This window comes from Mucilaginibacter sp. SMC90, from assembly GCF_022811725.1.
Lineage (GTDB): Bacteria > Bacteroidota > Bacteroidia > Sphingobacteriales > Sphingobacteriaceae > Mucilaginibacter.
The window spans coordinates 6,858,932-6,916,602 of the sequence record NZ_CP094527.1; the positions used below are offsets into that span (position 1 = coordinate 6,858,932).

The 57,671-nt window shown below is 42.4% G+C and carries 57 protein-coding genes (1 of these 57 cut by a window edge); 20 read left to right on the plus strand and 37 right to left on the minus strand.

Going from position 1 to position 57,671, the window contains the following annotated elements:
- The 25 genes from ftcD to MTO98_RS28660 form a co-directional block, all read right to left on the minus strand.
- On the minus strand, positions 1–219 hold the beginning of the coding sequence (gene ftcD / locus MTO98_RS28540) for a glutamate formimidoyltransferase (protein WP_243482389.1). The gene continues 1,473 nt to the left of window position 1, outside the view; only the first 219 of its 1,692 coding nucleotides appear in the window; the start codon lies at positions 217–219; its stop codon lies off the left edge, out of view.
- A 52-nt stretch (positions 220–271) separates the two neighbouring features.
- Positions 272–1,498, minus strand: coding sequence for an imidazolonepropionase (hutI, locus tag MTO98_RS28545; RefSeq protein WP_243482391.1), 1,227 nt, complete (start codon positions 1,496–1,498; stop codon positions 272–274).
- A 348-nt stretch (positions 1,499–1,846) separates the two neighbouring features.
- On the minus strand, positions 1,847–3,520 hold the full coding sequence (gene hutU, locus MTO98_RS28550; RefSeq protein ID WP_243482392.1) for a urocanate hydratase: 1,674 nt from the start codon (positions 3,518–3,520) through the stop codon (positions 1,847–1,849).
- The gene (gene hutH / locus MTO98_RS28555) at positions 3,498–5,057 is read right to left on the minus strand and encodes a histidine ammonia-lyase (RefSeq protein ID WP_243482393.1); all 1,560 of its coding nucleotides are present in this window, start codon (positions 5,055–5,057) and stop codon (positions 3,498–3,500) included. Before hutH ends, hutU begins: the two co-directional genes overlap by 23 nt.
- On the minus strand, positions 5,050–5,559 hold the full coding sequence (locus tag MTO98_RS28560; protein WP_243482394.1) for a MarR family winged helix-turn-helix transcriptional regulator: 510 nt from the start codon (positions 5,557–5,559) through the stop codon (positions 5,050–5,052). Before MTO98_RS28560 ends, hutH begins: the two co-directional genes overlap by 8 nt.
- 212 nt (positions 5,560–5,771) lie before the next feature.
- Positions 5,772–6,599 carry an OmpA family protein gene (locus MTO98_RS28565; RefSeq protein WP_243482395.1) on the minus strand — a complete coding sequence of 276 codons (828 nt, stop codon included), beginning with the start codon at positions 6,597–6,599 and terminating at the stop codon, positions 5,772–5,774.
- A gap of 26 nt (positions 6,600–6,625) precedes the next feature.
- A complete protein-coding gene (locus tag MTO98_RS28570; RefSeq protein WP_243482396.1) occupies positions 6,626–7,288 on the minus strand; it encodes a DUF2461 domain-containing protein in 663 nt (220 codons plus the stop codon).
- Positions 7,266–7,604: a DUF983 domain-containing protein gene (locus MTO98_RS28575; protein WP_371825387.1), complete on the minus strand. Its 339-nt coding sequence runs from the start codon at positions 7,602–7,604 to the stop codon at positions 7,266–7,268. The genes MTO98_RS28570 and MTO98_RS28575 overlap by 23 nt, the downstream gene beginning before the upstream one ends.
- 123 nt (positions 7,605–7,727) lie before the next feature.
- Complete coding sequence (locus tag MTO98_RS28580) at positions 7,728–8,006, minus strand: hypothetical protein (protein ID WP_112574705.1); 279 nt, start codon at positions 8,004–8,006, stop codon at positions 7,728–7,730.
- Between the two features lie 25 nt (positions 8,007–8,031).
- A complete protein-coding gene (locus tag MTO98_RS28585; RefSeq protein ID WP_243482398.1) occupies positions 8,032–8,607 on the minus strand; it encodes a DUF420 domain-containing protein in 576 nt (191 codons plus the stop codon).
- A gap of 6 nt (positions 8,608–8,613) precedes the next feature.
- Positions 8,614–9,312 (minus strand): SCO family protein, encoded by a 699-nt coding sequence (locus MTO98_RS28590; protein WP_243482399.1) that lies wholly within the window; start codon positions 9,310–9,312, stop codon positions 8,614–8,616.
- Positions 9,312–9,659: a cytochrome C oxidase subunit IV family protein gene (locus tag MTO98_RS28595; protein ID WP_243482401.1), complete on the minus strand. Its 348-nt coding sequence runs from the start codon at positions 9,657–9,659 to the stop codon at positions 9,312–9,314. The genes MTO98_RS28590 and MTO98_RS28595 overlap by 1 nt, the downstream gene beginning before the upstream one ends.
- A gap of 13 nt (positions 9,660–9,672) precedes the next feature.
- A complete protein-coding gene (locus MTO98_RS28600) occupies positions 9,673–10,392 on the minus strand; it encodes a cytochrome c oxidase subunit 3 (RefSeq protein ID WP_090530134.1) in 720 nt (239 codons plus the stop codon).
- Positions 10,393–10,413: 21 nt separating this feature from the next.
- On the minus strand, positions 10,414–10,998 hold the full coding sequence (locus MTO98_RS28605; RefSeq protein WP_371825388.1) for a heme-copper oxidase subunit III: 585 nt from the start codon (positions 10,996–10,998) through the stop codon (positions 10,414–10,416).
- 1 nt (position 10,999) lies between these two features.
- Positions 11,000–11,857 (minus strand): heme o synthase, encoded by an 858-nt coding sequence (gene cyoE, locus MTO98_RS28610; protein ID WP_243482402.1) that lies wholly within the window; start codon positions 11,855–11,857, stop codon positions 11,000–11,002.
- Positions 11,854–12,912 carry a heme A synthase gene (locus MTO98_RS28615; protein ID WP_243482403.1) on the minus strand — a complete coding sequence of 353 codons (1,059 nt, stop codon included), beginning with the start codon at positions 12,910–12,912 and terminating at the stop codon, positions 11,854–11,856. The genes cyoE and MTO98_RS28615 overlap by 4 nt, the downstream gene beginning before the upstream one ends.
- 137 nt (positions 12,913–13,049) lie before the next feature.
- A complete protein-coding gene (locus MTO98_RS28620; protein WP_199232914.1) occupies positions 13,050–14,939 on the minus strand; it encodes a cbb3-type cytochrome c oxidase subunit I in 1,890 nt (629 codons plus the stop codon).
- 20 nt (positions 14,940–14,959) lie between these two features.
- Positions 14,960–16,144, minus strand: coding sequence for a cytochrome c oxidase subunit II (locus MTO98_RS28625; protein ID WP_243482404.1), 1,185 nt, complete (start codon positions 16,142–16,144; stop codon positions 14,960–14,962).
- Between the two features lie 49 nt (positions 16,145–16,193).
- Complete coding sequence (locus tag MTO98_RS28630; RefSeq protein WP_243482405.1) at positions 16,194–17,462, minus strand: quinol:cytochrome C oxidoreductase; 1,269 nt, start codon at positions 17,460–17,462, stop codon at positions 16,194–16,196.
- Between the two features lie 13 nt (positions 17,463–17,475).
- Positions 17,476–18,060: a cytochrome c gene (locus tag MTO98_RS28635; RefSeq protein WP_243482406.1), complete on the minus strand. Its 585-nt coding sequence runs from the start codon at positions 18,058–18,060 to the stop codon at positions 17,476–17,478.
- Positions 18,044–18,580 carry a DUF3341 domain-containing protein gene (locus tag MTO98_RS28640; RefSeq protein WP_121231847.1) on the minus strand — a complete coding sequence of 179 codons (537 nt, stop codon included), beginning with the start codon at positions 18,578–18,580 and terminating at the stop codon, positions 18,044–18,046. The genes MTO98_RS28635 and MTO98_RS28640 overlap by 17 nt, the downstream gene beginning before the upstream one ends.
- Positions 18,581–18,585: 5 nt before the next feature.
- A complete protein-coding gene (nrfD, locus tag MTO98_RS28645; protein WP_243482407.1) occupies positions 18,586–20,058 on the minus strand; it encodes an NrfD/PsrC family molybdoenzyme membrane anchor subunit in 1,473 nt (490 codons plus the stop codon).
- Between the two features lie 26 nt (positions 20,059–20,084).
- Complete coding sequence (locus MTO98_RS28650; RefSeq protein WP_243482408.1) at positions 20,085–23,147, minus strand: TAT-variant-translocated molybdopterin oxidoreductase; 3,063 nt, start codon at positions 23,145–23,147, stop codon at positions 20,085–20,087.
- 36 nt (positions 23,148–23,183) lie between these two features.
- Complete coding sequence (locus MTO98_RS28655; protein ID WP_243482409.1) at positions 23,184–24,464, minus strand: cytochrome c3 family protein; 1,281 nt, start codon at positions 24,462–24,464, stop codon at positions 23,184–23,186.
- A gap of 252 nt (positions 24,465–24,716) precedes the next feature.
- Positions 24,717–25,697, minus strand: coding sequence for a deoxyhypusine synthase family protein (locus MTO98_RS28660; RefSeq protein WP_243482411.1), 981 nt, complete (start codon positions 25,695–25,697; stop codon positions 24,717–24,719).
- Between the two features lie 208 nt (positions 25,698–25,905).
- Here MTO98_RS28660 and MTO98_RS28665 point away from each other — a divergent pair, with 208 nt between their 5' ends.
- Positions 25,906–27,033, plus strand: coding sequence for a polymerase (locus tag MTO98_RS28665; protein WP_243482413.1), 1,128 nt, complete (start codon positions 25,906–25,908; stop codon positions 27,031–27,033).
- A gap of 119 nt (positions 27,034–27,152) precedes the next feature.
- Here MTO98_RS28665 and MTO98_RS28670 read toward each other — a convergent pair whose 3' ends face one another.
- Positions 27,153–27,755: a hypothetical protein gene (locus tag MTO98_RS28670; RefSeq protein ID WP_243482414.1), complete on the minus strand. Its 603-nt coding sequence runs from the start codon at positions 27,753–27,755 to the stop codon at positions 27,153–27,155.
- A 44-nt stretch (positions 27,756–27,799) separates the two neighbouring features.
- Here MTO98_RS28670 and MTO98_RS28675 point away from each other — a divergent pair, with 44 nt between their 5' ends.
- From MTO98_RS28675 to MTO98_RS28685, 3 genes are all read left to right on the plus strand, one after another.
- Positions 27,800–28,675, plus strand: a complete 876-nt coding sequence (locus tag MTO98_RS28675; RefSeq protein ID WP_243482415.1) for a transglutaminase-like domain-containing protein — start codon at positions 27,800–27,802, stop codon at positions 28,673–28,675.
- Between the two features lie 401 nt (positions 28,676–29,076).
- The gene (locus tag MTO98_RS28680) at positions 29,077–30,606 is read left to right on the plus strand and encodes a sensor histidine kinase (protein ID WP_243482416.1); all 1,530 of its coding nucleotides are present in this window, start codon (positions 29,077–29,079) and stop codon (positions 30,604–30,606) included.
- Between the two features lie 3 nt (positions 30,607–30,609).
- Positions 30,610–31,287 carry a LytTR family DNA-binding domain-containing protein gene (locus tag MTO98_RS28685; RefSeq protein ID WP_243482417.1) on the plus strand — a complete coding sequence of 226 codons (678 nt, stop codon included), beginning with the start codon at positions 30,610–30,612 and terminating at the stop codon, positions 31,285–31,287.
- 59 nt (positions 31,288–31,346) lie between these two features.
- On the opposite strand, the gene MTO98_RS28690 is transcribed toward MTO98_RS28685, so the two are convergent.
- From MTO98_RS28690 to MTO98_RS28705, 4 genes are all read right to left on the minus strand, one after another.
- Positions 31,347–31,769, minus strand: a complete 423-nt coding sequence (locus MTO98_RS28690) for a hypothetical protein (RefSeq protein ID WP_243482418.1) — start codon at positions 31,767–31,769, stop codon at positions 31,347–31,349.
- A gap of 105 nt (positions 31,770–31,874) precedes the next feature.
- A complete protein-coding gene (locus tag MTO98_RS28695; protein WP_243482419.1) occupies positions 31,875–32,789 on the minus strand; it encodes an alpha/beta hydrolase in 915 nt (304 codons plus the stop codon).
- A 225-nt stretch (positions 32,790–33,014) separates the two neighbouring features.
- Positions 33,015–34,107, minus strand: a protein-coding gene (gene prfB / locus MTO98_RS28700; protein ID WP_243482420.1) for a peptide chain release factor 2 whose coding sequence is annotated in 2 segments (ribosomal slippage) — positions 33,015–34,046 and positions 34,048–34,107 — 1,092 coding nt in all. Because the reading frame shifts where the segments join, the coding sequence is not laid out codon by codon here.
- Positions 34,108–34,206: 99 nt separating this feature from the next.
- Complete coding sequence (locus MTO98_RS28705; RefSeq protein WP_243482422.1) at positions 34,207–34,644, minus strand: hypothetical protein; 438 nt, start codon at positions 34,642–34,644, stop codon at positions 34,207–34,209.
- Between the two features lie 253 nt (positions 34,645–34,897).
- Here MTO98_RS28705 and pgi point away from each other — a divergent pair, with 253 nt between their 5' ends.
- Positions 34,898–36,544 carry a glucose-6-phosphate isomerase gene (pgi, locus tag MTO98_RS28710; RefSeq protein ID WP_243482423.1) on the plus strand — a complete coding sequence of 549 codons (1,647 nt, stop codon included), beginning with the start codon at positions 34,898–34,900 and terminating at the stop codon, positions 36,542–36,544.
- A 113-nt stretch (positions 36,545–36,657) separates the two neighbouring features.
- Here the strand turns inward: pgi and MTO98_RS28715 are convergent, their stop codons facing one another.
- Positions 36,658–37,053 (minus strand): DUF805 domain-containing protein, encoded by a 396-nt coding sequence (locus tag MTO98_RS28715; protein ID WP_243482425.1) that lies wholly within the window; start codon positions 37,051–37,053, stop codon positions 36,658–36,660.
- A 488-nt stretch (positions 37,054–37,541) separates the two neighbouring features.
- Between MTO98_RS28715 and tnpA the strand changes: the two genes are divergently transcribed.
- Complete coding sequence (tnpA, locus tag MTO98_RS28720; RefSeq protein ID WP_243487957.1) at positions 37,542–37,955, plus strand: IS200/IS605 family transposase; 414 nt, start codon at positions 37,542–37,544, stop codon at positions 37,953–37,955.
- Positions 37,956–38,046: 91 nt separating this feature from the next.
- Here tnpA and MTO98_RS28725 read toward each other — a convergent pair whose 3' ends face one another.
- The 5 genes from MTO98_RS28725 to MTO98_RS28745 all read right to left on the minus strand — a co-directional run bounded on the left by MTO98_RS28725 (position 38,047) and on the right by MTO98_RS28745 (position 42,898).
- Positions 38,047–39,123 (minus strand): glutaminyl-peptide cyclotransferase, encoded by a 1,077-nt coding sequence (locus MTO98_RS28725; RefSeq protein ID WP_243482427.1) that lies wholly within the window; start codon positions 39,121–39,123, stop codon positions 38,047–38,049.
- 5 nt (positions 39,124–39,128) lie between these two features.
- Positions 39,129–39,497: a YraN family protein gene (locus MTO98_RS28730; protein ID WP_091212951.1), complete on the minus strand. Its 369-nt coding sequence runs from the start codon at positions 39,495–39,497 to the stop codon at positions 39,129–39,131.
- Positions 39,497–41,440, minus strand: coding sequence for a DNA primase (gene dnaG / locus MTO98_RS28735; RefSeq protein ID WP_243482429.1), 1,944 nt, complete (start codon positions 41,438–41,440; stop codon positions 39,497–39,499). The genes MTO98_RS28730 and dnaG overlap by 1 nt, the downstream gene beginning before the upstream one ends.
- A 92-nt stretch (positions 41,441–41,532) precedes the next feature.
- A complete protein-coding gene (locus MTO98_RS28740) occupies positions 41,533–42,018 on the minus strand; it encodes a hypothetical protein (RefSeq protein WP_243482431.1) in 486 nt (161 codons plus the stop codon).
- Positions 42,019–42,028: 10 nt separating this feature from the next.
- Positions 42,029–42,898 (minus strand): DMT family transporter, encoded by an 870-nt coding sequence (locus tag MTO98_RS28745; protein ID WP_243482433.1) that lies wholly within the window; start codon positions 42,896–42,898, stop codon positions 42,029–42,031.
- Between the two features lie 110 nt (positions 42,899–43,008).
- On the opposite strand from MTO98_RS28745, the gene MTO98_RS28750 reads away from it, so the two are divergent.
- From MTO98_RS28750 to MTO98_RS28765, 4 genes are all read left to right on the plus strand, one after another.
- The gene (locus MTO98_RS28750) at positions 43,009–43,500 is read left to right on the plus strand and encodes a DUF6252 family protein (RefSeq protein WP_243482435.1); all 492 of its coding nucleotides are present in this window, start codon (positions 43,009–43,011) and stop codon (positions 43,498–43,500) included.
- A 47-nt stretch (positions 43,501–43,547) separates the two neighbouring features.
- Positions 43,548–43,748: a hypothetical protein gene (locus MTO98_RS28755; protein WP_243482437.1), complete on the plus strand. Its 201-nt coding sequence runs from the start codon at positions 43,548–43,550 to the stop codon at positions 43,746–43,748.
- Positions 43,749–43,930: 182 nt separating this feature from the next.
- A complete protein-coding gene (asnS, locus tag MTO98_RS28760; RefSeq protein ID WP_243482439.1) occupies positions 43,931–45,367 on the plus strand; it encodes an asparagine--tRNA ligase in 1,437 nt (478 codons plus the stop codon).
- Positions 45,368–45,709: 342 nt separating this feature from the next.
- A complete protein-coding gene (locus MTO98_RS28765; RefSeq protein WP_243482441.1) occupies positions 45,710–46,168 on the plus strand; it encodes an SRPBCC family protein in 459 nt (152 codons plus the stop codon).
- A gap of 27 nt (positions 46,169–46,195) precedes the next feature.
- Here MTO98_RS28765 and MTO98_RS28770 read toward each other — a convergent pair whose 3' ends face one another.
- The gene (locus tag MTO98_RS28770; RefSeq protein WP_243482443.1) at positions 46,196–46,750 is read right to left on the minus strand and encodes a hypothetical protein; all 555 of its coding nucleotides are present in this window, start codon (positions 46,748–46,750) and stop codon (positions 46,196–46,198) included.
- Positions 46,751–46,910: 160 nt separating this feature from the next.
- Here MTO98_RS28770 and MTO98_RS28775 point away from each other — a divergent pair, with 160 nt between their 5' ends.
- From MTO98_RS28775 to fusA, 10 genes are all read left to right on the plus strand, one after another.
- On the plus strand, positions 46,911–47,282 hold the full coding sequence (locus MTO98_RS28775) for a methionine-R-sulfoxide reductase (RefSeq protein WP_243482445.1): 372 nt from the start codon (positions 46,911–46,913) through the stop codon (positions 47,280–47,282).
- A 560-nt stretch (positions 47,283–47,842) separates the two neighbouring features.
- Entirely contained in the window at positions 47,843–48,817 is a 975-nt protein-coding gene (locus tag MTO98_RS28780; RefSeq protein WP_091212919.1) for a ribonucleoside-diphosphate reductase small subunit, read from the plus strand.
- A gap of 188 nt (positions 48,818–49,005) precedes the next feature.
- Complete coding sequence (locus MTO98_RS28785; RefSeq protein WP_243482447.1) at positions 49,006–51,378, plus strand: ribonucleoside-diphosphate reductase subunit alpha; 2,373 nt, start codon at positions 49,006–49,008, stop codon at positions 51,376–51,378.
- Between the two features lie 188 nt (positions 51,379–51,566).
- Positions 51,567–51,785 (plus strand): cysteine-rich CWC family protein, encoded by a 219-nt coding sequence (locus MTO98_RS28790; protein ID WP_243482450.1) that lies wholly within the window; start codon positions 51,567–51,569, stop codon positions 51,783–51,785.
- A 205-nt stretch (positions 51,786–51,990) separates the two neighbouring features.
- A complete protein-coding gene (locus MTO98_RS28795; RefSeq protein ID WP_243482451.1) occupies positions 51,991–52,854 on the plus strand; it encodes an acyltransferase in 864 nt (287 codons plus the stop codon).
- A gap of 87 nt (positions 52,855–52,941) precedes the next feature.
- Positions 52,942–53,112 (plus strand): hypothetical protein, encoded by a 171-nt coding sequence (locus tag MTO98_RS28800; RefSeq protein WP_243482453.1) that lies wholly within the window; start codon positions 52,942–52,944, stop codon positions 53,110–53,112.
- Positions 53,113–53,362: 250 nt separating this feature from the next.
- Entirely contained in the window at positions 53,363–54,052 is a 690-nt protein-coding gene (locus tag MTO98_RS28805) for a hypothetical protein (RefSeq protein WP_243482455.1), read from the plus strand.
- Positions 54,053–54,436: 384 nt separating this feature from the next.
- On the plus strand, positions 54,437–54,850 hold the full coding sequence (rpsL, locus tag MTO98_RS28810) for a 30S ribosomal protein S12 (RefSeq protein ID WP_073405808.1): 414 nt from the start codon (positions 54,437–54,439) through the stop codon (positions 54,848–54,850).
- Between the two features lie 19 nt (positions 54,851–54,869).
- The gene (gene rpsG, locus MTO98_RS28815) at positions 54,870–55,337 is read left to right on the plus strand and encodes a 30S ribosomal protein S7 (protein ID WP_121231910.1); all 468 of its coding nucleotides are present in this window, start codon (positions 54,870–54,872) and stop codon (positions 55,335–55,337) included.
- A 141-nt stretch (positions 55,338–55,478) separates the two neighbouring features.
- Positions 55,479–57,590 carry an elongation factor G gene (gene fusA, locus MTO98_RS28820; RefSeq protein WP_243482456.1) on the plus strand — a complete coding sequence of 704 codons (2,112 nt, stop codon included), beginning with the start codon at positions 55,479–55,481 and terminating at the stop codon, positions 57,588–57,590.
- Positions 57,591–57,671 lie beyond the last annotated feature (81 nt).

The window sequence follows — 57,671 nt, forward strand, 5'->3', positions numbered from 1 at the left end:
AATCAGCTCACCAGCTTTTTTAATGGCGAGGAATGCAGCTTCAATTACCCTTTCCGGTTCGCCAACAAAGGTCACTACGGTACGGTTAGTTGCCTTTCCCGGATCAACATTAAGTAACCTTACTCCGTCAACAGACTCAAATGCATCTGTTATCTGTTTAATGATATCAAGGTTTACACCTTCGCTAAAATTGGGTACGCATTCTATTAATTTGGTCATTGGTTCATTAGTTCAATGGTTCATTGGTAGCTAAGCAAATCATAAAACCTGCTTAATCGTTATTTTCAGACGTCCAAACCCGGACTGGTTTTAGTTTTCCTTGCTGATATAGTATCTCACGATAATCTTTACACGGGTAAGCCTGCATATCGGCAAGCTTTCCCTTGATTAAGATGCCGCGGTCGTTTAGCTTTAACGCTTGCGCTGCTCTAAAAGTTAAACCTGCAAAAACTTCGGCTGTGTTTAGTTTTTCGGAGGCAGCCATTACTGAAGCCTGCATCAGCAGATCGCCCATCGGGGCCGAGCCGGGGTTCCAGTCGCTGGCTATGGCGAGGCATGCTCCGGCATCAAGCAGCTTTCGGGCAGGGGCATAACCCATTCCCAAACCCAGCGAGGCACCGGGTAAAGTTACAGCAACAGTATCTGAATTGGCTAATAATTTTATCTCATAATCGCCGCTGGCTTCCAGGTGATCAGCCGATGCTGCCCTTGCCTTAACTGCAACCTCGGTGCCGCCGGTAGTAAACTGATCGGCATGAACAGTAGCTTCAAAACCTATTTGCCTGGCTTTACTCAAGTAAAACAGGGCATCGCTGGTATTAAATGCGCTTTGCTCAATAAAAATATCAACCCGGTTGGTCAGGCCCTGTTGTTTTATTTTCGGTAACAGATCGTTTAACAGATGCTTCAGATACTCACTTTCGGCACCATCAAAATCTTTGGGTTTGATATGTGCAGCAAGACAGGTTGGGATAATATGCGCATGTGTTTTATCAGCTGCCTGCTGAATAGCCCTAAGTTGTTTTAACTCCTCTGTTGCAGATAAACCGTAACCGCTTTTAACTTCGATAGTGGTTAACCCTTCTGCTAAATGACGGGCTATCCGTTTCGTCAGCAAATTGCTTAATTCAGCTTCGGTGGCTGCACGGGTTTGTGTTACCGAATCCCAGATGCCGCCGCCAGATGCCGCAATCTCCAGGTAGCTTTTCCCTGCATTACGCATGGCATAATCCTTAGCTCTGCTTCCGGCAAAACAGATGTGCGTATGGCAATCTACAAAGCCGGGCAGTAATACATGATCTCCGGTGATTTCCTCTACTTGTGCCGATGTATAGTTTTTGCGAAGCGTTTCGAAATTATCTACAGCGAGGATTATCCCATCTTCGGTTAATACCCCGCCATTGATAATGATGTGCAGCTGCTCATCATTCAACATACCCTTAAGCGGCAAACCGGTTAAAGGTATTATTTGAGTGAATGGACCTATTAGTTTTTTCATCGTTCTATCTTAAACCGTCATTGCGAGGTACGAAGCAATCCCCAAACTGTACAAAGGAACTTGCATAGCTGTCCGCTTATCGAGTTGATTCGTTCCTACCATGACAAGTTAAAAACGTTTGTCATGCTGAGTAGGCAAAATCCAAAGACTCTGAAGGGAAAAAGATGAAATTGCCCCTTTGTCATGCTGAGGTACGAAGCATCTCCTTCGCCCTGTACAGCGGCTTTGCCTATAGAAGAAGATCCTTCGCTATCGCTCAGGATGACAAAGAGTTATCGGGTCGATGTCATTTCACCTTCAGAGCCTGCCGGATTTAAAACTCGCAATAACACTTTTATATTTTATGTTTTACCAAACCTTTAGATTAAACTTATCCGCCCATTCGGCAGCCTTATCGTATCCTGCATCAGTATGCCTGAAAATACCCATGGCCGGGTCATTATACAGCACCCTTTTTAAACAGGTAGCTGCGCGATGGCTGCCGTCGGCCAGTACTACCATGCCTGCGTGCTGGGAGTAACCCATGCCCACCCCGCCACCATGATGGAACGAGACCCAGGTTGCACCTCCTGAGGCATTGGCCATCAGGTTGAGCAGCGGCCAGTCGGATACTGCGTCGGAGCCATCAAGCATAGCCTCCGTTTCACGATTGGGTGATGCCACCGAGCCGCAATCCAAATGGTCACGACCAATCACTATCGGGCCTTTTACTTTACCGGATGCTACCAGTTCATTAAATATCAGTCCGGCCTTTTCACGTTCGCCCATTCCAAGCCAGCAAATGCGGGCAGGTAATCCCTGGAAAGCAATTTTCTCCCTTGCTTTTTTAAGCCAGGTAATTAATGGTTTATTTTCGGGGAAAGCCTCTATCAGCGCCTGATCGGTAGTATAAATATCCTCGGGGTCGCCGGATAAGGCTACCCACCTGAACGGGCCTTTCCCTTCACAAAACAGCGGACGGATATAAGCCGGCGTAAAACCCGGGAAATTAAAAGCATCGGCCTCGCCGCCCTGCCTGGCAAACTCACGGAGGTTGTTGCCATAGTCAAAAGTAATAGCCCCTTTGCTTTGCAGCTCCAGCATTAAGCCTACATGCCTCGCCATACTTTTCAGCGACCGCCGTTTATACTCTACCGCATCCTCTTTCCTTAAAATGGCTGCCTCATTTAATGACAGATCATTAGGGATATAACCATTCAAGGGATCATGCGCCGAAGTTTGATCGGTAAGCATATCAGGGATGATATTATCCTTCAACAGTTTTTCAAGCAGATCACCTGCATCGCTTACCAGGCCAACCGAAAGCGTTTCTTTTTTGGCGATGGCTTCCTTTATCCAAGTGATGGCTTCATCGTACGAAGCCGTCATCCGGTCGATGTATTTCGTGTCAACCCGTTTTTGAATCCGGGATGCATCCACATCGGCACCTAAAAATACAGCGCCTGCCATAGTCGCTGCCAATGGCTGAGCACCACCCATCCCGCCTAAGCCGGCGCTTACAATGAGTTTGCCCGCCAAATCGCCATTGAAATGTTGGTTACCGCACTCAACAAAAGTTTCGTACGTGCCCTGCAAAATACCCTGCGTACCAATATAGATCCAGCTGCCGGCCGTCATCTGTCCGTACATCATTAGGCCTTTTTCGCGCAGCTCGTTAAAATGCTCCCAGTTGGCCCAAGCAGGTACAAGGTTGCTGTTGGCTATCAAAACTCGCGGTGCTTCAGGATGACTCCGGATAATTCCCACCGGTTTGCCCGACTGGATCAGTAACGAATGATACTCATCAAGCTCCAGCAACAACTCAATAATTCTACGAAGCGCCTCCGGGTTACGTGCAGCCTGACCGATCCCCCCGTAAACTACCAGTTCATCGGGGTTTTCGGCTACCTGGCCGTCGAGGTTGTTAAGCAGCATCCTGAGCGGGGCCTCGGTTTGCCAACTTTTGGCATGAAGTTGCATACCACGCGGTGCCTTATACACCGGGTGGTTGGCATAGGTTTTAATAAATTCCGAACTCGTCATGACTTAAATCTATTTGGTGAGCAATAGCTGCTTCGCCTGCGGTTTGCAGCAGGGAGCCATCTGTAATCAGTTTGTGGAGACTGTTAATATCATCGGCAAAAACGCGGTCATCCTGTATAAAAGCTACATGCTGCCTTACCAGTTCATGGCAGGCTTCAATAACCGGGGTCGATCTTAGCGGTCTGCGGAAATCCATAGCCTGGGCCGCGTAGAGCAACTCTATAGCCTGGATATATTCAATATTATCTATTACCTGGTGCAGCTTTCGCCCACTGATGGAGCCCATGGATACATGGTCTTCTTGTCCAAGCGAGGTTGGCACGCTATCGGCACTGGCGGGGAAGCACAGGGTTTTATTTTCGGTAACGAGGGCCGCGGTGGTATACTGCGGAATCATCAAACCCGAATTAAGCCCGGCATCATGTGTAAGCAGTTTGGGTAAACCGTAACGGCCTTCGCTCATCAGGTAACAACGCCTGTCGGCAATGTTACCAATTTCGGCCGCTGCGGTTGTTGCATAATCAAGCGGCAAAGCCAGGGGCTGCCCGTGGAAATTGCCGCCGCTGATGGTATCATCGGCATTAAAAATAACCGGATTATCTGTAACAGAATTGAGCTCAATTTCGGTAAGCTCTTTCAGGTGCAGCCATGCGTTGCGGGATGCGCCGTGCACCTGCGGCATGCAACGTAACGAATATGGATCCTGTACCCTATCGCAGTTGATGTGTGACGAATTAATTTCAGACCCATCAAGTAAAGTAAACAGGCGATGAGCTACCATACGCGTACCTTTAAACGGGCGAATGTTATGCAACCGCTCATCAAATGGACGGATAGAACCCATTAGCCCTTCTAACGAAATAGCGCCTATCAAATCAGCACGGTTAAGGGCATCATCCAACCTTTGTACAGCTTTTATAGCGAACGAAAGAATAAACTGTGTGCCATTGATAAGGGCGAGGCCTTCTTTAGGGCCAAGCAATAAGGGCTGTAAACCATGTTTATTTAACAACCTCGAAGCAGGTTGCCGCTCCCCATTTTCAAATACTTCGCCCAAACCAATCAATGGCAAAAACAGGTGTGATAAGGGGGCCAGATCGCCTGAAGCGCCTACTGAACCTTTTTCGGGTACAACCGGGACAATATCATTGTCGATATGCCAGATGATCCGCTCAAGCGTTTTTAAGGCAATGCCCGAATAGCCTTGCGCCAAAGCATGCACTTTGGTGATCATCATAAGCTTCGCTATTTCCTGCGGGATGGGTTTCCCCACACCTACGCTATGGCTTTTAAGGATATTGCTTTGCAGTAAACTTGTATCGTCTTCCGAGATCCGGGTATCACACAGCGGACCGAAACCGGTATTAATTCCATAAACCGGGTGGTGGCTATGCACAATCTTTTCTACCTCACGCCATGAGGCCTGGATCATGTCTGCGGCTTCTTTATTAATGATTCCTTTAATTTTGCCAGATGCTATGTCGAGGCAGATACCTATGGTAAGATGATCGGTGCCGTAATTAAATATATTACTCATTGCCGGCGGGTTTTAAGTTGGTATTTAGTTTTTCAACAATATTATCGGCCAGTTTACTCTGGCGGAAGGTGTTTTCAAGTGCAGTAACTGCAGGCAGTAATTGAAGTGCTGTTTCGTCGCCTTCAACCAATTGGGTCATGGCTTCAGTGATTGCAGCCCAAACAGGCATGATCTGTGCCAGTAATTCGCGCCCGCTGGTTGTAAGGGTAACCAATTGACGGCGGCCGTCATCACTACAGGTATCGGTGCTTACAAGTCCGCGCTTTTTAAGGTTAGTGATCAGTTGACTGGCAGCAGGATGTGATACTTCTATCTGCTCACTTAATTCTTTGATAGATAAGGCATCATTTTTCGACAGTAAATAAAACACAGGAAACCAGCTGGCATCAAAATCAATTCCGGCATTTTGATAAGCACGATTAATTTCGGCCAGAAAAGCTTCACTCAGCCGCCGCAAGCGACTGCCCAAAACCAGGTATCCTAAACTTTGATATAAATTCATGATGCAATTTATATAAGTGCTTATATAATTGCAAATTTTATTTTCGGGGTTGTTTAAATGTAGAGACGTATAATTGCGTCTTCCGCATGCAACTTAAGGTAGTTAAACCTATTACAAAGCGGCTTGTCCTGCGGCGAGACGCAATTATGCGTCTCTACATGAAAACATCTAAAACAAAAAACTCCCGGCGATTTGCCGGGAGCTTTCATTTATTACTTAGTGATCAGGTTGTATAACTCATCGAGCTTAGGGGTAAGCACGATCTCTATTCGCCTGTTCTTTGCGCGGGCTTCATCAGTACCGGTGGCATCTATCGGCTGAAACTCGCTCTTACCTGTTGCGGTAAGCCTATGCGGGTCAACACCTTCTGTTTCGGTCAGGTAGCGGGTAACCGAGGTAGCGCGCAATACGCTCAAATCCCAGTTATCCTTGATCTGGCCAAGGTTCTTCACCTTCTTATCATCAGTATGGCCTTCTACTGCCATATTGATATCCGCTTCCTTGTTAACCACCACAGCAAGCTGTTTCAAGGCAGCCTTTCCTCTTTCATCAATAATAATACTGCCCGAAGGGAACAATAGTTTATCAGCTAATGACACATAAACCTTGCCATTTCTGATATCTACCGTTAAACCACTTTGTTGAAAGCCGTAAAGCGCCTTCTGTAATTTATCTCTTAAAGCATTGGTAGCCTCATCGCGTTTTTTCAAAATGTCCTCTACTTCTTTCAAACGTGCTTCGCGTTTTTTCAAATCTGCAGCCAGTCTTGTTGTTTGAGCAGCTAATTCATTAGCTTTTGACGATGTCGCATCCAGGTTACTGTTTAACACGCTTTTATTTTTGCGTAAATCATTAAGCTGTCTGTGCAAACGCGCTGTATCCGATTGCAATTGTGCAAGCTCCCCCTCGAGGGTTGTTGTGCGGGTAGCTAATGAGTCACGTTCTGCTACAAGGGTTTTGTATGCTTTTGGGGACATTACCTTGCATGAGTACATCGTTAAACATACAGCAGCGGCTAAAAACGTATATCTAATTTTCATATTATATTGAGGGTTATAAAATCGTATTATGCCAGGGCGTTCTTCAAAAATACATTAAGCGGATGGATCCTGCTGCACATATCTACCACCGTCTTTTCCGATCCGGGTTGGGTTAATTCTTTATCTGTAAGTTTATGCCAGCCCACAAAACTTTTTAGTTTTATCAGGTCGAGGTTATCATTATCCGGTTCATAACCTTTCGGCAATGATTTAAGCTGTTCCTGTTTCCTGAAATCGCCAAATAGTTTAATAAACTCCTGATCGTCTATGATCTTTTTCAGGTCGGCGGCATTATAGTCAATTTCCTGGCGAATAGCTTTCAGATGCGGTGCTTCGGGCATCCAGTATCCGCCACCGATAAATGAATTGCCGGGCTGAATGTGCAGGTAGTATTCAACGCCGCCGCCTTTTAAACCGGAGGTTGGGAAACTTACTCCAAAGTTATTTTTATAAGGCGCTTTATTTTTACTGAAACGAATATCGCGGTAAATGCGCATCACGCATTTTTTGGCGTCAAGGTTCTCGTCCATCCCTGCCTCTATTTTACGTACGCCCTCAAGCACCTTCGCTGTAAAATCAATTATATTTTCACGGGCCTTATCGTAATGCTCTTTATTTGCAGCAAACCATTCGCGGTTATTATTTTCGGCGAGGTCTTTTAAAAACTCAATACTTTCCTGGTATATCATCGGTATCTAAATAGTTTTGGTAGTGTATTTTGGGTGATAACCAATACAACAAAAACACACGCGAATATCTGAAATTTACAGGAGCAAGGAAAAAACACCCTAAAATTATAGTACCAAGATATAACCACGGCGAATCCTGATTATGGCTAACCAGGTAGGTAAGCCATGCTATCCCCAGGGCCTCACCAACATTCAGGGCATAACTCACATACATTGCTGCATAAAAGTAACCGGGCTCTATCTCAAAAAACAGGTTACAATGCGGGCAGTTAAGGTTGATTTTATTGGAGAAACTGTAAGGGCTACCCTTAAACATATCGCCCCGCCTGCAGCGTGGACATTTACATTTAAGCATAGCCCATGACTTTGGTGTTTGGGACACGATAAAGTATCTTATAAGATTATCAAAGCGCCGGCTAACGGGGCGTTTCGCTGCCTGTTAATTCAGATTAAGTTTTTCGGGGCGCATCTCCAGCTTAACATCTTTACGACGGTATTTTTTATACCAGATGTAACCACCCAATGCTACAGCAAAATAAGGAGCACCCAATAAAAACAGGATGCCGTTGTTTAAACCTCTTGTTTTTGAGCTGCCGCTTTGCGCATTGGTTTCAACTGTGGCAGCACATTGTGCACACTGGGCTTTTACCGGCTCACGGGCAATCAGCATCAAGCCAAGGGCCATTACAAAAAGGATAACTTTAAAACCTTGTTTCATAAGTACAAATTTAACCAATTATAAATTAAAAATGATAAAACGGACGGATCATTAAATAAACAACCACGCCGCTTGCTGTAACATACAACCAGATAGGGAATGCCCAGCGTACCAGTTTACGGTGCTTTTCAACCTGCATTTGCAACCCGCGGTGAAAACTCAATAATATTAACGGTAAAACGGCCGCTGCAAGTATAATATGAGGCGTTAAAATGGATAAGTATATTGTCCGTAAAGATCCAGCCGAAGCCCGTTCTGCATCCGACAAATGTCCATCTCCATTAAGGTCTCCATAAACAATTTCGTTACGCATCAGGTAGTGAAACAGAACATACGAGGCCAGGAAAAGCGCCGAAAGGCAAAACGTGATAATGTTAAGCCGTTTGTGCAAGCTTATGTTACCTTGTTTAATTTGGTATAGCGACAAAAGTAACAATACAGTACAGGTGCCGTTAAGCACCGCGTTAAGCATTGGCAAATACGGTGTAAAAGCAGGGGCAACTGCCGGCCCCGGGATAAGGTGCCTGTTTAAAAGAATAACAAGTGCAATTACAACTATGGTAACAACCGCTACAAAGCGGATTATAAATTTATCGCTCATGGCTAATTAATATAGGGCCTTATCAACTTTACGAAGCTCTTCGGCTATCAATACTTTTATCTCGTCGTTAAGGCGGTTCACCTCTGGCGTTACTGCAGCCTTGTAATATCCTCTGATGCGGTGTTCCTGATCAATAAGTACAAAGTTATCGCTGTAAACAAAATCGCTGCCGGCTTGCGCTGCGTTAACATAAAGGCCATTGCGGGCAAAACTGTAAACGGATGAGGTATCGCCGCTGCACATCAGCCAGCGGTTTGATTCGGGCTTGAAGGTTTGCAGGTATTTATTAAGTACCTCCGGGGTATCATGTTCCGGATCAACCGTGATGGTTAAAAAGTAAACCATCTTATTTTTATAATAAGTGCCCACCAGCCAACTCATGTTTTTGTTGATGGTTTGACAAACGGTGGGGCAATTTTTATAAAAGAAGTTAATTACAAATATCTTTCCTTTCAGGGTAGCCAATGTAACCGCCTTGCCTTCCTGATCGGTTAGTTTAAAATCGGGAATGGTATGGTAAATGGTATCCGGAATGAACTTGCCATGAAACTTATGGCCTGTTTTGGCAACCACCTTTGGCCCAAAAACAGCAAGGGGTTTATACCTGTTTTTACCCTTAGCGGTAAGTAAATAATATAAAAATCCCGGTACTGCTAAGATGAGTACCAGGATCATGATCTTTTTTAAGATGGAAGCTTTGTTCATTAGAACACCGGGCGCAGGTCAACCCAATGGTGGCTTTCGTTTGTTAGCACCAGGATTAAGCCAATTATAAATATTATTGGGATCACTAATGATAGGATCAAACCCATTTTTTCGAACTTCAAGTGCATAAAGTATGCAACTATATAAAATGCTTTAAACAATGTTAAAACGATATATACAGGGTTAGCATATTTTAAAAGCTCCGGGTGACTTGGAACTATAGCAAGCGCGATGATGAACTCTATACAAGTAATGAAGGTTAATATCCCTGCTACTTGCCATATACGCTTTTTGCTCATTGATTCGTGCTCACCATCGTGGTGAACTTCGTGCGATTCTGCTGACATATGATAAATGTTTTTAAACTAAGTAAAAGAATGTAAATACGAATACCCAAACAAGGTCTACAAAGTGCCAGTACAGACCAACTTTTTCAACCATTAAATAACTACCGCGTTTTTCGTATGTGCCCATTAACACGTTAACAGTGATAATGATATTAATAATGACACCCGTAAATACGTGGAAACCGTGGAAGCCGGTAATGGTAAAGAAAAGGTTAGCAAATTCCTGAGAGGTCATATGCTGTACAGCTTCCGTGCCACCGGTAAACAATTTTTTCAATTCTTCTGCCGGAGGAACGCTTCCCCACCAAAAACCTTCGTGGTGTAAATGTCCCCATTCCAGAGCCTGGCAACCGAGGAACATGAAACCACCTATAACGGTAGCTATCATCCAACCAACTACCTCTTTTTTTGCATTACGGTGACCAGCCTCAACAGCTAATACCATGGTAACAGAACTTGCAATGAGGATGAAGGTCATTAAACCCACAAACACCAATGGTGCGCCATGATCAACTAATCCGGGTACTGATTGAAAAACTTTATCTGCACCTGGCCATACGCTTGCGCTGAAACGCAATGAACCGTAAGCTATCAATAATGATGAAAAGGTGAACGCATCCGAAAGGAGGAAAAACCACATCATTATTTTTCCGTACTCCACGTTGAACGGGGATCTTCCTCCCGACCAGGGCGAAGTTTTTACTTCGTCAATTTGTGAAACTGTTGTACTCATCTGTACTAATCTATGGGTGTATTAATTATGATTCAAAAGTAAAAAAACATACAGATAAATCCATATAATATCGAGAAAATGCCAGAAAATGGAGGTTAATTCCATCTTAAACATGTTCCTTACCTGGGGGATATTACGGTATGTACCTATAAGTGTATTTATTAGCAATAACAAGGCGGCTAAAATGTGTACCAAATGCGCGCCGACAAAAACGTAAACAAACGAGCGCGAAGCATTAGGATCAACAAAATAGATCTGCATTTTGTAGGTTAACACATAGCAGGCATAAATTTGCAGGGCAAAAAACGCCAAACCCAGGCCCAATGTGATCCACAAATACAGCTTCTGTTTATCAAATTGCAAGGCTTTTGCAGCCTTTGAAGCCAAAAACAACGTGCCGCTGCTCAATACTATAACAATAGTGCTATACAAAAAAGATTGCGGCATAATCACGTTTAAACCGTGACCACTACCTCCCGAATAAACGATAAAGCCACTGGTAAAAGCCGCGAAAAGCATAAACGATGTGAATATAAAGATCCACATGTTAAACTTTTTGGCACCCAGGTTAAGCCTGTCGTTATCTTGTTCCATCCTTGCCATCATCTCACTTAACTATAAAATCTACTAAAAACATTATCTGAACTAACGGCAGGTAAAAAAACGAGCCGAACATTAATTTACGCGCCTCAGGTATTTGACGGGTACGCAGCAGCATAAATGACTGGTATAAAAATATCAGGCTGCATATCAATGATACACCACCTACCCAGTAACCACCGTAACCGTAAATAGTTGGTAACAAACTCACAGGTACTAATACGATGGCAAATATAAAGGTAATTACTGCACTTGTTAAATCTCTTTTACCCGACGGCAGTAACCTGAAACCCGCCAGTTTATAATCGTCATCCAACACCCAGGCAATAGCCCAGAAATGAACAAACTGCCAGATAAACTGAATGGAAAACAGGATCACAGCAATTGTATCTATTTTTCCGTGTGCAGCTACGTAACCTATAAGCGGAGGTAATGCCCCCGGAAAAGCTCCCACAAAAACAGCAATTGGCGATTTCTGCTTTAGTGGGGTGTAAGCAAACGCATATAACAAGATAGAAAATACAGATAACAAACCGGTTAATAGGTTCAAACTGCCTAACAGATAAGTACCTGCAATACCCATACCCAAGCCCAATACTAGCGCTTGTCCAGTAGTCATTGTTCCCGACGGGATTGGGCGATCCATGGTACGTTTCATGAGTTTATCCAAATCCTTTTCAATGATTTCATTGAATGAATTAGCTGCTGATGTAACCAGGAAACCTCCGATAATCAATTTAATCCAATCAATCCAAACGATATGTCCGTTAGCGCGGCTACCTATTAAAAATGAAATTGATGCTGAAAACACTACCAAAGAGGTAAGTCTCGTTTTGATCAATTTTGAAAAATCAGCCCATTTCATCTGCTTGCCTCCCTACCCTTAACACCCTGAAATAAATTCAAAAGCAAATAAAATTGCGCTCCAAATATTAAACTCGCCAATACGATATGCGCTGCTTGCGCTACCGGTGGTAAAGCGAGGTATGATAATAAGATCCCTGTAACTATCTGCAGCGTGATCATTAAAAATGTAAAACTCATTAACTGCTGCTGAATAGAATGCCTGTTAAAACCTCTGCGCACCAAAACAAACAAAGCAACATTCAATACCAATACCAAAACGGCTATATCCCTGTGGTGCTGAAATATTTCACCTGCATTGGTAATCCAATCTTTACGGTACCCACCTTGAAAATGATTGGCAACAGCATCTATCTTTTCTCTAACTTCGGTACCAAAAGCAATCTGCAGAATACTTACAAACAGTGAAGCCAGCGTTACGATGTAAACCAACGGCGAAGTTCCTGCAGTACTTTTTCCAGAGATCCTTGCTACGTGGTAGGTATAAATACAGATTGCTAAAATAGCCAGTGCCAAAAGCATGTGTACCGTAACTATCCAGGCTACCAAATTGGTTGAAACCACAATTGAACCCAACCAGGCCTGAAAACCCACGAGCACCAGGTTGAAAATACTCAGGATAGCTATACGCTTATCTGCTTTCCAATAACTGAATGAAAAAACAACAGAAAGCAAAAGAAAAAAACCTGATAAAGCACCAATGAGGCGGTTCACATATTCAGTCCATGTTTTGCCGGCGTTAAACTCTTCAGGTACCAGAATGGAGCGATCTTCGCGTATGCGTTTTGCCATATCGCTATAGCCAAATACATCAAGTGTTTTTGCAAAACGCTGGTTCTTTTCAATGCGCTTAGCTACGTACTTCTGTTTGTAATCTTTAGGAAGGTCGTTTATGTCGGTAGGCGGAATATATCTTCCGAAACATTTTGGCCAGTCGGGGCATCCCATGCCTGAACCTGAGCTACGTACAACACCACCGGCAAGAATCAAAACAAAGAGCAGAACAATGGTTGTAATATTGATCTTTTGAAACCTATTTTTTGCGGCTGTGCTCATCTAAATGTTTCTAAAAATTTAGGGTACCTTGTTAAGTCGGAAGTTCTAAGTTTTAAGTTCAAAGCTGCTTAACTTAGGACTCAAAACTTCCGACTTAAGACTTAACCGGTACCCTAAAAGATCAGATAAGTATTAATTTATTTTACTTGTTCGTTTGCTTTCAGCGTACTTGTAAACTTATTTAGTTCTTCCAAACCTGCAGGATTATCTTCAAAATCATGCGGCTGGTTTGAGCTCATAGTTTGCGAGTAAGGAACAGTTTGCGGGATGTAATCCTCTTCTGCACCAGGTTTGCTGTAATCATATGGCCAACGGTAAACTGTTGGGATCTCACCTGGCCAGTTGCCATGCAGGTGCTCAACAGGGGTAGTCCACTCTAATGTATTTGACTCCCATGGATTTTGAGTTGCTTTTTGTCCTTTGAATATCGATACAAAGAAGTTATAAAGGAAACCAAACTGTGTAAGCGCAGCGATAATAGCGGCCCAGGTAACAAATGTATTTATGGTTAACCATTTCTGCATTGAAGCAAATTCGGTGAAAGCATAATACCTACGCGGTACGCCGTCAAGACCCATAAAGTGCATTGGGAAGAATACCAGGTAAGCACAGATAAATGTTAACCAGAAGTGCAGGTAACCTAATTTCTCATCCATCATGCGGCCGAACATTTTAGGGAACCAGTGGTAAACACCAGCAAGCATACCAAATATTGCAGCCGAACCCATTACCAGGTGGAAGTGGGCAACTACGAAATAAGTATCGTGTAAGTTGATATCCAAAGCAGCGTTACCCAGGAAAATGCCTGTTAAACCACCAGAGATAAAGAACGACACCATACCGATAGCGAACAGCATAGCAGGCGTAAACCTGATATTACCGCGCCAAAGTGTAGCAAGCCAGTTAAATGTTTTTACCGCCGATGGTACCGCAATGATCAGCGTAGTGATCATGAACACACCGCCCAGAAACGGGTTCATCCCCGTAACAAACATGTGGTGGCCCCATACAATGAACGATAATACTGTGATACCGATCAGGGAGTAAACCATCGCATGGTAACCGAAGATCGGTTTACGTGAATTTACCGACATTATCTCAGATGAGATACCCATCGCTGGCATAATTACAATGTATACTTCCGGGTGACCCAGGAACCAGAATAAGTGCTGGAACAGGATCGGGCTACCACCTTCAAATGGTTGCTGTACGCCGTTTAATACGATATCAGATAAATAGAAGCTTGTACCAACACTGCGGTCAAATATCAACAATACAACACCGGCAACTAAAACCGGGAATGCAAGGATACCTAATATAGCAGTAAGGAATAAAGCCCAGATAGTTAAAGGCATTTTCCAAAGGTCCATACCTTTTGTACGCATGTTTAATACAGTACTCACGTAGTTGATACCACCCATTAATGATGATGCTACGAACAATACCATACTGATAAGCCACAAGGTCATACCTTCACCAGAACCTGGCATAGCTTTAGGCAATGCAGATAAGGGAGGATAGATTGTCCAGCCACCGCTGGCAGGCCCTTTTTGAACAAAGAACGATGACAACATGATAACACTGGCTAAAAAGAAGAACCAGTATGAAAGCATGTTCATGAATGGCGAAGCCATATCACGCGCACCTACCTGCAATGGAATCAATAAGTTGGCAAAAGTACCGCTCAAGCCGGCAGTTAGTACGAAGAACACCATGATGGTACCGTGTATGGTAACCAAAGCAAGGTAAAAATCGGGGCTGATACGTCCGTTAGGGGCAAAACGACCTAACAAAGTGGTTAACAGCGGGAATGTTTTATCAGGGTAAGCAAGTTGGATCCTAAACAGGATTGACAAAATCATTGCGATAACCGCCATAGTAATACCTGTGATCAGGAATTGCTTGGCAATCATCTTGTGGTCCATGCTAAATACATATTTAGACAGGAATGATTGGTCATGGTGGTGTTCGTGACCGTGTTCGTCGTGGTGTGTGCCTGCGTGGTCGTGAACTGCTAATGTTGACATATCTCTATTTCTTATCTTTATTAATTATTTAACGCTAACCTATTTGTTGAAGCACCGCTTTGTGCATTGTCTGCTGAAGCAAAATGAAGCTCTTTCCTTAAAGCATCATTTAGGTAAGGCTTTTGCCTTGACAGCCATGACTGATATTCGGCTTCGGTAACAACACGTACAACTTTTTGCATGTTGTAGTGGCTTCCACCGCATATTTTGTTGCAGTAAAGGGTATATTCAAATTTAGGGTCGTCTAATTTGGTACGCATCTCTGCGGTAGTAATAGTCGGGGTAAACTTAAAGAAGGTTGGTAAACCCGGTACAGCGTTCAATTGAACCCTGAAGTGAGGCATGTAAACGCTATGGATCACATCCTGTGCAAGGATATTTAACCTGATTGATTTATTTACAGGCAAATACATGGTATCAACCCTTAAATCATCAAAGCTGCTTTTCTTTTTAAAGTTAACACCTAAAAGGTTAGCACCGGTTACCAAACGGAAATCCTTAGGGCCTAATACGCCATCTTTACCAGGGTAACGCAACTCCCACGCAAACTGGTGACCAGTTACGTCGATGTTGATATCGTCTTTCAGATTTTCGCTGTTCATGATCTTCTGCCAGGTAAAGAAACCGAATACCACCAGGATGGTTAAAACTATAGCCGGAGCAATGGTCCAAACTTTTTCAATGGTATTGTTGTGCGGCAGGAAGTGTGCACGGCGTTTATCAGAATGACGGTATTGGAACAGGAATCCAAAAAGCAATATCTGGGTAACAAAAAATACTATCATAGTTAAAACAGTAGTGACGGTAAACATCTCATCTATTTTAACCCCGTGTGCTGAAGCCGCTTCAGGTAAGGTCATACTGCCTTGTTCGGTAAATGACCAGTAAGCGCCATAAAGACCAACAACAAGGAAAATGATGCAAATTACAGCCATCACGGTATTCCACTTGATGCCTTTTTTGCCCTGCATTTTCAGGGTAAGATCATATACTTTAAGGATCTTGCCAACAATAGCAATACCTAAGCAGATCAGGAAAAATATCAGCACATAATATGCCACCCCGGTCCAGTCAACCTTGGGGGCTTCTTCCTGGGCCGCACCGGCAGCCGCAGTTTGCGCCATCAGCAGGTTTGTGCCCAGAAGCATAAACGCAGCGAAGAACGATAGTAGTTTTTTAGAATTTATTAGTTTTCTGAATCCCATTTTAGTAAGCTGTTTGGTATTCTGTATTTTGGTGCAAATGTAATAATTATTATATGTGATGATGAAGGCTTTCCTGTAAGAACGGGTGTTTTTTAGGAACCAGCGACTTAAACTTGGTTAAAGCTACCATCGCAGTGAAAGTAAACAAACCTCCGAATCCAACAAATGTGCCTATCTCAATCCAGCTGATTTCAGTTAACCATGATGAAGTTGGGCCAACTGTACCAGGCATAATCATCATAAAGTAATCTAACCAGTGACCAACGATCAGGATGATACACATAATTTCAACAGTACGATAGATACGCTTAGAATCACGTGACATAAATACCAGCAATGGTGCAAGGAAGTTGATCACGATATTGATCCAGAACCATGGTTTAAATTCAGGCTCCCATCTTTTAAAGAAGTAAACTGTTTCTTCCGGGATGTTAGCGTAGTAGATCAACAGGAACTGTGCAAACCAAACGTAAGTCCAGAAAATAGAGAAACCGAAAATGAACTTGGTTAAGCTATGCATGTGGTCTTCAGTAACCCAATCGAAGTAACCGATACGTTTAAGCCTGATCAATGTAAGTGTAATAACAGATAAACCGCTCACCCACATTGCTGCAAAGTTATACCAGCCAAACATAGTTGAGAACCATTCAGCCTCTAATGACATGATAGTATCAAAAGCATATATTGGAGTAGTAAAGCCAAAAATCACTAAAAACAGACATGACATATTGAAGCTTTTTTTGTAGTAAAACATACCACCAACTTCATCTTCCGACTCTGAATATTTAGCCAGTAACCAGCCAAATACACAATATGAACCAAGGAAACAAACCAAACGAACTACGAATCCTATTTTGTTCATATACCCGGATTTACCGGCTATAATAGCATTGTAGTTTTCATTGTGAGGATCTGTAACACCAACGGCTGCCCAAATTTTATATAAATAAGGGGCAACAACCTGTTTACCTTCTTCGTTGGTTACTGTATGGGTTAATGAAAACCCTGCAATAACTACAACAATAAGTGTAATTGCAGCAACCGGAAGAACTTTCCCAAAAGCCTGGGGAATCCTGATCATTGAAGCAGACCAACCCGCTTGCGCAGCATACTGTACCGCGCAAAAGAAAATACCGCACATACAAACCGCAGCAAAGTAGTAGCTCATCAGCAGCAGGTTAGCAAAAGTGCGCTCAGCGTAGCCGGTTGCAAAACCAGCAAGGATGACAACCAAACCAATCACGATGCATATCAAGCTCCATGTTTTGGCTTTGCCGACAAATTCGAATTGCCCGTCAAAATTATTATGAGTCTTCATTAATATCTTTTTCTTATAAGGTTTGTAAATGGTGAACATACATGATCACTTTCCAGCGTTCTTCGGGAGCAAGCTGAGAAGCGTATGAACCCATAGCATTTACACCGTAAGTAATGGTATGATAAATTTTACCGTCTGTAAGGTCTTTCATGTTACCACCGCGTGATGACTGGCCTTTTGAATATGATGGCGGCGCCGGATAACCGTGCTGAACTACCAATCCATCACCCTGACCGTTAACACCGTGGCAAGGAGAGCAGAAGTGCTCAAATAAGATCTTGCCGTCGGCATAGTTAGCCTGGGTTTGTGCCAGTACTGATTTAACCTCAACGCTGGCTAATTCATAACCCTCTTTGGTATTTGGATAATCAAATTTGGTAAAACCAACTGGTATAGTTCCCGCTGGCGGCAACTGAGCAGTTTTCCCATCTTTAAAGTTGTTATTTTTCTGATCCGGATCGTATGCCAAATGCTCGTACATATTAGGTGCATACTCCCAGCCGGTGCTCCTTTTATCCTTGCACGATGTAAAAATTATCGAAGCAGCGATAATAGTAACTATTGTTCCTAATATTTTAATTTTATTCATAGCTAACATATTTTCTGTCGTTATGCTTAACTTCTGTAGCGCCCGCTTCTTTTAGTAAATTAGTTATATCGTCGTGTGGAATATTCCCTTTAGCATTGATAGCAATTACAAACTTATCATCAGTTGCACGCAGGTCCATTACCCTTGGCGCACGCCCCGGGAAAAGGTGAGTTGCGAAGAAGAAGGTAAATGTCATACCAAAAGAGGTCCATAATACCGTCCACTCAAATGTAACCGGGATAAAATCCGGGATAGCAAAAAAGTTTTTACCACCGATGTTGATAGGCCAGTCATGAACAAGCATATAATAAACCATGCTGAACATAATGGTACCGCCTAAACAACCGAACATAAATGCTGCATAACCAAGACGCGAATCTTTGATGTTCAATTTAGCCTCGATACCATGGATAGGCATAGGCGTATAAACGTCATAAATAGGTACGCTGTTCTTTTGCAGCTTATCGATCCCGTGCATCATATCATCGGGATCATCAAAAACGCCTAATATATATTTAGTGCTACTCATTAGTATTATGCTTTTAAGTATTCAGACTGTTCAACACTATCAAATTTCTCAAGTGAAGCGATATAAAACTCTGCTTCGGCAGGTACAACATGGCCTTCGTCCATAAGTTTCTTTTTAGCCTGCTCGCTCGAGCTTTTCAGCAGCAATTTCACTTCGGCCATTGCAACTGAAGGTAATACCCTGATAAACAACAGGAACATGGTAAAGAATACACCTATCGACCCGATGAACACGCTTACGTCAACCCAGGTTGGATAGAACATAGCCCAGCTTGAAGGTATAAAGTCGCGGTGCAGTGACGTAACGATAATTACGAAACGTTCAAACCACATACCGATGTTAACCACAATTGATAATACCCATGACAATGGAATGTTGGTACGGATCTTTTTGAACCAAAACAACTGCGGGGTAATTACGTTACAGGTCATCATGCTCCAGTAAGCCCACCAGTACGGACCGGCAACACGATTTGCGAAAACATACTGCTCATACTCATTTTGTGAATAGAACGCGATGAACAACTCTGTTAAGTAAGCCACACCTACTATCGAACCGGTTAACATGATGATCTTGTTCATCGATTCAATGTGGAACATGGTGATATAGTTTTCCAGGCCTAAAACCTTACGTGCAATAAGCAACAGGGTTTGTACCATGGCGAAACCGGAGAAGATCGCACCCGCAACGAAGTATGGAGGGAAGATGGTGGTGTGCCATCCCGGTTCCAGCGAAGTTGCAAAGTCCATTGATACGATGGTGTGTACCGAAAGTACCAGTGGTGTTGAAACACCTGCCAGGATCAACGATACAGTTTCAAAACGCTGCCAGGTTTTTACTGAACCTGTCCAGCCGAATGAAAGTACCGAATAAATACGGCGGCGTAAGCCTTGAGCACGGTCACGGATGGTAGCGATATCAGGCAATAAACCAGTGTACCAGAATACCAATGAAACCGAGAAGTAAGTTGAGATCGCAAATACGTCCCAGATAAGCGGCGAGTTCCAGTTTACCCATAATGAACCGTATTGGTTTGGTAATGGTAACGAATAAACTGCCATCCAGGGGCGGCCCATGTGAGCGGCGATGTAAGTTGCCGCACAGATAACCGCGAAGATCGTCATCGCTTCGGCAGAGCGGTTAATGGAGTTACGCCAGTTTTGACGGAACAGTAATAATACCGCCGAGATCAGCGTACCCGCGTGACCGATACCTACCCACCATACGAAACCGGTGATATCCCATGCCCATCCTACTGTTTTGTTCAAGCCCCACTCTCCTAAACCGAACCAGAAAGTCCAGCTGATTGCGAAAACCCAAAGCGAGGCGCCAAGCGAGGCTACACTAAAACCGATCCACCAGGCTTTACCCGGCATATTTTCTACAGGGCGTAATACATCATTCGTAATTTTTCCATACGTGATGTCTTTACCCGTAATTAACGGTTCCCTTATTATTGATTCACTATGAGATGCCATATATCTTAATCTCTGTATATAAAAATTTATGCCTGAGCTTCAGTTTCTATTATATTTCTAACTTTTGTCTGGTAACCAATACCTGGTTGTACGTTAAGTTCTTCAAGCACGTAGTAAGTTCTTTCACTTGCAAGTGCTTTTGAAACTTCAGAGTTAGGATCATTCCTGTTACCGAACACGATAGCGTTGGCAGAACATGTTTGCTGACAAGCCATTTTGATTTCGCCGTCTTTAAGCGGACGTTTTTCAATTTTAGCTTTCAGTTTACCAGCCTGGATACGTTGGATACACATTGAGCATTTCTCCATAACACCACGGAAACGTGTAACCACATCCGGGTTAAGTACTAATTGTGTATGCTCACCTTGCAGGTAGTTATCAAAACGTGCATCGTTCCAGTAGTTGAACCAGTTAAAGCGACGTACTTTGAACGGACAGTTGTTAGCGCAATAACGGGTACCAACACAACGATTGTAAGCCATGTGGTTTAAACCTTCTGAAGAGTGAACGGTAGCTAATACCGGGCACACAGTTTCGCAAGGTGCGTGGTCACAGTGCTGGCAAAGCATTGGCTGGTGAACAACCGATACATTGTCAAAGTTATCAAGCTTATCAATTTCCTTTTCTTTGGTAACTGCTTCTTCGCTGTCGCCATGGTCATTGTAGCTGTAGTAACGGTCAATACGGATCCAGTGCATTTCACGGCGGCGTGAAACTTCGTCTTTACCTACAACCGGAATATTATTTTCTGCAGAACATGCAACCACACAGGCACCGCAACCGGTACAAGCGTTAAGGTCGATAGCCATTACCCAGTCATAAACAGGGCGGTCATGGTTATCCCAAAGTGATTCGCCGTTATAGTCTTTACGACCATGTTCGTTACCACTGCCAGCTGCCGGGTTCTTTTTGTATTCAACAAAAGTAGCCTCGCGGATCACGCTCCTACCCTCGTATGAGTGGTGGGTTTGCGTTTGAGCAAGCGGCGATTTGTAACCAGCTGGTTTAAATGATGCTACAGCAGCAGTTTGGAAAGTACCATTGCTTAAGCTGAAGAATGGATAAGCATTTTTACCAACATTGTTACCAACCGGACCAGCATTTGTACGGCCGTAACCTACAGCAACTGATAAAGTACCCTGCGTTTGACCAGGCTGAGCCAATACCGGTAACTCTACAGAGTAACCATTAGCGTCAATCTTGATCACATCGCCTTCTTCAATTTTCAATTTCTTCATATCAGAAATTGACATGGCAGCAAAGTTATCCCAGGTAACTTTTGAAACCGGATCAGGAAGCTCCTGCAACCATGGGTTATTGGCACGTTTACCGTCGCCTATAGCCTGGCTAACATAAAGCTGTAATTCAAACTTGTCACCATCGGCGGCAACAGCTTTGCTCTGGGTTAATATTTTTTGGGTTACACCGGCAAGGTCAAGGCTAAAGCTGTAAGCGCCCGCTGTTGCAGGAGCAGCTATCACCATACCTGTTTGCAATAGGGTTTCCCAGCCTTTTTGGCCAGATAAGCCACCTTTTGCCAACAAACCTGCATCCCAGGTTTTGCGTACGTAAGTGTAGTAATCTTTTATTGGGTTTTCCATCCAAACCAGTAAGCTATGCTCGGCCTGGCGGGTGTTATAAACCGGGTTAATGGTTGGCTGCACTACAGTGTAGTAACCTTCAACAGCGTTGGCATCACCCCATGTTTCCAAATAATGGTGGTTTGGAGCATTAACAGTAGCCAATAAAGCTGTTTCATCATCATGATCAGCAAATGACACGTTTAAACGAACGTTTTTAAGCGCTGCTTTAAACTCATCATTTTTATAGTAATCATAAGCAGGGTTAGCATTCAGGAATAATACTGCACCAACATCGCCGCGTTTTACTTCGCTTACAAATTCAACAAATGCAGCGTCGTTACCTGCGTATTGCTTTGATGGGTTATCTAAATCGATAGTTGTACCGTAGCTGCCTAATAAAGAGTTGATAGCATTAACCAACACTTGAGTAGCAACATCATTTGAACCTGAAACAACCAACGCTTTACCTTTAGCAGCTACCAGTTCTTTAGCAGCCAACTGAATAGCGGTATCAACTTTTTTACTGCCGGTTGCTTTTGAACCAGGTAAAGTAGTACCAGATATTGCGTTATAAAGGTTTATTAATGCAACACCAATTTCAGATGGTTTGGTAGTGATACGGGCATCGGCGTTAGTACCGGTCATGCTCATACCAGTTTCAAACTGAATGTGGCGGGACATTTTTTTGTTTGCCAGCGATTTGCTGTTACGGTTTGAAACGTACTGACGGGTAAATTCCTCGCCCGAGATCCAGGTACCTAAGAAATCGGCACCGAAACTTACAATTACATCGGCTTTATCAAAGTTGTAGTGAGGCAATACTGCTTTACCAAAACTGTTTTGATTAGCCTGGATGATGCCGGTATATGAAACCGCATCGTAATTGATATGTTTTGTAGTAGGATATTTGGCAATGAACTCGGCGATAACTGCTAAAGTTGAAGGGCTGTATACAGTTGAGGTAACCAAACGGATTCCCTTACCTGCTGCAGCAACAGCCGCAAGCTCTTTCATTACATAAGCATCAACCTCGGCCCAACCTGCTTCTTTACCTTTTAATTTAGGATCTTTTAAACGGTTAACATCGTACAGGTCAAGTACCGAAGCCTGAGCCTGCGCACTTAAACCGCCTTTTGAAAACAAGTCGTTAGGATTACCTTCAACTTTGATAGGGCGGCCTTCGCGGGTTTTAACCAAAATAGCCTGACCTTCATAAGTTGAAGAGTAGTAGTTAGCCACACCCGGGGTAACCTCTTCAGGTTTGATCAGGTATGGAATTGATTTATGCACCGGCACTTTCTGACAAGCCGCCAATGTAACTGCACCAACACCAAAACCAAGCGCCTTTAAAAAGTCGCGGCGTGGAGTTTTAGCTGATAAACCAGATCCGCTAAGCACTTCCTCGATAGGAATTGGCTCTGCAAATTCGTTTTTATTTTTCTCAACAAATTCTGGTGTTCTGTTTAGTTCTTCTAAACCTTTCCAGTATTTTTTATTGCTGTCCATTTAAGCTATATAAACTGTAATGCTAAATTCTTTTTATTAATAGTGACACTTACCGCACTCGATACCACCTAACACGGCAGCTGTAACTTTCTCACCTTTCTTGATCTTATCGTGTGCAGCCAGGATGCTGTCATAGTAAGCATTGCCTTTACCGTTAACTTCGGTACGTTTGTGGCACTGGATACACCATTTCATGGTAAGCGGAGAGTATTGGTAAACCTCTTTCATTTCCTGTACCGGACCATGGCACTGCTGACATTTAATACCGCCAACTTTTACGTGTTGAGAGTGGTTAAAGTAAGCCAGGTCAGGCAGGTTGTGGATACGTACCCACTGAATTGGTTTAGCTGCAGTGCTGTCATACTTCTGTGTTTTTGGATCGTAACCCAAAGCGTCATAGATCTTATGTATCTCTTCCGACTCGGTTTTAACAACCTTGTGGCAGTTCATACACACGTTTAATGAAGGGATAGAAGCATTTTTTGACTTGTAAGCCCCTGTGTGACAGTACTGGCAATCAATTTTCATGATACCGGCGTGCAATTCGTGCGAGTACTTAATAGGTTGCACCGGCTGATAACCCTGGTGAACGTTGGTATTCCATAAAGTAACCCAACCCCAGCTGCTCATTGCAACAGTACCGGCAACCAATATAAAGAATACCAGTTTTTTGTTTTTAAGGATCTTGGTGATGAATTCCTTCTTAGCGTCAACCGCTACAGCGCCATCGGCAGTAACAACTTCATCCTCAATGATCAGGTCTTTGTTTTTAAGCAGGATACGCTCTAAAGAACCTACCACCCTGTTCAATACCAGGATAACGATGAAAGCGATAATGATGATACCGATCAAACCGAAAACAACCATATCACTTGGGCCGCTTTCAACTTTGGCACCAGGAGTTGCAGCATTTGCCGCAGGCTGAGACTTCATGTCTTTCCAGGTAGTACGAACGTAGGTTAAGATATTGCCTACATCGGCATCGCTAAGGTCAGCGAATACGGTCATGCCCGACTGGTTATACTCATTATATATTTTGAGTGCCTTAGGGTTTTTTGCAGCAATCAGAGCCTGGTTGTTCTGGATCCACTGGATAAGATATTTATCATCAGTTTCTTCAGTAAGTTGCGGGCCTAATGCCGGACCAATTAAACGGGTGTCGATTTTGTGACAGGTAGTACATTTTGATTTGAAAATGGCCTCGCCTTTAGCAGCGTCAGTTTGCGCGAACGCAGTAGATAAACTCCAAAAAGCAAACCCGGCAATCAGTAAAACCGACCTTGAGAATTGTTTAAGAATCAATGAGAAACTTCTCATACAGTGTATTTATGCTAAATAATTTTTATATTAATGATTGAAACTGTTGTAAGATGTATGTTTCATCGGATATTTACAGGCACAAAAGTATAATTTTATACACTATCGGTGACACATAAATGACACCAACCTATAATTTATAATCGTTCTAAATAGACAAAAAACTGCGTTTAAACGCTGCTAAATGCATATTACTGTCATTTGACATTTTTTTAGAAGAATTACAATCCAACTTTAATTATAAAATTTTATCTATTGTTTTAGTAACCAGGCAAAAATAAGCGGTGCAACAATAGTTGCGTCACTCTCTACTATAAACTTAGGCGTGTGAATGTCAAGCTTGCCCCAGGTTATTTTTTCGTTAGGAACAGCGCCCGAGTACGAACCATACGAAGTAGTTGAATCAGAGATCTGGCAGAAGTAGCTCCAGAAAGGCACATCATGCATTTCCATATCCTGGTAAAGCATCGGTACAACACATATTGGGAAGTCACCTGCTATACCACCACCTATCTGGAAAAAGCCGATGCCTTTGCCCGATGAGTTTTTAGTATACCAATCGGCCAGCCATGCCATGTATTCGATACCGCTTTTCATGGTTGATGCTTTCAGCTCGCCTTTAATTACGTACGAAGCAAAGATGTTGCCCATGGTTGAGTCTTCCCAGCCCGGTACAACAATTGGCAGGTTCTTCTCGGCAGCAGCCAGCATCCATGAGTTTTTAGGGTCAATTTCATAGTATTGCTCCAGTTCGCCGCTCAACAATATTTTGTACATGTATTCATGCGGGAAATAGCGCTCACCGCTGTCATCAGCATTTTTCCAGATCTTGTGGATATGTTTTTGCAAACGACGGAAAGCTTCCTCTTCGGGGATACAAGTATCGGTAACACGGTTATAATGATTTTCAAGCAGGTCCCACTCTTCCTGAGGGCTCAGGTCGCGGTAGTTAGGAACCCTTTTATAATGCGAATGTGCCACAAGGTTCATGATATCCTCTTCAAGGTTGGCACCAGTGCATGAAATGATAGCAATTTTATCCTGGCGGATCATCTCGGCCAAAGAAATACCCAGCTCGGCTGTACTCATGGCACCGGCTAAGGTTACCATCATTTTACCGCCTTCTTCAAGGTGTGTTTCATAGCCTTTAGCTGCATCCATTAATGCCGCGGCGTTAAAGTGCAGATAATTTCTTTCAATAAACTGCGAAATAGGTCCTCTTGTAGTGCTCATAATATTTCAATAAAATTTCAGCCGCAAAAGTAGACATTTTAGTTAAATTGGATTTTAAATGGAACTTTATCTTTTTATAACCATTTCATCCTGAAAATTAGCGTTTCCCGTCTCCCCTGCCCCACTCTGTATTGTCATGGTAATTTTAAAATACGCCCTGCAGAACCTTATATGGCAAAATGGGTTATATTAGCCACTACAAACACCTATGAAAAAACTTGTTACCTTAATACTGTTCTGCGCTATTTCAACCGGTGCCTTTTCACAAATATCTCACATGATAAAACGGATGTATTTTGATAAGGACACCACGCGTAAAAGCAGCTTTGTTATATTACCCGTTTTAAGTTCGGCCCCCGAAACCGGGCTTGAGGTTGGCGGCGCCGGCTTGTTATCTTTTTATACCGATACTTCCAAACTTAATACCCGTGTATCTAATGTTTTTGGCTACGCCTCTATAACTACCAAGGGCCAAAGCCGTGTAAGCCTCACCTCAAGCTATTGGACTCCCGGCAACAGCTATCACCTTACCGCGGGCGTTAGTTATATCAACTTCCCAATAGACTTTTATGGCATTGGCAACAATACTTTAAGGGCAAACTCCGACAGAATTGGCCAAAAACGTTTCAGGGTAAATTTTATAGGCGAAAAAAAGATCACCAACAACCTGTATGCAGGTATAACTGCCGGGGCCTGGGATTACAGTTTTACGGATGATGATAAAACCGGCATATTTTACACCGACCCGCGCGTTGAATACCGCGCCGGCGGGCCAAGCGCCTACATTGGCCCTACCGTTACATTTGATAACAGGGACAATAACACATACACCACCAGGGGCATCATTGTAAATGCCTACTTCCAGGCCATACATGGAATGTTTGGTAATAACGATTATAAAGGGGGCTTTTTTAATATCGAGTACTCGCAGTTTTTTTTACTGGCACCTAAATGGGTGCTTGGCCTCGATGTACAGGAGCAAAGCCTTACAGGTACCACCTCACCGTTTTATTTGTTGCCGGATTTGGGTAGCGACGAGTTAATGCGCGGTTACTATAATGGCCGTTTCCGCGACCGGAACATGATAGCCGGCCAGGCCGAACTGCGGTACCGCCTAAACGATCGTATAGGTTTTGCTGGTTTCGTTGGAGGCGGCGAGGTTTTCAAAAGCAACTTCAGTGCCTCCGAATTAAAACCAAACTACGGGGGCGGCATCCGCTACTTTTTCGATGTACAAAAAGGGATTGCCGTACGTATTGATTATGGCGTAGGCCAAAAGATCCCTAACGAGAAAAGGCTAACCGGCTTTTATATCGGGCTGGGGCAGTCGTTTTGATCTTTGAGTTCATAGTTAATGGTTCATAGCAAACATGCTATTATAAATGGATTTAAATGGTTTAATATAACCCACTTAGGCCATGAACCATGATCTATTAACCATGAACTAACCAACGGTTAATACCTCACCCTGAAATCTTGCTTACTCATTCCTGGTTTAAAAAACACCATGCCGATAAAATATAAATCGATAGTGACTTTAACCTGTTGAATTAATTTAAGCCTTTCCCAGGCTTGTTTGGCAGGCGCATTACGATGGATGTTTGTAAATATTACCACTGTATCATCATGAATAGCCGGCCTCATCTTTTCAATATAATCAACAGTGTTATGCTTCAGGGCATCTGCCAGGATCATATCAGCGCGGTATGAATTACCGAAACTGCCTTGTTTGATAACCTGCACTTCTGAAACGGCCCGGTTAATGATGAATTGGATAATATGATCTTCATCATCAGCAAACAATACCTGGTTGGGATTAAAGTAAACGGCGAAACGATAAAGGAGCCTGTAAAATTTTAACGGTAGTGTATTTATCACACTCTTGTCAGGATGTTGTTTTCTGAGATTTTTTTCGATTTCGCGGTACACTTTTTGATCGCCATAATCGTAAATAACAGTATCAATCAGCTTGTAAACAAATGGAGAATGTATACCGTGCCTGTTATTGGCCTCAAATCGGTGCCGCAGGTAATTCAGCCCATACCTTATATTATACATCGCTGTAAAAGTAAAAAAGGTTTAGTATTTTAGCATTACAGCATATGATAAATCCAACTGAAGTTAATTCATTGATCCGCTTGCTGGATGACCCGGACAGTGAAATTTATGGTCACGTTTATAACAAATTGTTTTCATATGGAGCCGAAGCAATAACCTACCTTGAATCGGCTTTTGAACAGGCTTTTGACCCTGTGTTGCAGGAGCGTATTGCTAATCTTGTACATGAGATCCAGTTTAGCAGCCTCAAAAACGATTTAAAACTCTGGAACCAAAGTGGTGCGTTCGATCTGCTGCAAGGCATCCTGATCATTAACCGTTACCAATACCCCGATCTTGATGAACAAAAAGTAATAAACCAGATAGAGGCCATTAAACGCGACATATGGCTTCAAATGATGAACGAAGCCAGCCCTAAAGAGCAGATCAAGCTAATTAACCATGTATTTTATAACATCTATGGTTTCAGCGGAAACACGGCCAATCACCTCGATCCGCAAAACAGCTATCTGAGCCAGGTACTCGAAACAAAAAAAGGCAACCAGATCTCGCTGGCTATTATCTATTCTATCATAGCGCAAAAACTGGATATTCCTGTATACGGCGTAAACCTGCCGCAGCATTTCATTCTTGCCTATCTTGATGAAAGTATGCAAAGCGAATTTGAAAGCGGGATCCTTTTTTACATCAATGCGTTTAACAAGGGTTTGCTGTTCGGCAGGCGCGATGTGGATATGTTCCTGAAGCAGCTTAACCTTAAATTTGATAAGCAGTTTTACGAACCCTGCTCAAACACCGATATCATTAAACGTGTACTCCGTAACCTCATCAGTGCCTACGAAAACCTGGGCTCGGCCGAAAAGGTGAGGGAATTGAACGAGTTGTTAGAAATAATGGACGATGCGCCCCCCGCCCCCTAAAGGGAGAGCTTTTGATTTATATGATTTCATCTTTTTGTTCCTGCCATTGTTCCCCCTTACGGCTACCGTGTACCCATAAGTTTTTAACAAAAATTATCATTTCGATAGAGCAGGGTAGGCCTAAGCACGGGGGCGAAAGAGAAATCTTATACGCCCTATAAGCGGCATTGCATAGTTCGCAAACTTGGCGTATAAGATTTCTCCTCACCACCTCCGCACATTCCCTCATCGGTTCGTTTCGAAATGACATCTTCTTTTATTAATGATAATAATTAAAAGATATGGGTACACGGTAGCCCTTTATGGGTTAGGGAGCTTCATCCCACCAAATCCCGGTTTCATCCCATTTATTTATTCAGTAGTATTGCGCATTATACCTTGCGGGCATAATTGAAATCAATATGAACTATCTGCTGAAAAAAGACCTGAACCTTGGCAAAATTGAATTTTGGGCCGCAAGCACTATTTATGCCTTCGCTACCATGCTGTTACTGGCCAAAGTAGCCAACAGTGCCGACACTGAAATATGGACCCCTTACCGGTACATGTTTAATAATTATCACCTTCATTACTCCTATTCCAAATATTACTTTTTTCCCGAGATATTCAGATATACCGCTTACTACGGTGCCTACCTGTTATGGAATTTTGTTATTGTACCCGGATTAGCCGCCAAATACCGCGTAGCATGGAACATTACTTTAGCGGTTACCCTGCTTGTTATCCTTTGGGCCCTGTTTGGCATCACCGATACCTGGTTAAAAGGATACCTGTTTTACCATAAATCGGCCGATTACGTATATAACCTCGTTTTTAAAACAAATGTGCTGTATGCTTTATGGGTAATGATGATGCTTACTTTTTACAGCATGATCAAGTACTCGGCAAGCTTCCTGTTAGGAAATATCGACAAAATACAGGCAAAATACCGGGTGCTTACTCACGATTGTATCATAGCCATTGTGGTTGTCATGATCATTACATTTTTGACGGCACTTGTTGACGGCCCAGTAGAGCTGATCACCACTTTTGTGATCATCGCGCCAACAGCCATCGGAATTTATGCGCTATCGTTTTATAGCTTAATACCTCAAACGCTGGCAAAAAACCGCGGCATTTTTAATTATCTGCTTAAAGTTGCCGGTATTATGATCATTATCGGGATTCCGATAGGTTTTATAACCGCACTTATTTTTGATCAGAAAGATCCGGTGTTCATTATTTTTGGCTTTAATTGCGGCATACAAATCCTGATTACTGCTCCTTTTGCCTGGATAGTTTATAAACGCAAACTGGCCGGTAACCAGGAAATAACCCATCTCAAAACTGCACTTGGCCGCTCCACTGCCGATCTGGATTTTTTGCGCTCACAGATCAATCCGCACTTTTTGTTTAACGCACTAAATACACTATACGGAACCGCCTTGCAGGAAAGTGCCGAACGCACTGCCGAAGGTGTGCAGCGCCTTGGCGATATGATGCGTTTTATGCTGCAGGAAAACATGCAGGAAAAGATATTGCTGGTACGAGAGATCGATTACCTGAACAACTACATCGCCCTGCAAAAACTCCGTACCCAAACCTCGCCGGATATTACTATAGTACTGCAGATAGAGGAGCATGTTAATGCGTTACAAATAGCACCAATGTTGCTGATCCCCTTTATTGAAAATGCTTTTAAACATGGCATTAGTCTGCGCGAGCCATCGCATATCAACATCAGCCTGCAAACCAAAGAAAATACGCTTTACTTTGATGTGCATAACAGCATCCACCCAAAAGTGGTTAACGATACAGAAAAGTATAACAACGGGATAGGATTGGAGAACGTTAAACAAAGGCTAACCCTGTTATATCCCAACAAACATGAGCTGGTGATCCGTGAAAGTGCCAAAGATTTTTTCATACATTTAACTATACAACTGCAATAAGCTTTGATTACAGCCATAGCCATTGATGACGAACCTATAGCACTCGATGTGATCCGCTCGCATGCTGCAAAGGTGCCCTTCCTTGACCTCAAGGCCGAATTTACCGATGCCTTTAAAGCGATGGATTACCTGCAGCGCGAACCGGTAGACCTTTTGTTCCTGGATATTAAGATGCCCGATATTTCGGGCATCGACCTGTTAACCTGCCTCAACAAAAAACCGCTGGTAATATTTACCACTGCCTACACCGAACACGCCGTTACCAGCTTTGAACTTGATGCGGTTGACTACTTGTTGAAGCCGTTTGCGCTTACCCGCTTCATAAAAGCTTGCAATAAAGCCTATGAGCTGTACAATTTCAGGAACACCGCCGATGTTAAAGATTACATTTTTCTAAAAACAGGCTATGAACAGGTACGCGTCAATTTCGACGACATCTATCACCTGGAGGCCACAGGCAATTATGTAAATTTTATTTTGAAGGATAGCAAGGTACTCACCCGCATGACCATTACCGAAGTTGAAGCCCTGCTGCCTGCCGAAAAATTCATCCGCATTCATCGTTCGTTTATTGCTGCTGTAAGTAAAATTGATAAGATAGAACGTCACCAGGTAACCATTAATGGTTTCATGTTACCTGTGGGCGGGGCTTATGTACAGAATTTGGGGATGATCAAATAACTGGGTTTAAATAATTAAAAACCAGGTCATTAAGGCATGAAGTAACGACACTTTTTAATCTACTCTACCACCAGCTTTTTCAGCGTAATCCCAATAGTCGCTGTTTTCCTTTTTGCTGCCGGCCCGTAGCTAAAGGCTATCTTATACATTTTTTTTGATTTGATCCAGTTAACAAATTTGGGATCGCAAACAGGGTTTAGTTTGTAAACATACTGCTGGGGCTTGACTTCCGATACTGCTACATAAATAGAGCCCGGCGCTTTACAATCTGCCGGGGCATCAACGTCACCCTGCTGATCGGCAACAAGGTACACCGCAATGCTCAGCGTTTTATGATCGGTATATACGTAACGCTTTTGCAGGTTGTTTAATACATAAGTCAGGTCCTGGTTGGATACACTTTTGTATTTGATAGATTGAGCAATAACATTAAAGCAGGCACCGGCAATTAGCAACACTGCAAACAGTATTCTTTTCAACATAAAATGATCATTAAGGTCGAACTTTGTATTTTTTCAAAAATACTGTTTACCTCAACAATAAAATTTGCTTACTGTTTTATTGGGTAAGAAATTAGTTGCTACAATTTATTTCCCGCTCAAAAAGCCATTCTCTTCCAGCCACGAAGCAGCCCATTCAAACCATTTGCCTTTATTTTTAGAATTGTTCATCCCAAAACCATGACCGCCTTCCTGGAAAAGGTGCAACTCGGCTTTTACCTTATTTTTCAAAAGTGCGTCATAAAATAACAGGCTGTTTTGTACTGGTACAACGGTATCGTCTTCGGCGTGCACTAAAAATGTAGGCGGGGTGTTAGCGGTAACCTGCTTTTCGTTCGAGTAAAGTTCTACCTGCTCTGCAGATGGACTTTTACCTACCAAGTTCTCCCTTGAGCCAACGTGGGCATATTCGCCAAAAGATATCACGGGGTAGATCAGCATCATAAAATCAGGGCGTACACTGATGTTTTCTTTATCTTCAATAACCGGCTTATCAAAATGTGTACCCTCGGTTGAAGCCAGGTGCCCTCCGGCTGAAAAGCCGATAATACCTATTTTCGACGGATTAATATTCCATTCCGCAGCATTTTTACGCACTGTGTATATAGCCATCTGCGCATCCTGTAACGGGCCAATGGATTTATCAGCCATGATATCGTCACTTGGCAAACGGTATTTCAACACAAATGCTGTTACACCAATGTTGGCAAATGCCTGAGCTACGGCCTTGCCTTCATGATCTGACGCCAGTCCTGAATATCCGCCGCCGGGGCAAACAACAATTGCAGCTCCGTTGGCTTTACCTTTTTCGGGCAGATAGGGCGTTAACGTAGGTTCTGTAACCATCGAGATCCAGCTCCTGTTATCAGTTTTTTCAACATAAGCTGCAGGGGCTTTTTTTGAATTAGGAACACCTTTAGGATAAAGAGGCATTGGCTTTTCCTGTGCATAGCAGGTAAATGTGATAGCGGTCAAGACTAAGGCAGATAAGATGGATTTCATATTTTTAAAAGGCAAATTGGATCTGTCCAAAATACAATTAATCTCTTGAAAACAAAACGGAGTATCAGAAATGATACTCCGTTTTGTTTTCATTCACAGCGGGCTGCCGCCATTTTTAACGTTGTCATCCTGAAGAACGAAGGGTCTTCTTCGCCCTGCAAATTAGTTATGCTTGGTGAAGAAGATGTTTCGCTATCGCTCAACATGACAAGTGTTTTTTATTCCTTACGTTTTCGGGCCACCAAATTCCATCAGGTAGGCTTTCAGGAAATCATCCAGATCGCCGTCAAGTACCGCTGCAGCATTGGATGTTTCATGATCGGTACGCAGGTCTTTTACCAGTTTGTATGGATGTAAAACATAGTTGCGGATCTGTGAGCCCCACTCTATCTTCTTTTTGTTGCCTTCAATAGCGTTGGTCAGTTCCATACGTTTGCGCATCTCAATTTCATATAACTGAGATTTAAGCAAGCGGATGGCATTATCCTTATTTTGTAATTGTGAGCGTGATTCCTGGTTTTTGATAATAATGCCCGATGGTTTGTGATATAAACGCACAGCAGTTTCCACCTTATTCACGTTCTGACCACCGGCACCTCCTGAACGGAAGGTTTCAAACTCGATATCGGCCGGGTTTACTTCAATTTCAATAGTATCATCAACTAATGGATAAACATACACCGAAGCGAACGAGGTATGCCGCTTAGCATTGGCATCAAACGGTGATACGCGCACCAAACGGTGTACACCATTTTCACCTTTTAAATATCCGTATGCAAATTCGCCTTCCAATTGCAGTGTAACGGTTTTTACGCCGGCTACGTCGCCTTCCTGGTAATCTTGCTCGGTTACTTTATAGCCATTCTTTTCGCCCCACATAATGTACATACGCATGAGCATACCGGCCCAGTCGCAGCTTTCGGTACCACCGGCACCGGCCGTAATCTGGAGTACAGCATTAAGCTGATCTTCTTCGGCCGAGAGCATATTTTTAAACTCAAGCTCCTCAACCACTTTTATGGCTGCATTATATTGTTCCTGCATTTCGGCCTCGGTGGCATCACCACCCTGGTAAAATTCAAAAAGCACACCCGCGTCATCAACAGCAGCTACTACTTTTTGAAAAGCATCTGTCCATACTTTTTTTACTTTGATGGATGCCAATACCTTTTCGGCCTCTTTAGGATGATCCCAAAAATGCGGACCTATGGTTATTTCCTGTTCTGCCTGCAATAATTCCAGCTTCTTATCAATGTCAAAGATGCCTCCTCAGGGAAGTTACTCTATCCCTTAAATCCTGAACTTGTTCTTTAGTCATGCGGCAAATATATATAATTTGAAAAATTGCTATAAATAAAAAGGCCTGCAAATTGTTTAACAATCAGCAGGCCCGTTCAATAGGCAGATGAATAGTATGTTAGGCAACCATCAGGTTGTTCACAAGCGGGCTCAGATCGGCACGGTTGCCATTAAGTTTTGTAAGCAGAGTACCCAAAGCAAACTCTTTTGCTTCACCGCTCTTGGTTTCTTTAACCAACTCGCTCATCACGGTTGGGATCAAAGCCTTTGCAGCAGCCAAAGCGCTGGCCGGATCGATACTATAAAAATTATTAAGCTTACTGGCAAAACTATTGGTAATGCTTGATACTAATGAATTGTTGTAACTACCCGAAAACTGAAAGTACTTAATAAGTTCCTTTACCTTGCCGCTTTCAAGCTGGCCTTTCAACACTTCAATGATAGAACTTGAAGCTTCATTGATCACTGCTTCATGATGTTTAGCAGGGATCACCGGGTTGTTGATAACAGCCGTCCCGGCGTTATCTTTTACAAGCAAAAACAGTTTTTCAAACATAGTAATACGTGCTTTTAAAGTAAATTTACAAAATGATGATAAATACCTCATTTGATTACCATCGACACAAATATATCAAATAAAAATTTTAAACTTCAAAATATTTTTGTAATTCTTTTGTAATTCTCATAATTTTTAGGTGTAAACTAAACACTATGCCAGCCGTGTTTAATTAACACTAAGACAGACAATTATTTTATTTAACAGCCACCTTACAATTAACTTTTTACTTTTGTTAAAAAACAACACAATTATGCTGCCAACTACCGATTTTACAACAACCCAGGCTTACAAATACCTTACAGATCATTACATTGATATTGTATCAAAAAGCCTTAAGGAAATGTTTGATGCTGATGACCAGCGCTTTAATAAATTCTCGATCCAGTTTGAGGATATCCTGCTTGATTATTCAAAGAACCGTATCGATGATGAAACCATCGCTTTATTGATACAACTGGCCAAAGAATGTTCACTAAAAGAGGCAATAGACGCCATGTACTCCGGCGAAAAAATCAACGTTACAGAAGGGCGGCCGGTACTGCACATCGCATTACGTAACCGCAGCAACACTCCTATTTATGTTGATGGCAAAGATGTTATGCCCGATGTAAATAAAGTGCTTGACCAGATGAAAACTTTCAGCGAAGCTATCATTTCGGGCGAGTGGAAAGGCTACACCGGCAAAGCTATTACCGATGTGGTTAATATTGGCATTGGCGGCTCAGACCTTGGCCCGGTAATGGTTACCGAAGCATTAAAAGCATACAAAAATCATTTGAACCTCCACTTTGTAAGTAATGTGGATGGCACACATATAGTTGAGACCCTGAAAGCGGTTGATCCTGAAACTACCCTGTTCCTGGTAGCTTCAAAAACTTTCACTACCCAGGAAACTATGGGCAACGCTCACAGTGCCCGCGACTGGTTCCTGGCCAGCGGTGCTACCGAAGCTGATGTGGCTAAGCATTTCGCAGCCCTTTCAACCAATGCAGCAGCTGTTGAAAAATTTGGTATCGACACCAAAAACATGTTTGAGTTTTGGGATTGGGTAGGCGGCCGTTACTCTTTATGGAGCGCTATCGGCTTATCTATCGCCCTAAGCATAGGCTTTGAAAACTTTGCCGACCTGCTTGCCGGTGCCCACGCTACCGATAACCATTTCAAATCTGCCGAGTTTGATCAAAACATCCCGGTTATTATGGGTTTGATCGGTATCTGGTATAATAACTTCTTTGAGGCCGAAACCAATGTTATTTTGCCTTACGATCAATACCTGCACCGTTTCTCGGCCTATTTCCAACAGGGCGATATGGAAAGTAATGGTAAACATGTTGACCGTAATGGTAAAGATGTTGACTACTCAACCGGTCCGATCATTTGGGGCGAACCCGGCACAAACGGTCAGCATGCTTTTTACCAATTGATTCACCAGGGTACTAAACTGATCCCTGCCGACTTCATTGCCCCGGCACAATCACACAATCCGCTTGGTGAGCACCACAACATGCTGCTGTCAAACTTCTTTGCACAAACCGAAGCTTTAATGAACGGTAAAACCGAAGAGGTGGTTGTTGAAGAGCTTAAAGCTGCTGGAAAATCAGACGAAGAGATTGCTAAAATTGCTCCGTTCAAAGTATTTGAAGGCAACCGTCCAACAAACTCATTCCTGATTAAAAAGATTACTCCATATACTTTAGGCGCACTGATAGCTGCATATGAGCACAAGATCTTTACCCAGGGCATTATCTGGAACATCTACAGCTTTGACCAATGGGGTGTTGAGCTTGGCAAGCAACTTGCCGGCAAAATCCTTCCTGAGTTAAAAGATAACGCTGAGATCAGCAGCCATGATTCATCAACCAATGGCTTGATCAATCAGTATAAAGCGTGGAGGTAAGCCCCCCAGCCCCCTGAAGGGGGAGTTTTATAATCTTAAACGCGAAACGCCCGGAAAATCCGGGCGTTTGTTGTTTTTATCTCTGCCGCGGGCTTCCAGCCCATGGTTAATCATCATTCTTTTGTTTCTGAAAAACCTTCTGTTGATTGATTTTGTGGTGATGGAAAAGGACTTTGATAATCGGCCGAATCAAATGGTGCGTTCACACCTTTAGGATTGTCGCCATATTGATTTTCACCAGCTTGGCCCTCTGCAAACAAAAGTACAAAAACATAAAACGGTATGATCTGGAACCAACCGCTCTTTCCTAAGTCATGGCAACGCTTAGCCCCTTGCGACCATAAAAACCAAAGTAACGGAACCATCCCCAAAACTCCAGCTCCCGCTATTCCGGTTCCAGATTTCATGATGCCGAGCACAACGACATAACAAATAACGTAAATAATAAAGCTGATGCCATATTCCGTTCTGCGGATGCGGCCTTCGAAAGAAAATAAATTCCGGAACATGATTTAAATGATTAGGTTAGGAATAAATTAATTGCTTAAAGATATTATTTAGATATAAAATGAAAGAACTTATCATGCAGATTTTTTTGACGCAGATTTCGGCTAAAGCCAATTATTTGATGTGCTATTATTCCATTGGTTAAAACCAACGGCAATGAATTTTAATTGCCTATTTATTAGCGCGCCATCAAACCATGGCAAAAGAAACTAAATAATGGGCGGCGGCTTTTGCTATTGAACAAATTTCCTATTTTACCGTTGGGTTTAACCAACGGATGAGATTAACTACAACACAATAATTTCAGCCCCAATAAGCCATTTATAGGACATGCCTACAGCACACAACAATACACTATCTTCCTTTTCATTGCCGTTGGTTTTAACCAACGGACAAAATAACCAGCAACGCCTTGGCTTTAGCCTAAATAAACTATACCTTTAGGACAAGCCACTATTAACCATAAACCATTTCATTTGTAAAAATCTGGATTCATTTAGTATTTGCAACTAAGGGCAGGCAGCCGTTACTTACGCAAAATGTAAGGTACCAGGTACACAAACACATCATGGAAAATTGTAAAGATAAAGGGATCTTTTTACAAGCTATTAATGGCTATACTGATCACATTCACTGTCTTATTTCTTTAGGAAAAGATCAAAACATCGCAAAGATTAGTCAATTAATCAAAGGCGAGTCCTCTATCTGGATAAATAAAAACCAGCTGATCGATCAGCAATTCAACTGGCAGGATGATTATTTTGCGGTATCGGTAAGTGAATCACAGGTATCAGCGGTTATAAATTATATAAACAACCAGGAAAATCATCATCAAAAGAAATCATTTAACGACGAAGTTGAAGAGTTTATGAACAAGTACGGCTGGCAGTTGATTAACAATTAAACAGTAATGGCCCGGAAATTCCGGGCCATTACTGTTTACAATATATTCCTTGGAAAAATCGTTCCCTCTTCAGGGAGTTAGAAGGCCGGGCTTAAGGAACCGGTACAAACTTAACCTGATACAAATGAGGCCACTTTTTGCCGGTAACAAACAGGCGCTGACCTTTTGCATCCCAGGCTATCCCGTTCAATACATTATTATCCCAGTCCCTGTCTTTCGGACGGCTGGCTACCGGATAGATCTCCTTCATATCAATCACCTGCTCAACCGCTCCGGTTTTAGGATTGATCACCAGTATATTATCTGTCTGATAAACATTGGCGTATATTTTACCATTAATATATTCCAGTTCGTTTATCGAATCTATCTGTTGCTTATCGTCACATACATCAACGTGTCCTATCGGGTGGTAGTTGTTCTTATCCAGGAACCAAAGACGATTGGTACTGTCATCCATGTACAACTTATTACCGTCAAAGCACATCCCCCAGCCTTCAGGGCCAACATTGTTGGTGAAGTTGTTAAGTAGCTTCAAGGTATTTTTATCGTAAACAAAACCTACTTTTTCTCTATAAGTAAGTTGTATTACTTTATCGCCAACAACCGAAAGACCTTCGCCAAAGTATTGCGTGTCCAGTTTGGTTTCCTGTAATACCTTACCTGTATTTAAATCAACCTTACGGATGGACGAATGTCCTTTTTCGCCAAGGCTTTCATATAAAACGCCATCAGTATATTGTAAACCTTCGGTATAGGCAGCGGTATCATGCGGAAAAACCTTCTCTACTTTATAAGTATACCTGGCCGGGGCTTTTGCAGCCAGTAAAAGGATGTTTGTTGTTACCTCATTGCTTTTACCGGCTTCGTACACTTTGGCCGTAATCATCCTGATGCCTAAACCAATAGTATCAGTTTTAAGGCTGATGCCGGCAGTATCTTTACTCGAAGCGATCTTTGTTGAATCAAGCAGATAAACTACCGAATCAACTTTGCTGCCTGCGGGGTAGCCTACTTTAATATCAATTTTATCACCGGCTTTGTAGTTAGCACCGGCATCGGGGGTTATGGTATAGTCTGTAGCCGAGCTATCAGGTTTATGTTTACAGCTGCAGCCCAGGGCCGTTAGGGCAAGGGCAGCAAAAAATAGCTTTAGTTTATTATTATTCATAAGTGTTATGTGGCCGAAGGCCAAAACGCATCTTCTATATGGTTTAGTATATAATTTCCGCCGCGGTCAAACAAAATGGCTATGATATCAAACCGCACTTCGCCCTGGTGGTTCATGAGGTAAATATATTCATCAGCAGCTTCGGCCAGGAGTTTTTGTTTACGGTTATCAACAAAGTCTTCCGGTTCGCCAAAGCCATTGCCCGTGCGGGTTTTTACTTCGGTAAATATAATAACCTTGTCTTTATAAGCAATAATATCTATTTCGGCTTTTCCAAAAGTCCAGTTTTCATCAAGGATCTCGTAGCCTGCTTTTTCGAGGTGGGTTTTGGCTAATGCTTCGCCGGTACGGCCAAGTTCAAGATGCTGCGCCATTATTTAATAATTACAGAGCCTAAAAAGTCGGATATAGATTTTTCGACTTTTTTCATGCGCATATACTGGTTAAGCAGTATTTCCTGATCGGCTTCGGTATCAGCTTTTTGAAGTTGTGTACGCAGGTCTTCCAGCATCTTGCCTACCTTATGTTTTTTTAGATGGAATATTGCGCCGAGGATGGTAGCCTTCATATTTACCTGCTCGTCGTTCACCGTGATCTTATGCATTTCATACCAGTTTTCGCTAAGCGAGTACTTGCTGGCCAGCATATTGATAGTTAAATCAACTATGCCTTTATCTTTATGGTGGATAAAATAAGCATCATCGGGTAATACACCATTCTCTACTTCACGGCGATAAATTTCTGTAATCTGTTTACAAACCGGATGATCAAAGGTAACATCACTTAACTCGGCTATAATAAACGGGCCTATATAGGTATTGGCAATGCCGTCCCAGTCAATCATCCTGCTACCGTAATGCAGCAATAAACGTACTATTTCCTTTTCCTGAAAAGCATCATCCTTGGCTATTTGCGGCTCCAACTCAACCGGCTCATCAAAAAAATGAGGCTCATCCGGTATTTCGGCATACCTGTTGTTTTGCTGCTGGCGTTGCTGTTCTTCCTTTTTTGCTTTAGCCGTGCGCATTTTATTAAGTTCGGATAAAAGGGCGCGCTCATCTATCTGTAATAAACCGCTGCACTCTTTTATAAATACCGATGCTTTAATGCTATCAGGAATTTTGGCGATACTTTCAACCACCTCGCGAATCACGTCGGCTTTCTTTATCGGGTCGTTCCCAACTTCCTTAAGCAGGATTTGGGTTTTATAAAGGATAAAGTCCTTTTTATTTTCCTCGATATGCTTTTTGAAGGCGCTTGAACCTTTCGACTGCACAAACGAATCCGGGTCATGTCCATCCGGAAACAGCACTACTTTTACGTTAAGCCCTTCCTCCAGGATCATATCCAAACCACGCAGCGAGGCTTTGATCCCTGCCGCATCGCCATCATATAATATGGTGATGTTTTTAGTAAAACGGGATATGAGTTTAATTTGCTCGGTAGTGAGCGAGGTGCCTGATGAAGCCACTACGTTTTCAACCCCTGCCTGGTGCACCGAAAGCACATCCGCGTAACCTTCTACCAGGTAACAGTTGTCCTGCTCACGAATGGCCTTTTTGGCAAAATACAGCCCGTAAAGTACGTTTGATTTATGGTAGATCTCCGACTCGGGCGAGTTAACGTATTTAGCTACGTTTTTATCTTTTTTTAGCGTACGACCGCCAAAACCGATTACCCTGCCGGTAAAACTGTGGATCGGGAACATCACCCGCCCACGGTACCTGTCAAACAAAGCACCGTTATCCCGCTTTACAGATAAACCGCTTTCAACCAAAAACGGTTCTTTATAGCCGTTCCTGATGGCGGCACCGGTAAAAGCTTCCCATTGATCGGGCGAATAACCCAATTCAAACTTCTTGATGGTTTCGGCAGTAAAGCCGCGTTCTTTAAAATAACTTAAGCCAATACTTTGCCCCTCTTCGGTTTCGAGCATTGTTTCATGAAAAAACTTAGCTGCAAAGGCCGATACGATCATGAGACTTTCCCGACGGAGCTCTTCCTCCCGGTTTTCAGGTGCCTCAACGGTCTCCTCTACCTCAATACCATATTTTTTGGCCAGCCACTTTAACGCTTCGGGATAGCTGAATTTCTCCAGCTCCATCAAAAACGTAACAGCCGAACCACCTTTGCCTGTAGAGAAATCCTTAAAGATCCCTTTTGCTGGCGATACCGTGAACGATGGGGTACGCTCATTAGCAAACGGCGAAAGGCCTACATAATTGGCCCCGCGTTTTTTTAACTGCACAAATTCCCCTATCACCTCCACAATGTCGGTGGCTTCCATAATACGGTCGATAGTGGATTTCTGGATCATGAGTTAATTGCAAAGGTAGACAAAGATCGCTCGTCACTCTTAATTCGAAAACGTAAAATACGGTTTTATTTGATAACGAGGAGTTTAAAAATTCAACCACCTTTTGAAGCAAGTGTGCCATTCAAAACTTTCAGCAATACCCGGCGGTACTTCCCCGTTTCATATTTTATACTCACTACAAGCAAAAAACAGGAAAACAATCCAAAAATCAGGGGCACCCAATAAAAAGAGCTGTTCAGGCCTTCATTAAAATAGGTATAAATAAGCATAAACTCAACAACAAGAAAAAGCAAAACTACTATCGCGCCAGATATTGACGGATTTACCTTCACCGTTATCCGGCTACCTTTTTCATGTGTTAAAACATAGCCTTTTAAGTACAGCAAAGAGCTTCGCCTGCCAACGGTTCTTGTTTTCAAACTAAATTCCCCATCTGTAACTATGCCCTCATAGTTGGGATATTCCATCTTTTGAGGGTTAACATAATGAGCAGCTACAAGATCATTCATCCGGCCTTCAATTTCTTTGGGCGTAAGCGGACTGATCATGCTAAAATCCTGATAAGGGTAAATGTTCATTGCTTAGCGATTAAACCGAAACATCTGCTTTTCGATTCCCGGGCTTTAAAAATGTTACAGCTATTCCTGCCAAAACAATGGCGCTGCCCATTATCTCGTTAAAACCCAAACGCTCGTGAAGCAAAAAAGCAGCAAGCAGCCCGGCAAAAACTGTTTGACTTAGTAAGGCGATGGATACTTTGGTAGATTCAAGGTACCGTAATGAGTAATTGATAGTAAGCCAGCCGGCCAATTGGCAAATAAGCCCCATGCCAATAAAACAAAGCCATACTTTTAATGAAAGATGAATAATATCATTATGCATATATCCATTTATCATTAATAAAAAAATACTGGCGCTAAGCATACTGTAAAACATAAAACTAAACACATCAATACCTGCCATAATATTTTTGGTGATCATGATATAGGTAGCATAAAAAAAGCTGGCCAGTACAGCCAATAATATTCCTGTGTTTAACTCCATATGCAGGATATGTTCATACCCTACCAGTATCACCATACCCGCAATGGCAATGAGTGTACCTATCCAGAATAGCAGCCCCGACCGTTTTCTTAAAAAAAGGAAACTCATCAGGCCAACCCAAACCGGCGCAAGGTTAGCTATCAGCGTTGAAACAGTGGCACTGATTTTCAATAAGGAGATATTCCAAACGGCAATATCAAGTGCAAACACCATACCGGCAGCTATAGAAATGAGCAGCTGCCTTTTATCTACCTTAAGTTTTTGTTTAAATATACAAAATGGTGCTAGGCATACCCAGGCTACAAACACCCTGTAAAATGCTGAGCCAATTGGCGATACCCCGGCAAGCTTTACAAAGATGGGCGAAAAGGAAATGCACAAAATGCCAATAATAAGGCTCACTTTGGGGTTCATGGGCAAAAATTAAATGAGCGGCAAACTTACTGAAAGCCTGTATAATATGCCTTACTTTTAAATACCTTTATATTTCCTGAATAAGTAGTTAACCTGTCATCAACAAAGCAATGAAATATCCCCGGTTTATGTTAGCCATAGCCGTGGTCCTGCTTTTTTCGGCCTGTAAAAAAAAGGACTGCTGCAATTTTCCTGTTACGCCTGATTTTATGCTTGCGCAAAAAAACAATACGCAGTGGGAAGCCGATCCGTCGGCCTCTAATATTAAAGGCGATACCATTTTTGTATCAGGCAAAAGCAATATCGGGGCCGAGGAAGAGCAGGTGGGTTTCAAAATTGTATTTAACGATGTTGGGTATTATACCCTCAAAGCAAACGAAATTTATTACCGTATTACAAAAAATAATACACCGGCCAGCCAATACTCACCCGACCCAACCCACCTTAGTTCGGTAACTATTATTTCATATAACCAGGCCGATAAAATATTGCAGGGATTTTTTGAACTCAGGTTCCTGAAAGTGGGCAACAGCCCTGCAGACAGCCATCCGGATAAGGTTTTATTTAGCGAAGGAAAGTTTAAAGTCAAATTAAAATATTAATTGTAACAACTTTATATATTATTCGTATTAGTTGTAAATTTAGCATTATGAAAAAAACTTTATTTGCAATTGCCGCAGTATCATTTTTGTTATTTGCGGGCTGCCAGAAAAACGGCGTAGCACCTACTCAGGACAACGCTAAAAAAAGCCTTAATCAGTCATTGAACAAAACTAAAGACACCATTATGGTTGGCGGCCCTACCACAAACAAAATCATCCGCGATACCATTATGGTTTCGGGTAAGTAAGCGTCAAAAAGACAGTAGCCGGGAGCACTTTACACTCCCGGCTGTATTTTAATTTAAGGGCATTTTTCCTCTCCCCTGCCAACATATCCCTCCTGCTCTCCGGCTAATGTTTTTTAGCTAATGTTTCAAAGTATGCTTTGATAATTAATTGTATTTTTGCGACTCTAAAAATTATACATGATATGAGTCAGCGAACTAAGATCAAAGCATTGCTGCAAAGCCAGCAAACCGAAATTGATGTAACAGTTAAAGGATGGGTGCGTGCATTCCGTTCAAATCGTTTTATTGCTTTGAATGATGGCTCTACTAATAATAACATCCAGATTGTTGTCGATTTTGAAAACACCGACCCTGCTTTGCTTAAACGCATCACCGTTGGTGCAGCATTAAGTGTTGAAGGTAAGCTCATCGCATCTTTGGGTAAAGGCCAAACTGTTGAAGTGGTGGCTACTGAAATTGAAATTTTAGGCGACAGTGATCCTGAAAAATATCCTATCCAGCCTAAAAAACACAGCCTGGAGTTTTTGCGCGAGCATGCCCACCTGCGTTTCCGCACCAGTACTTTCGGTGCTATTTTCAGGGTACGTAACAGCCTGGCATTCGCGGTGCACCAGTTTTTCCAGGAGCGTGGGTTCGTTTACCTGCACACCCCAATAATCACTGCTTCAGATGCTGAGGGTGCGGGCGAAACATTTCACGTCACCAACTTTGATTTGGATAATATCCCAAAAACCGATACAGGCGAGATAGATTTCAAAGAGGACTTTTTTGGTCGCCCAACCAACTTAACCGTATCCGGACAGCTGGAAGGCGAGCTTGGTGCTATGGCCCTGAGCGATATTTATACCTTCGGGCCAACTTTCCGTGCCGAAAATTCAAACACTACCCGCCACCTGGCCGAGTTTTGGATGATCGAACCCGAAGTTGCCTTTAACGACCTGGTTGACAACATGGACCTTGCCGAGGACATGCTGAAATATGTGATCAAATACGCATTGGATAAAAATGCCGATGATATTGAGTTTTTAACACAGCGCTTAACCGAGGAAGAAAAAACCAAACCGCAAAACGAGCGCTCAGAAATGACGCTGCTTGAAAAACTGCAGTTTTGTTTAAATAACGACTTTGAGCGTCTTACTTATACCGAGGCTATCGACATTCTGAAAGAATCGACCCCAAACAAAAAGAAGAAGTTTGTTTACCCTATTGAAGGTTGGGGAACCGATTTGCAAAGCGAGCATGAGCGTTACCTGGTTGAAAAACACTTTAAAAAACCGGTGATCCTGACCGATTACCCTAAGGAGATCAAAGCATTTTATATGCGCCAGAACGACGACGGCACAACCGTACGTGCTATGGATATCCTGTTCCCGGGCATTGGCGAAATTGTGGGTGGTTCACAACGTGAAGAGCGTTTGGATAAGCTTGAGCAGCGCATGAACGAAATGGGCATCCCTACCGAAGAGCTTTGGTGGTACCTGGATACCCGCAGGTTCGGCTCTTGTCCGCATGCCGGCTTTGGTTTAGGGTTTGAGCGTTTGGTACTGTTTGTTACCGGCATGGGCAACATCCGCGATGTGATCCCTTTCCCAAGGTTCCCTAAGAACGCGGAATTTTAATTTTTTGGGATTTCACCGATTAAAGGTTGATTTCACCGATTTTTTGTTTTTTTGAATTTCACCGATTGAGGGTTGATTCAACGGATTTTTTAGGTTGAGTTGTGATGATTATTGTTAAGGACTGATTATCTTAACCGGCACCTAAAAGAATGGTATCGACTTTTGATCGGTGAAATTATTTTAAGAGGTAGCGGAATCCTAAAATAAAGCAGTCACAAATCGGTGTAATCATTCTAAAAAATCGGTGCAATCCCAATTTTAAGAGGTAGCAGAATCCTAAAATGAAGTAGTCACAAATCGGTGTAATCATTCTAAAAAATCGGTGCAATCCCAATAAAAAAAATGCCGTCACAAATCCTGCTTGCTACCCATATTAATGCCCCGGTTGAAAAAGTTTTTGATATTGCACGTAATATCGACGTGCATGTAGAATCTACCAAACACACCGGTGAGCGGGCCATAGCCGGGCGAACAAGCGGCCTGATCGAGCTTGGTGAAACTGTTACCTGGCGGGCCAAACATTTCGGCATCTGGCAAAATCTTACCTCAAAAATCACCGAAATGGAATATCCAAATTACTTTACCGATATCCAGCTTGAGGGCGCATTCAAAAACTTTACCCATGAGCATTATTTTTATCCCATCCTTAACCAGACCATGATGCGGGATATTTTTTCGTTTAAATCTCCATGCGGGATATTTGGAGATGCGGTGAACTACCTGTTTTTATCAAATTATATGACGAGGCTGTTGTTGAAGCGGAATGAGGTGATCAAGCAAATAGCTGAAGCTACTCAATAATCTATAGCGGCTTTCAGCCGGTGGCAATCATCCAGGGTCGTTTACCAAAAAACTTATTACCTTCTTAGTTTGCAGATTCATTTTCACCCGAAAGTAACAACTACCCCCATCTATCATCGCGATAATGTGCTGCCTCCAATCTTTATTGTTTGTCAAACTACATAAACAGTTTAAATATACCTCCTGCTCTCCTGCCTCATTCTTAGCTGCTAATACCTGTTTATAGTATTTGTCTGGGTCGTTCACTAAAACATAGCTTCCCTCCTTTTTATGATCTTCAACCGCCTTAGTCAAAATGCTGTCGATCTCAACAACATCGGCATTGCTTAATTGTGTAAAGCGATAACTTTTTCCAAAGAACATGTTTATTACCTGTTGATCTTCCGGCAACATCGCATATTTAGACATATCAATCGCATGAAGTTTTTGATATTTAAATGGCGGTTTGGGCTTGCTGATTGAATTTATAGATTGTAGCAAAAGGAATATGAATAAGACAGCTACGCGCATGATAAAAATATTATAGGTTTTATTTAGTGTTAAACGCAAATTGCGCGCTTTTATTTGAACAATTAAAGCCATACTTATAGGGGATTGAGACCGGTGGCAGAGGCCTGTCTCTCCCGTCAAACCAGTGTAAACATCAAGCGGCAAAACATTATATCGCCTCAATTTGTCGTATCTTTATATAGTGAGGTAACCAAAATTCAAAACTCACTAATTCAATAAATCATTAATTAGTATGCAATACAATCAATTAACGCCCGATGAAGAAAGGGTAATATTATACAAAGGCACCGAAAGGCCGTTCACTGGTTCTTTACTGAACAACAAGGCACAGGGCTTATACGTTTGTAAACGCTGCGATGCACCACTGTACCGGTCGGAAGATAAATTTGAGTCGTTTTGCGGCTGGCCAAGTTTCGACGATGAAATTGAAGGTGCAGTACGCCGGGAGGTTGATGCCGACGGCCGCAGGGTGGAGATTCTTTGCGCCAACTGCGGTGCTCACCTGGGCCACGTGTTTGAAGGCGAGTACATGACACCGAAAAATACCCGCCATTGTGTAAATTCAGTATCGATGAAATTTGTTCCGCTTGAGGAAGCAAAATAAATCGTAAAACTTTGAGGAATACGCCCATAGGTTGATGACTTATGGGCGTATTTTGTTTTCCACATTTTCACAGGTTGTGCAATTAGTTGCGCAATTTAGATTTTGATACCGGGTTAAAGCAAAAGCATTTCGTTATTGGCAATAATTGTCGGTGTTAAGTCAAGTAATTTATAATGTTAAATTATCGTAATCCGCAAGTATAACGGCCACCAAATTTCAATCAAATTTTTAATCGGCTGTTTTCAAGTCCATTAATTTTTCATCATTATAACAAGCGCCGCTAAAGTGTGGATAACTCGGGTGTTTGTGAAAAACTATCATTCACAACTACACAACTCAAACATTAACTTTGCTCAACAAGTAATAAAAATGGCATTCAGCCGGCAGCCCGACGCACTCGTCACACCCTAATTAAACTACTGGCTGTCAGAAAGTTACACAATATAGTTGCTAAGGAGCAAATCCGAAGGCATCAAAATTTAAAGCTTTATTAAAAAGTAGGGCTTGCTTTCGTGTCTGAATACCTCATTGAAGGAAAAATATAAAAAAGGTAAACGTCTATGAGTTTGGAAAACGAATTATTACTACGGGAAAACAAGGACCGGTTTGTTATCCTTCCCATTAAGTATCCCAAAATTTGGGAGATGTACAAAAAAGCAGAGGCAAGCTTTTGGACGGCTGAAGAGATCGATCTATCGGACGACCTTAAACACTGGGAAAATCTTAATTCGGGTGAAAAACATTTCATTTCACATATCCTTGCGTTTTTTGCTGCAAGTGACGGTATCGTGAACGAAAACCTGGCGGTAAACTTCATGAGCGAGGTTCAACTGCCTGAGGCACGGTGCTTTTACGGTTTCCAGATCATGATGGAAAACATCCACTCTGAAACCTATGCCCTGCTGATAGACACTTACGTAAAAGACCCTGCCGAAAAAGACCGCCTTTTCCACGCCATTGAAACGGTGCCATGCGTAGGCAAAAAAGCCGAATGGGCTTTGAAATGGATCAACAACGGCAACTTTGCCGAGCGCTTGGTTGCATTTGCCGCCGTTGAAGGAATTTTCTTTTCAGGTAGCTTTTGCTCTATCTTCTGGCTTAAAAAACGAGGCTTAATGCCAGGCCTTACTTTCAGCAACGAGCTGATCTCGCGCGATGAAGGTTCGCACTGCGAATTTGCCTGCTTATTATACAGCATGCTTGAAAATAAACTGCCGCAGGAGCAGGTTACCAAAATCATTACTGACGCAGTTGAAATAGAAAAGGAATTTGTGACCGACGCGTTGCCGGTTAACCTGATAGGCATGAATGCCAAACTCATGAGCCAATACATTGAGTTTGTGGCCGACAGGTGGTTAAGCGAACTTGGTTACGATAAATATTATAACGCAACCAACCCGTTTGATTTCATGGAAATGATTTCATTACAGGGTAAAACCAACTTTTTTGAAAAACGCGTAGGCGATTATCAAAAAAGTGGTGTACTAAACGCATCAGCCGAAAGCAAAAGCTTTTCGTTGGATGATGATTTTTAGTGTTAGAGATTAGAGGTTGATTTAAGAGATTAGAGGTTGGAGATAAGAGATTAGGCAATCCTTAATCAAGAAATCCTCAAATCAGGAAAATCAAGGTTCAGAATCAGGTTTCAGTTTTAAAATAATCAAATCACAATAATATTAACTAAAAAAAGCTTCGCTTTTAACGGGGCAAAAGGAGGGGGAAAATGTTCGTAGTAAAAAGAGACGGTAGAAGAGAGTCCGTAAAATTTGACAAGATCACCGCACGTATTGAAAAACTGTGCTATGGGTTTCAATTAGTTGACCCTATTGATGTGGCTAAAAAGGTAATTGAAGGTTTATTTGACGGCGTAACCACCTCCGAGCTGGATAACCTGGCTGCCGAAACCGCCGCTTCATTAACCACAAAGCACCCTGATTATGCTTTGCTGGCATCGCGTATTGCGGTATCAAACCTGCACAAAAACACCATCAAATCGTTTTCTGAAACCATGCGCCTCCTGTATGAGTATGTTGACAAGAAAACCGGCAAAGATGCCTCGCTTATTGCCGATGATGTGTACGAAGTAATTAAAGAAAATGCTGAACTATTAGACAGCACCATTATTTATGACCGCGACTTTGGTTTTGATTACTTCGGTTTTAAAACCCTCGAAAAATCATACCTGTTAAAAATAGACGGTAAAATTGCCGAGCGTCCGCAGCATTTGTTCATGCGTGTATCGGTAGGTATTCACAAACATGATATCGAAAGCGCCATTAAAACATACCATTTAATGAGCGAGCGCTGGTTTACACATGCTACGCCAACCTTGTTTAATGCAGGTACACCGAAACCACAAATGTCATCATGCTTCCTGTTAACCATGAAGGATGACAGCATTGAAGGCATCTACGATACATTGAAACAAACTGCCAAAATTTCACAAAGTGCAGGTGGTATCGGCTTAAGCATCCACAATGTTAGGGCTACAGGCTCATACATCAGCGGTACTAACGGTACCAGCAACGGTATTATCCCAATGCTGCGTGTATTTAATGATACCGCGCGTTATGTAGATCAGGGTGGTGGTAAACGTAAAGGCGCTTTCGCTGTTTACTTAGAGCCATGGCATGCCGATATCTTTGAATTTTTGGACCTGCGTAAAAACCACGGTAAAGAAGAAATGCGTGCCCGCGACTTGTTCTACGCCCTTTGGGTATCTGACCTGTTCATGCAGCGTGTTGAAGCCAATGAGGATTGGAGCTTATTCTGTCCGCACGAAGCACCAGGCCTGGCCGATTGCTGGGGTAAAGAATTTGAAGAGCTTTACACAAAATATGAAAAAGAAGGCCGTCAGCGCCGTACTGTAAAAGCACAGGAGCTATGGTTTGCGGTATTGGATGCACAAGTTGAAACCGGTACGCCATACTTGTTATATAAAGATGCTGCTAACGGTAAATCAAACCAGCAAAACCTTGGTACCATTAAAAGTTCAAACCTTTGTACCGAGATCATTGAGTATACCGATGCAAACGAAGTAGCGGTTTGTAACCTGGCATCATTAGCATTGCCACGCTACATCAGCAACGGTGCTTTTGATCATGATAAATTGTATGAAGTAACTTACCAGGCCACTATTAACCTTAACCGCATTATTGATGGCAACTACTACCCTGTTAAGGAAGCTGAATACTCAAACTTAAGGCACCGCCCTATTGGTTTAGGTGTACAGGGTTTGGCCGATACCTTCATCCAGCTGCGTATGCCGTTTGAAAGCGAAGAAGCTAAACAATTGAACATCGAGATCTTTGAAACCATCTACTTTGCAGCTATGACAGCTTCAAAAGATATGGCAATTGCCGATGGCCCTTATGAAACTTTCAAAGGTTCACCATTGTCACAAGGTAAATTCCAGTTTGACCTTTGGGGTGTAAAACCAGAAAGCGGCAGGTGGGATTGGGAAAACCTGCGTTTAGATGTTATGAACCATGGCGTACGTAACTCATTATTAGTTGCGCCGATGCCTACTGCTTCAACATCACAGATCTTAGGTAACAACGAATGTTTTGAGCCATATACTTCAAACATTTACACCCGCCGTGTATTAAGTGGCGAGTTCATTGTAGTGAACAAATACTTACTGCGCGATCTGGTTAACCTTGGCTTGTGGAGCACCAGCATGAAAGATAAGATCATCAGCGCAAACGGTTCGATCCAGGAAATCCCTGAGATCCCGGCTGATATCAAAGCATTGTACAAAACTGTTTGGGAGATCAAGATGCGTAGCATTATTGATATGGCTGCCGACAGGGGCGCATACATTTGCCAGTCGCAATCATTGAACCTGTTCATCAACTCGCCAAATGCTTCTAAACTGACTTCAATGCACTTCTACGCATGGAAAAAAGGCTTAAAAACAGGTATGTACTACCTGCGTACACAGGCAGCATCGCAAGCGGTTAAATTCACGGTTGAAAACCAGGGCGGCAAAAATATGGATCCGGTTATCCCGGCCGTTGTTGACGCCGTTGCCGACGAAATTCCTGCAGGCCCAACCTGCTCGATGGAAGAAGGCTGCGTTACTTGCTCGGCTTAAGCAGGAAAGTCCGTAAGATAATTTTTCAAGCTCATGAACTTCGGTTTATGGGCTTTTTTTCTTTAGTTGGTAGATAATGGTTCGTGGATCATAGTTATTAGGTGGCCTCATTTTATGACACTCACATTTTATAATTGCCGGTACCATTATCTATTTTTGCCATAACCATGATCTATGAACAATAGGCCATGAACCAACAAACAATGCCCAAACACGAAATTATCCGTTGCGAACGTTGCGAAACACCTTTTGAATGTAAAGCCAATTCATTCACCAAGTGCCAGTGCAGTACTGTGCAGCTTACCCTTAACGAGGTGCAGTACGTAAGCGAGTTGTATGACGGGTGTTTGTGTGCTAATTGTTTACTCATCATTCAACAGGAATACAGGGAAAGTATCAATATATAACAGCCAACACTTATAAAGCAAAGCACTTTAAATTCATTATCGCTGCCAAAACTGCTTTTTTGCCTTTCATTATTACTCCCGCCATTTTATTAAATAAATATTTATCAGATATTCGGGGGTGCTTAAACATCAGGGTAAGATAGAAAGTATCGTTTTATTGAGGGGATTGGCTGCTTTAGGTGTATGCTGCACTCATTATTACATAATGAATGCCGAAGCATATAGTGTGGTTGTTAAACAGCTGTTTATGAGCGGGCAACTCGGTGTTTCAATATTTTTTGTGATATCCGGCTTTGTTCTTCCGTATTCCTTAAGTAAGATCAATTATACCGTCGCCGGATTTCCATATTTCATGCTAAAAAGGCTTCTTCGCATCGAGCCTCCCTATTGGGCCACTATCGCCCTGCTTTTTATATCAGGCCTTGTGCCATGGCAAAGCTTTAACATACAACAATTTGGCGCAAATATATTTCATATTGCTGCGCTGTATAAAGATCACAGCTGGTATTCGCCCATTTTTTGGACATTAGCAATCGAATTTCAATATTACATTTTACTTGGCCTGTTCTATCCGCTGCTCATGCGCGGCAGGCCCGTGGTTTCCATCCTGATAGTTTGCGGTATAAGTGTAATATGCATGTTTGCCAAGCTCAACATACCCGACCTGGTATTTACATATTGGTATGATTTTGCTGCAGGCTATGTTGGTTTTATGTGCGTGATCAATAAAATCAGATTACAAACCGCCGTAATCTATCTTACAGTTTTTTGCGCCATTGTTGTTTGGCAGGTTTCCATCATAACCGGTGTATTACCTTTTGTTACAACCCTGGTTATTCTTTTATTTAAACAAAAGCCATGCAAGCCGCTCCTGTTTCTGGGCAATATTTCCTATTCCTTATACCTCACACATACCATCGCTATATTTTTCTTTCTGAAATTTGCTAAAGCCTATCTATCAAACCAGGTAATTCTTTTCCCCCTTACCATATTATCTTGTGTAGGCTTTGCTGCTTTATTTTACACCATAATTGAGAAACCCATTCTCAGGCGTTCAAAAAAATTGTAATAAGTAATCCTGATTAATCCTTTTTTGTTTAAACAAGTCATATATGTGTACATCTTCAATAAAGATGATGATTAAAGATCTTACACCATGAAAAGGAAATTTGTTGCTTTAGCACTATTAATATCAGCAGTAGTATCAGTAACCTCAGGTTGTGTGGTACGTGAAGATTACGGTCACCACCACAGGTACCGTAACGGATATAACAACGGTTATAATAATGGCTACAACAATGGCCATTATCACGACCGTGGTTATTAATACCATTAATTTAAGTTTTCCATAAGTAGTTTTTGAGTGATGAAAGAGGGCGCCAGGTTTTACCGGCGTCCTTTTTATATGCCCTCTCAATTAGCTATTACCGAATTTTATTGCGTACTTCGTCATTTCAACAACAAAATCAAAATTTTAAATAATAAAAATAAAAATAAACAAAATTTAATTCCGAATATTTTGGATTTTCAAAATCGTTTTTCGTAAGTTTGAATCATACATTATAAACCTATTAAAAATGACCAGCATTAAAATAACCAAAAACTATACATGCAGGTTCGCATTTATAGCTGCATTTATTTTGCCAATTGGCTTGTGCCCTTCGCCGGTTATTGCAAAAGCAGCACATCCAATAACAATTATTGCCGATATCCCGCTCAAAACTTTTGAAGGCATTTATCAACTAAAGGAGAATGAGTTTAGAGTTTATAAGTTGATTGTTGATGGCGATAAATTAGTAGCCCAACAACTTGGAGGAGATGAAAGACTAACATTAAACCGAAAATCAGATCTTGAATTTGAACTTTTGGATGCCGACGGAGATGAAAAGATCCCGGTTGTATTTTCAAAAAATGAAGCCGGAGAGATCAGCCAGGTTTCGTTGGGTGGCAGACAAGTATTTATAAAGATAAAAAGCTATACACCGCCTGTCGAGGTACAACTGAAACCTGAACAGATAAAAGTTTTAGCAGGCAAATACCAATCGGACGAAAGAGCTGATCTTTTCCTCCAAATCACCGCTATACCCGATGGGTTAACGCTTAAGCAATCATGGGATGGTAAGGAGATCAATTTCAAACCATTATCAGATGTGCTTTTTTTAAACCAAGCTTTCGGCTTTCCCTTAAAATTCACTAAAGATGCGAGCGGCAACCCCGTCAAAGTATTGGCTTTTAATCGCGATACCTGGAATAAGGTAAAAGAATAAGCCCCCTGATTAAATCATTATATAAAATATTATGGGCCGGCCCGCTGTCACCTAAACCTGGTTACATCGGTAACCGGCCTTTTTTTGTACCGTTGAGTAGGGATGATTACGTTGATTTCGCTGATTTTTTCTGAACCAGGATTTTTGGGATTAATGGATTCTCAGGATTTCCTCTTATCTAAATCAAATTTTTCAGGATTTTTATAATTCAAATCAAAAATGACGGTCATATTCTATAATCCTTTGATTCTGTAAATTCTGATTCAGACACCCTCCGCTTCCCCTCAAAAAAACTTTCACACAACTACTTGAAAATCAAAAATAATGTTCGTACTTTTGCAGTCCCGAAATGCGGGATAAAATTATTAGACAAAAAAGCAAGAAATGCCTACTATTCAGCAATTAGTTAGAAAAGGTAGAGTAGCTCTGGTTGACAAGAGTAAGTCACCAGCGTTGGACAGCTGTCCACAGCGAAGAGGCGTATGCACACGCGTGTATACCACTACCCCTAAAAAACCAAACTCAGCAATGCGTAAAGTTGCCCGTGTGCGCTTAACCAACGGAAAAGAAGTAAACGCTTACATCCCAGGTGAAGGTCACAACTTACAGGAGCACTCTATCGTTTTGATCCGTGGTGGTCGTGTTAAAGACTTACCAGGTGTACGTTACCACATCATCCGTGGTGCACTGGATACATCAGGTGTAGCTGGCCGTAACCAACGTCGTTCAAAATATGGTACCAAACGTCCTAAACCAGGTCAGGTAGCAGCAGCGCCAACAAAAGGTAAAAAGAAATAATTAAGGAGGATAGAAAGCAATGAGAAAGTCAAAACCAAAAAAGAGAATTATCCTTCCTGATCCAAAGTTCAATGATACTTTGGTAACAAGGTTTGTAAACAACATGATGTATGATGGTAAAAAATCAACCGCATACGCTATTTTTTACAACGCTGTTGAAATTGTTGAGAAAAAAACAAGCGAAAACGGCTTAGAAACCTGGAAAAAAGCTTTAAACAATGTTATGCCTGCTGTTGAAGTAAAAAGCCGCCGTGTAGGTGGTGCTAACTTCCAGGTACCTACAGAGGTTCGTCCTGAGCGTAAAATAGCTCTAGGTATGAAATGGTTAATCAGCTATGCACGTCGTCGTGGTGAAAAAACCATGATGGAGAAATTAGCAGGTGAGATCATATCAGCAGCTAAAGGCGAAGGTGCCGCTGTTAAGAAGAAAGAAGATACGCACAAAATGGCTGAGGCTAACAAAGCGTTCTCACACTTCAGGTTCTAATTAAGGATTACACCGATATAAAAGGATTACACCGATTATATATTAAGATTATATTGATTTACTATGATTGCGCCTTTTAGGCATAATCGCAATAAATCAGTGAAATCATAACATAATCGGTGTAATCATAAAAAAACAAAAATGTCAAGAGATCTAAGATATACAAGAAATATAGGTATTGCCGCTCACATTGATGCTGGTAAAACTACCACAACCGAACGTATCCTTTACTATGCTGGTGTAAGCCACAAAATTGGTGAGGTACACGAAGGTGCCGCTACCATGGACTGGATGGCACAGGAGCAGGAACGTGGTATTACCATTACATCGGCTGCTACAACCGTTAACTGGAAATACAGAGGCCACAATTATCATATGAACATCATTGATACCCCGGGTCACGTGGACTTTACCGTAGAGGTAAACCGTTCATTACGTGTACTTGACGGTTTGGTGTTCCTTTTCAGCGCGGTTGACGGTGTTGAACCTCAATCTGAAACTAACTGGAGGCTTGCTAACAACTATAACGTTGCCCGTATCGGTTTCGTTAACAAGATGGACCGTTCTGGTGCCGATTTCTTGAACGTTGTTAAACAGGTTAAAAGCATGTTGGGCAGCAACGCTGTTCCGCTTCAGTTACCTATCGGTGCCGAAGAACACTTTAAAGGTGTTGTTGACCTGATCAACTGGAGAGGTATCGTTTGGAATGAGCATGATAAAGGTATGACCTTTACCGAAGTGCCTATTCCTGAGGATATGGTTGAAGAAGCTACTGAGTGGAGAGAGAAATTGCTTGAATCAGTAGCTGAGTATGACGAAAGCCTGATGGAAAAATTCTTTGATGCTCCTGAAACTATCACTGAGCGTGAAGTGCTTGACGCTTTACGTAAAGCAGTTTTGGACGCTAAGATCGTTCCTATGGTTTGCGGTTCATCATTCAAAAACAAAGGTGTACAAACCATGCTTGATTATGTGATGGAATTATTGCCATCACCTATGGATGTTGAAGGTATCATTGGTACTAACCCTGATACAGGCGAAGAGATTTTACGTAAACCGGATGTTAAAGAGCCATTTGCAGCTTTAGCATTTAAAATTGCAACCGATCCTTTCGTAGGTCGTTTGTGCTTTATCCGTGTTTACTCAGGTAACCTTGAAGCAGGTTCATACGTTCACAACATGCGTTCAGATAACAAAGAGCGTATTTCACGTATCTTCCAGATGCACGCTAACAAGCAAAACCCTATCCCTAACGTAGGTGCAGGTGATATTGCTGCGGTAGTAGGCTTTAAAGATATCAAAACAGGTGATACCCTTTGCGACGAGAAACACCCGATCATCCTTGAGTCAATGAACTTCCCTGAGCCGGTAATCGGTTTGGCGATTGAGCCTAAAACTCAGGCCGACGTTGATAAATTAGGTATGGCTTTAGGTAAATTAGCCGAAGAGGATCCGACCTTCCGTGTAAACTCTGACGAAGAAACCGGCCAGACTGTAATTTCAGGTATGGGCGAGCTTCACTTGGATATCATCATGGACCGCTTAAAACGTGAGTTTAAAGTTGAGGTTAACCAGGGTGCTCCACAGGTAGCTTACAAAGAGTCTATCACAGGTACTATCCAACACCGCGAAACATACAAGAAACAAACCGGTGGTCGTGGTAAATTTGCTGATATCCAGGTTATCCTTTCACCAAATGATGAAGGTAAAGAAGGCTTACAGTTTGTGAACGAAATCAGCGGTGGTTCAATCCCTCGTGAGTTTATCCCATCTGTACAAAAAGGCTTCGAAGCTTCAATGGTAAATGGTGTATTAGCCGGCTATCCGTTAACAAGCTTAAAAGTACGTTTAATTGATGGTTCATTCCACGCTGTCGATTCGGACGCGCTATCTTTCGAGTTAGCTGCTAAAATGGCTTACCGTGAGGCATTGCCAAAATGTAAACCAGTGTTACTTGAGCCGATCATGAAAATCGAGATCCTTACCCCTGAAGAAAACATGGGTGATGTTATCGGTGACATGAACCGTCGTCGTGGCCAGCTTTTAGGTATGGATTCACGTGCAGGTGCACAGGTTATTAAAGCAACTGTACCGCTTTCAGAAATGTTTGGTTATGTAACCCAGTTACGTACCATTACTTCTGGCCGTGCTACTTCAACCATGGAGTTTGATCACTATGCTGAAGCACCACGTAACGTACAGGACGAAGTAGTAGCTAAAGCAAAAGGCAAAAAAGCTGCAGGTAATAACTAAAAATCAGAAAATAGTTGATTGGTGATTAGAGAGTAGTTGCCAATCAGCTTTTCAAAATAATAAACCGGCGGGTTATAATTA

Coding starts and splice junctions, on each gene's coding strand:
- hutI (WP_243482391.1), bottom strand. CDS start 1,498: ATGAAAAAACTAATAGGTCCATTCACTCAAATAATACCTTTAACCGGT.
- hutU (WP_243482392.1), bottom strand. CDS start 3,520: ATGACGAGTTCGGAATTTATTAAAACCTATGCCAACCACCCGGTGTAT.
- hutH (WP_243482393.1), bottom strand. CDS start 5,057: ATGAGTAATATATTTAATTACGGCACCGATCATCTTACCATAGGTATC.
- MTO98_RS28560 (WP_243482394.1), bottom strand. CDS start 5,559: ATGAATTTATATCAAAGTTTAGGATACCTGGTTTTGGGCAGTCGCTTG.
- MTO98_RS28565 (WP_243482395.1), bottom strand. CDS start 6,599: ATGAAAATTAGATATACGTTTTTAGCCGCTGCTGTATGTTTAACGATG.
- MTO98_RS28570 (WP_243482396.1), bottom strand. CDS start 7,288: ATGATATACCAGGAAAGTATTGAGTTTTTAAAAGACCTCGCCGAAAAT.
- MTO98_RS28575 (WP_371825387.1), bottom strand. CDS start 7,604: ATGTTTAAGGGTAGCCCTTACAGTTTCTCCAATAAAATCAACCTTAAC.
- MTO98_RS28580 (WP_112574705.1), bottom strand. CDS start 8,006: ATGAAACAAGGTTTTAAAGTTATCCTTTTTGTAATGGCCCTTGGCTTG.
- MTO98_RS28585 (WP_243482398.1), bottom strand. CDS start 8,607: ATGAGCGATAAATTTATAATCCGCTTTGTAGCGGTTGTTACCATAGTT.
- MTO98_RS28590 (WP_243482399.1), bottom strand. CDS start 9,312: ATGAACAAAGCTTCCATCTTAAAAAAGATCATGATCCTGGTACTCATC.
- MTO98_RS28595 (WP_243482401.1), bottom strand. CDS start 9,659: ATGTCAGCAGAATCGCACGAAGTTCACCACGATGGTGAGCACGAATCA.
- MTO98_RS28600 (WP_090530134.1), bottom strand. CDS start 10,392: ATGAGTACAACAGTTTCACAAATTGACGAAGTAAAAACTTCGCCCTGG.
- MTO98_RS28605 (WP_371825388.1), bottom strand. CDS start 10,998: ATGATGGCAAGGATGGAACAAGATAACGACAGGCTTAACCTGGGTGCC.
- cyoE (WP_243482402.1), bottom strand. CDS start 11,857: ATGAAATGGGCTGATTTTTCAAAATTGATCAAAACGAGACTTACCTCT.
- MTO98_RS28615 (WP_243482403.1), bottom strand. CDS start 12,912: ATGAGCACAGCCGCAAAAAATAGGTTTCAAAAGATCAATATTACAACC.
- MTO98_RS28620 (WP_199232914.1), bottom strand. CDS start 14,939: ATGTCAACATTAGCAGTTCACGACCACGCAGGCACACACCACGACGAA.
- MTO98_RS28625 (WP_243482404.1), bottom strand. CDS start 16,144: ATGGGATTCAGAAAACTAATAAATTCTAAAAAACTACTATCGTTCTTC.
- MTO98_RS28630 (WP_243482405.1), bottom strand. CDS start 17,462: ATGAAGACTCATAATAATTTTGACGGGCAATTCGAATTTGTCGGCAAA.
- MTO98_RS28635 (WP_243482406.1), bottom strand. CDS start 18,060: ATGTTAGCTATGAATAAAATTAAAATATTAGGAACAATAGTTACTATT.
- MTO98_RS28640 (WP_121231847.1), bottom strand. CDS start 18,580: ATGAGTAGCACTAAATATATATTAGGCGTTTTTGATGATCCCGATGAT.
- nrfD (WP_243482407.1), bottom strand. CDS start 20,058: ATGGCATCTCATAGTGAATCAATAATAAGGGAACCGTTAATTACGGGT.
- MTO98_RS28650 (WP_243482408.1), bottom strand. CDS start 23,147: ATGGACAGCAATAAAAAATACTGGAAAGGTTTAGAAGAACTAAACAGA.
- MTO98_RS28655 (WP_243482409.1), bottom strand. CDS start 24,464: ATGAGAAGTTTCTCATTGATTCTTAAACAATTCTCAAGGTCGGTTTTA.
- MTO98_RS28660 (WP_243482411.1), bottom strand. CDS start 25,697: ATGAGCACTACAAGAGGACCTATTTCGCAGTTTATTGAAAGAAATTAT.
- MTO98_RS28665 (WP_243482413.1), top strand. CDS start 25,906: ATGAAAAAACTTGTTACCTTAATACTGTTCTGCGCTATTTCAACCGGT.
- MTO98_RS28670 (WP_243482414.1), bottom strand. CDS start 27,755: ATGTATAATATAAGGTATGGGCTGAATTACCTGCGGCACCGATTTGAG.
- MTO98_RS28675 (WP_243482415.1), top strand. CDS start 27,800: ATGATAAATCCAACTGAAGTTAATTCATTGATCCGCTTGCTGGATGAC.
- MTO98_RS28680 (WP_243482416.1), top strand. CDS start 29,077: ATGAACTATCTGCTGAAAAAAGACCTGAACCTTGGCAAAATTGAATTT.
- MTO98_RS28690 (WP_243482418.1), bottom strand. CDS start 31,769: ATGTTGAAAAGAATACTGTTTGCAGTGTTGCTAATTGCCGGTGCCTGC.
- MTO98_RS28695 (WP_243482419.1), bottom strand. CDS start 32,789: ATGAAATCCATCTTATCTGCCTTAGTCTTGACCGCTATCACATTTACC.
- MTO98_RS28705 (WP_243482422.1), bottom strand. CDS start 34,644: ATGTTTGAAAAACTGTTTTTGCTTGTAAAAGATAACGCCGGGACGGCT.
- pgi (WP_243482423.1), top strand. CDS start 34,898: ATGCTGCCAACTACCGATTTTACAACAACCCAGGCTTACAAATACCTT.
- MTO98_RS28715 (WP_243482425.1), bottom strand. CDS start 37,053: ATGTTCCGGAATTTATTTTCTTTCGAAGGCCGCATCCGCAGAACGGAA.
- MTO98_RS28725 (WP_243482427.1), bottom strand. CDS start 39,123: ATGAATAATAATAAACTAAAGCTATTTTTTGCTGCCCTTGCCCTAACG.
- MTO98_RS28730 (WP_091212951.1), bottom strand. CDS start 39,497: ATGGCGCAGCATCTTGAACTTGGCCGTACCGGCGAAGCATTAGCCAAA.
- dnaG (WP_243482429.1), bottom strand. CDS start 41,440: ATGATCCAGAAATCCACTATCGACCGTATTATGGAAGCCACCGACATT.
- MTO98_RS28740 (WP_243482431.1), bottom strand. CDS start 42,018: ATGAACATTTACCCTTATCAGGATTTTAGCATGATCAGTCCGCTTACG.
- MTO98_RS28745 (WP_243482433.1), bottom strand. CDS start 42,898: ATGAACCCCAAAGTGAGCCTTATTATTGGCATTTTGTGCATTTCCTTT.
- MTO98_RS28750 (WP_243482435.1), top strand. CDS start 43,009: ATGAAATATCCCCGGTTTATGTTAGCCATAGCCGTGGTCCTGCTTTTT.
- MTO98_RS28755 (WP_243482437.1), top strand. CDS start 43,548: ATGAAAAAAACTTTATTTGCAATTGCCGCAGTATCATTTTTGTTATTT.
- asnS (WP_243482439.1), top strand. CDS start 43,931: ATGAGTCAGCGAACTAAGATCAAAGCATTGCTGCAAAGCCAGCAAACC.
- MTO98_RS28765 (WP_243482441.1), top strand. CDS start 45,710: ATGCCGTCACAAATCCTGCTTGCTACCCATATTAATGCCCCGGTTGAA.
- MTO98_RS28770 (WP_243482443.1), bottom strand. CDS start 46,750: ATGGCTTTAATTGTTCAAATAAAAGCGCGCAATTTGCGTTTAACACTA.
- MTO98_RS28775 (WP_243482445.1), top strand. CDS start 46,911: ATGCAATACAATCAATTAACGCCCGATGAAGAAAGGGTAATATTATAC.
- MTO98_RS28780 (WP_091212919.1), top strand. CDS start 47,843: ATGAGTTTGGAAAACGAATTATTACTACGGGAAAACAAGGACCGGTTT.
- MTO98_RS28785 (WP_243482447.1), top strand. CDS start 49,006: ATGTTCGTAGTAAAAAGAGACGGTAGAAGAGAGTCCGTAAAATTTGAC.
- MTO98_RS28790 (WP_243482450.1), top strand. CDS start 51,567: ATGAACCAACAAACAATGCCCAAACACGAAATTATCCGTTGCGAACGT.
- MTO98_RS28795 (WP_243482451.1), top strand. CDS start 51,991: ATGAATGCCGAAGCATATAGTGTGGTTGTTAAACAGCTGTTTATGAGC.
- MTO98_RS28800 (WP_243482453.1), top strand. CDS start 52,942: ATGAAAAGGAAATTTGTTGCTTTAGCACTATTAATATCAGCAGTAGTA.
- MTO98_RS28805 (WP_243482455.1), top strand. CDS start 53,363: ATGACCAGCATTAAAATAACCAAAAACTATACATGCAGGTTCGCATTT.
- rpsL (WP_073405808.1), top strand. CDS start 54,437: ATGCCTACTATTCAGCAATTAGTTAGAAAAGGTAGAGTAGCTCTGGTT.
- rpsG (WP_121231910.1), top strand. CDS start 54,870: ATGAGAAAGTCAAAACCAAAAAAGAGAATTATCCTTCCTGATCCAAAG.
- fusA (WP_243482456.1), top strand. CDS start 55,479: ATGTCAAGAGATCTAAGATATACAAGAAATATAGGTATTGCCGCTCAC.